A 53,662-nucleotide genomic window follows, 5' to 3' on the forward strand; every position below is an offset into this window, starting at 1 on the left:
CCGGCTATCTGCCGGCCGCCGGGACACTCAAGACCCGGTGCGCTTCCACCATGCACAGGCCGTGCCAATGCAAGAAAGCCGCGGCAAGCACGGCCCAACCGTCCGCAGTCCCGCCACCCGCTCGGCAGATCCTGCCAACCACCGGCAAATCCTGCCGGGCAGAAATGGCCGGGTCCGCGACCTTCAGTCGGGCGGAGGCGGTGCTCGGCGGGCCGGCGCGTGATCTTCCGGTTGCGCCGCGGCAGCGGGCGCGCCAGGGATTCGGGCGGCAAGGGTGGGGAGGAACCGGAATGCAGCGCGCCACGATCGGAATCGATGTCGGCACCTCGGCGGTCAAGGGCCTGCTGGTGGGTCCGGACGGCACCGTGCTCGCCAGTGCGGTGCGGGAATATCCCCTGCTCACGCCGGCACCCGGCTGGACCGAGCAGGAGCCGGAGGAGTGGTGGCAAGCTACGGTCCAGGTCCTGCGGGAGCTGGCCGGGCAGGACGGCGTGGAGATCGCGGGCCTGGGTCTGGCCGGGCAGATGCACGGCTCGGTGTTCCTGGACGAGCGGGACCAGGTGATCCGCCCGGCGCTCTTGTGGAACGACGGGCGCACCGGCGCCCAGGCCGTCGAGATCGAGCAGCGGGTCGGCCGGCAGCGGCTGATCGAGATCACCGGCAATGCGGCCTCGGCGGGGATGCAGGCGCCCAAGATCCTCTGGCTGCGCGAGCACGAGCCCGACGCCTACCGGCGGCTGGCCAAGGTGCTCCTGCCCAAGGATTTCGTGCGCCTGCGCCTGACCGGCAGCTACGGGACGGACCCGGCGGACGCGTCGGGCACGCTGCTGTTCGACCTGAACGCCCGGAACTGGTCGGAAGAGCTGCTGGCCGCCCTGGAGATCCCGCGCGACTGGCTGCCGGAGGTGGCCGAGAGCCCCGAGCTGGCGGGTCGGCTGACGGAAGAGGCGGCCGCCCTGACCGGCCTGCCGGCGGGACTGCCGGTGGCCGCCGGGGCCGGCGACAATGCCGGGGCGGCCCTGGGTGCCGGCGTGGTGCGCCCGGGACAGGGCGTGCTCTCGGTCGGCACGTCAGGCACGATCTTCGTCCATGGCGGCCAGGCGATGCGCGACCCGAACGGCGCCCTGAACGGGTTCTGCGCGGCGGCACCGGGCGGCTGGCACCTGATGGGGGTGATCCTCGCCGCCGGCGGGGCGCTGCGCTGGTATCGCGATGCGGTGGCGTTCGAGGAGCGCGCGCGGGCCGCGGCCGACAGCAAGGACGTCTACGACCTGCTGCTGGCCGAGGCCGCCGAGGTGCCGCCCGGTGCGGACGGCCTGTTCTTCCTGCCCTATCTGTCCGGCGAGCGCTCGCCGCACATGGATGCGACCGCGCGCGGGGCCTGGATTGGCCTGACCCTGTCGCACGACCGGCGCCACATGGTCCGGGCGCTGCTGGAAGGCGTCGGCTTCGCCTATCGCGATTGCCTGGTACGGATGCGCGCGGAGGGGGCGGAGTTCGGCGAGCTGGTGGTGGTGGGCGGCGGGGCCAGGAGCGCTGCGTGGCGGCAGATGCTGGCCGACCAGCTGGGCCTCCCGCTGGTGGTGCCGCAGGCCGAGGAAGGGCCTGCCATGGGTGGTGCCATCCTGGCCAGCGTCGCCGCCGGGCTGCAGCCGGACGTCGAGCAGGCCGTGGCGGCGATGATCCGGCCCCCGGCAAGGCGCACCGAGCCCGATCCGGAGCAGGCAGCCGCCTACGCCCGCCTGCACGAGCGCTATGCCGCCTTCTACCCGGCCCTGCGCGGCCTGACTGGCTGACCCCTGCCAAGCTCGGCCGGCTGCTGGCGCGGCTGCAGGAGGACGCCCGGACGCTGGTCCTGCGCGTCGATCCGAACCGGCGCGAGCAGCTGCTGGCGAGCCGGCCGGACCTGTTCCACCTGACCGCGCACTACCGGCAGCACCCCTACGTGCTGGTCGTCCTGCCGATTATCACGATGGATGAGCTGCGCCCCCTGCTGACGGAGACGGCCGCCACGGCGGCCCGCAGGGGACGGCGCACCGTCAGCTGAACAGGTCGTCGGCTGCGACGGTCTTGTCGCCGATCCGGATCGTCCAGTCGGCATGGTTGGACTGCCAGTCCTCCACCATGCCGAGCGGGGTGGTGTCGACCGCCAGCCACAGGTCGCGCCCGACCGTCCAGGCGTCCAGATCCTTGAAGTCGATGCCCTCGATCTGGATCTGCGACTTGCCCTGGTGGTCGATGATCCGGTCGATGCCGCCGTCGCCGTGGCGCAGGAGGTAGGTGTCCTCGCCGGCGCCGCCTTGCAGCGTGTCGGTCCCGGCCCCGCCGTCCAGCCGGTCGTTGCCGGCACCGCCGAAGAGCTGGTCGTCGCCGCTCAAGCCCCGCAGATGATGCCCGGCATCGGAGGGGGCGCGCAGGATGTCGTTGCCGGCGGTGCCGACCACGTCCGGGGTGGGCTGCGGCAGGGTCGGGTCGGGGGTGACCGTCCCGTCGGTGAGGAAGGAGGCGATGCCCTTCAGGCCGCCCTTGGTCAGGATGCCGGACCAGTTGCCCTCGTGGCCCAGATACTGGTCGATGATCGCCACGTCCTTGCCGCCGACCCGGACATAGAGGTCGGGGCCGGAGACGATCGCCTGGACGTCGTCCGGATCCGCATCGAGCAGGCTGATCTGGTTGCTGCCGGAGAAGTCTAACACCCGGTCGGGCTTGGCCTCGGGCAGGCCGAACACATAGGTGTCGGCGCCCTCGCCGCCGTAGAGCAGGTCCGCACCGGCCCCGCCGTCCAGCACGTCGTCGCCGGCGCCGCCATGGAGGCGGTCCTCGCCGGCATCGCCATGGAGCCGGTCGTCGCCCTTGCCGCCATGGAGCTGGTCGTTGCCGGTGCCACCCCAGACCAGGTCGCGGCCGTCGCCGCCATCGATCCAGTCATGGCCGCCCCGGCCCCAGAGCTGGTTGTCGCCGGCATTGCCCTGGATGCGGTTGGCGCCCTCGCCGCCGACCACGTCATGCGCGGCCGTGCCCAGCAGGTCGATGTTCTCAATCGCCGGGTGGACCTGCTGGACGAACGGGTTGAAGCCTGTCGGCAGGCTCACGCCGACCTGGTCGCCCAGCACGAAGGTGGCGAGCCCATCCGGCGACAGGTTCGGCAGCTCCGCCCTGAGGCTGGCGGCATAGCTGTCACGGATCGCGACTGTGTCGATGCCGCCCTGGTCGAAGCCTTCACGGTTCTCGATCGCCAGGTCGCGCACGCTTTCCACATAGATCCGGTCGTTGCCGCCATCGCCGCTGCCGATGTCGGCGCCGGGACCGCCATCCACCGCGTCGTCGCCGGCCCCACCGCCGACCAGGTCGTTGCCGCTGCCGCCACGGACGACATCGCTGCCGGTGCCGCCATCGACAATGTCGTCGCCCTCCTGGCCGTCCACCAGGTCGTTGCCGGCCCCGCCCTGGAGGACGTCGTTGCCCTTGCCGCCCAGCACGACGTCGTCGCCGTCCTCGCCATCCAGGTCGTCGTTGCCGTCGCGCCCGTCGATGACGTCGTTGCCATCGCCGCCCCTGATCACGTCGTCGCGGTCGGTGCCGGTGAGCACGTCGTTGCCACTGCCGCCCTGCAGGTGCTCACCGACCGGGCCCAGCCCCTCACCGCCCCGGTCGCTGTCGTCGACCTCGACCGGCGGGATCTCAGTGGACGGCAGGGGGCTCAGGGTGATTTCGGTATTGATCCCGGCAAGCGCGGTCAGCCCTTCGAGCGGCTGGACCTGATCACCGCCGGCCGTTCCGGCCAGGGTCGGGACGCCCCCGGCGCCCGCCAGCAGCGCGCCGCCGCCCGCCATGGCGGCAGACCCCGGATCCAGCACCGGCACCGCCGCAGCCGCCGCATGGCCCTGTCCCTGACCGGCCGGTCCCGTCAGGCCCTCGCCGCGCTGGAGCGCCAGGCCGCGCTCACCACCACGGCCGGCCAGCGCACCGGCCTCGCCGCCGCCCTCGCCGCGGGGAAAGGCGAACATGCCCTGGTGCCCCTGAGCCAGCAGCAGGCCCACGAAGGCAGCACCCAGCGGCGTGCCGAGCGTGGCGTCGGCACGGCGGCGGCGCTCGCCGCGGCGCGGCCCGGCCCGACCATCGTCATCCAGCTCCAGACCCGGCACCGCCGGGTCCTGGCCCCCCGCAGCTTCCCCTCGAACCCCGCCCGCTGCCTGCAACGCCATGACCTGCTCTCCCGATGTCCCCGGCGCAGTGCCGAGTGGAACACCGAACGCTCACGAATGCCGATCTACCTGCAGATTAGTTGCTCATCCGCTTAATTACAAAGAGTTTTTCTACCTGTGGTTACATTCGACATGAAGCGGGCAATCAGCCGCAAGTCGAGATGAAGCAATGGCGCAAGCTGCGCCGACAACCGCCTGAACTCGCCGAACTATTTAAGCTGCCCGCTCGTGACGCCGCAGGATGGCGCCCAGCACGTCGCGCATGCCGACCGCACCAACCAGCCGGCCGGCCTCGTCCACGAGCGGCACCGGCAGGCCGCTCGCGTTCATGATCTGGATCACTTGGCGCATCGGCGCCGCAGGGCGTGCTACCGCCAGTTGCCCAACCTGCCCTGCCACAGTCTCCATCGGCGCCAGGCTCAGGCCCTGCTCCCCGTTGCGGGCCTGCAGGAGGGAGCCGCCCTCGTCCAGCAGCACGGCGGTGCTGCGCCGCCGGTCCAGCCACAGCCAGCCGTCCCCGCAGGGCTCCAGGTCGCGCCGGTCGCGCATCAGGTGGCGGGCGGTCAGCACGTTCAACGGATTCACGTTGGCCACGAAGTCGCGGACATAGTCGGTGGCGGGCCGTGCCACGATCTCCTCGGGCGGGCCGGCCTGGATGATCCGGGCGTCCTCCATGATCGCGATGGTCGAGCCCAGCTTCAGCGCCTCGTCCAGGTCGTGGCTGACGAACAGGATGGTCTTGTTCAGCCGGCGCTGCAGCTCCAGGAGCTCGTCCTGCAGCCGCATCCGGATCAGGGGATCCAGGGCCGAGAACGGCTCGTCCATCAGCAGGATGTCGGCGTCGGTGGCGAATGCGCGCGCCAGGCCCACGCGCTGCTGCATGCCGCCCGACAATTCATCGGCATGCTTGCCGGCCCACTGGGCCAGACCCACCAGCTCCAGCTTCTCCCCGACGATCCGCTTGCGCTCGGCCGCCACCATGCCGCGCAGCTCCAGCCCGAAGCCGACATTCTCGGCGACGGTGCGCCAGGGCAGCAGCGCGAACTGCTGAAACACCATGGCGATCCGCCTGGTGCGCAGGCGGCGCAGCGTGGCGGCGTCGCAGGCCTGGACGTCCACCGCCCGGCCTTCGTCCTGGATCAGCACCCGGCCGCGGGTCACCCGGTTCAGCCGGTTCACCGCTCGCAGGAGCGTCGACTTGCCGGAGCCGGACAGGCCCATCAGCACGCAGATCTGGCCGGGCTCGATCGCCAGCGAGGCGCCGGCCACGCCCACGACCTGGCCGGTCTCGGCCAGGATCCGCTCGCGCGAGAGGCCTTGCTCCACCAAAGGCAGGGCGCGTTCGGGCCTGGCCCCGAACAGGATGTCGACCTGGTCGAACAGGACGGCGCTGGCCCTGCCGCCCGCCATGCCACTCATCGGGGCCGCCCTGGACCGCGCCCGCCCGGCTGCTTGCATAGCCGGTCCAGCACGATCGCCACCAGCACGATGGCCAAGCCCGCCTCGAAGCCGCGCGCGACGTTCACCTGGTTCAACGCCCGCACCACCGGCTTGCCCAGACCGTCAGCTCCCACCAGCGCCGCGATCACCACCATGGAGAGCGAGAGCATGATGCACTGGGTGAGCCCCGCCATGATCTGCGGCAGGGCATAAGGCAGCTCGACCTTGACCAGGCGCTGCCAGCGCGTGGCGCCGAACGCCTCGCCGGCCTCCAGGAGTGGCTTCGGCACCGAGGCGATGCCCAGCTGGGTCAGCCGGATCGGGGCCGGCAGGGCGAAGATCACCGTGGAGATCAGGCCCGGCACGACGCCTAAGCCGAACAGGATCAGGGTCGGGATCAGGTAGACGAAGGTCGGGATGGTCTGCATCAGGTCGAGCACCGGGCGCAGCACGGTCATCACCCAGGGCCGGTGCGCCGCCAGTATGCCCAGCGGCACGCCCACCAGCATGCAGGCGGCCGTGGCCGCCACCACCAGCGCCAGCGTTTCCACCGTCTCGTTCCAGTAGCCGAGATTGGCGATCAGCAGGAACGAGGCGACCACCAGCAAGGTGAGCCGCCAGGAGCGGTGCAGCACCCAGGCGAGCAGGCCGAACAGGGCGATCAGCAGGAGCGGCGGGCAGGCCTTCATCAGGTCGATCAGCCAGCCGATCGCCCCGCCGATCACCAGCGAGACGAAGTCGAACAGCCACCAGGCATGCTCGTTGAGCAGGTCCACCCCGCCCGAGATCCAGGAGCCGAGCGGGATCTTGTGCGCGGTCAGCCAGTCCATGGCGCCCCTCCTTCGCCTGCCGCTGGTGGCGCGCCGCGGCCGACCGAACGCGGCGCCTGCCTTCAGAGCCCGAGATGGCCGCGGGCCGCCGCCAGCCCGTCCTGGCCGTCGAAGCCGGCGACGCCCGCGAGCCAGCCCTCCAGCACGTCCGGATGTGCCTGGAGGTAGCTCTTCGCCGCGTCCGGCCCGTCCTGCCCCTCGTCCAGGATCTTGCCCATGACCTCGCTCTCCATGGGCAGGGTGAAGCTGAGGTTCTGCAGGAACTTGCCCACGTTCGGGCACTCGGCGAGATAGCCCTGGCGCACATTGGTATGGACGGTGGCGCCGCCGAAGTCCGGCCCGAACACCTCGTCGCCGCCGCTCAAGTACGCCAGCTCGAAATTGACGTTCATCGGATGCGGCTCCCAGCCCAGGAACACGATCGGCGCCTTACGCCGCACCGCCCGGCTCACCTCGGCGAGCATGCCCTGCTCGGAGCTTTCCACCAGCTCGAACTCGCCCAGCCCGAACTGGTTCGCGTCGATCATGGTCTGGATCAGCCGGTTGCCGTCATTGCCCGGCTCGATTCCGACGATCCGGCCGCCCAGCTGGTCCTCGAACTTCGCGATGTCGGCGAAGTCCTTCAGCCCCTCGTCATGGAGGTATTTCGGCACGGCCAGCGTGTATTTCGCACCCTCCAGGTTGGTGCGCACCTCCTCCACCGTGCCCTTGTCCAGATAGGGCCGGACGTCCGCCTCCATGGTCGGCATCCAGTTGCCGAGGAACACGTCGATGTCGCCATTGCCGAGCGACTGGTAGGTCACCGGCACCGACAGAATCGTCGAGCTCGGCTGGTAGCCCAGCCCCTCGAGCACCACCGAGGCCAGCGAGGTCGTGGCGGTGATGTCGGTCCAGCCGACATCGGCAAAGCGCACGGTCTTGCAGGATTCGGGCTCGGCCGCCCGCAGCCCGCCACCTCCGGCGAGCATGGCCAGGGCGGCTGCGGCAACAAGAAGGCGAAGTCTCGGCATCGGCGTTTCCCTCCTGATCTTACTGGCTAGCGCTGCCTGGTCTGCCAGTCCGGTGCTGAATGGACGGGGGCGTTGGAGCGCGGCAGCTGCTCTCGGCCGCGCAGCATGTCGGCGGCTTTCTCCGCGATCATGATGGTGGGCGCGTTCAGGTTGCCCGAGGGTTCCGAGGGCATGATCGAGGCATCCACCACCCGCAAGCCGGCCAGACCCACCACGCGACACTGTGGATCGACCACGGTCATCGGATCGGCCGGATCGCCCATCCGGCACGTGCCGCAGGGATGGTAGGCGGAATCGGCCTTCTGCCGGACGAAGCCGTCCAGCTCCGCAGCACTTCGTACATGAGCGCCGGGCATGATCTCCGGGCCGCGATACGCGTCGAAGGCCGGCTGCGCGAAGATCTCGCGGCTCAGCTCGATCGAACGGCGCATCTCGATCCGGTCGCGCTCCTCGGCCAGGTAGTTCGGCTGGATGCGCGGATGGACGCGCGGATCGGCCGAGCGAAGCGTGATCTCGCCGCGGCTGGCCGGCCGCATCGGCCCGACATGGACCTGGAAGGCGTGCCGGTCGCCGGGCGCCCTGCCATGGTCGCTGACCAATGCCGGCAGGAAGTGGAACTGGATGTCGGGATGCTCGATGCCGGGGCCGCTGCGGATGAAGCCGCCGGCCTCCAGGTGGGAGGATGCGGCGGCACCGTCATGGCGCAGGAACCAGCGCAGCCCGACCAGCACCATGTTGTGCGGCTTCATCGTGTCCATGAGCGTGACCGGCTGGGTGCAGGCCTGCTGCACGTAGAGTTCCAGATGGTCCTGCAGGTTCTTGCCCACACCCGGCAGGTCGTGGACCACCTCGATGCCATGGGCCGCCAGCTCATCGGCGGGGCCGATGCCCGAGAGCATCAGGAGCTGCGGCGCGTTGATCGCACCGCCCGAGACGATCACCTCCTGCCGGGCGGATACCATCTTGGTCCGCCCGTTCTCGACATACTGCACGCCCGTGGCCCGGCCCCGCTCGACCAGGATACGGGTAGCGAAGGCACCGGTGACCACCGTCAGGTTCGGCCGGCCGCGCGCCGGCTCCAGATAGGCCAGACGCGTGCTGCAGCGCCGGCCGTTGCGGATGGTCATGTCCATCCGCCCGACCCCCTCCTGCTGGAAGCCGTTCATGTCGGCGGTGAACGGGTAGCCGGCCTGCTGGCCGGCCTCCAGCCAGGCGTCGAACAGCGGGTTGGTCGAGTTGCCGCGCCAGACCGAGAGCGGGCCGTCGCCACCCCGATACTCATCCGGACCCAGCGAGAAGCTCTCGGCCTTGCGGAAATAGGGCAGCACGTCGGCATAGGCCCAGCCCGTGCATCCCTCCTGTTCCGCCCAGCGGTCATAGTCCTTCGCGTGGCCGCGAATATAGACCATGGCGTTGAGCGCCGAGCTGCCGCCCAGCACCCGCCCGCGCGGCCAGTACAGTTCCCGGCCGTCCATGTGCGGCTGGGGCTCGGTGCGGTAGTACCAGTTGTAGCGCTGATCCATCAGGTTGTAGGTCAGCGCCGCCGGCATGCTGATCTTCCAGCTCCGCCCGACCGGCCCCGCCTCCAGCAGCAGGACCTGCCGCTCCGGATCCTCGGACAGGCGCGCTGCCAGCACGCAGCCGGCCGAGCCGCCGCCCACGATCACATGGTCGAAGCCCGCATCCGCCATCAGGCTGCCTCCCCGCGGCCGGCGAGGAACTGGTCGAGATGGCCGAAGGCGAGCTGCAGCGCGATTTCGGGCGTCACCCGCGTGTCCCCCGAGGCCGCGCGCAGGAACAGGCCGTCGATCAGGCTGGCCAGCGACAGGACGGCGAGCAGGGCCTGTTCCTCGGGCAGGAGCCGGCGCAGATCCGCCAGCACCGTCGAGCGCAGCCGGTTGATGTAGACCCGGCGCAGCCGGTCCAGCGGCGGCGCGAACGGCGCCTGCGCCCAGAAGGCCAGCCAGGCGGCGCAGATCTCCGGGCGGAACTGCGAGGGCGCGAAGCAGCCCTCGATCACCGCCCGCAGCCGGCCGCGCGGGTCGCCCGCAGCCGCCAGGCGCGAGGTCACTTCCTGGCGGAATTCCACCAGGATCCGGCGCATCGCCGCTGCCAGCAGGTCGTCCTTGCCCGCGAAATAATGGTGGATGATTCCAGGCGACAGCCCGGCCTGCTGGCCGATCCGGACCACCGTGGTCTCGTGCCAGCCATAGCGGCACAGCGTCTCGATCGCCGCGTCGATCAACTGACGCTTGCGGACCGGCTCCATGCCCAGCTTCGGCAAGGCGCTCCCTCCATGTTACCGCGAACTCTGCCGCGGCATGTTTGGTCGATCAATCAAGAAAGCGCGGACGGAGATACGCCCCTGCCGCGACCCGCCGCTCCCGATGCTGCCCGGCAGATCGATGCCGGTCATGACCGGACGATGCAGTACTCGGCGGTATTGCCGCCATCCGGAGCATGTCACGGTTGCAGTGAAACGACGACCATCATTCGGGCCACGACGTCCGGCTCTTGCTCTGCGGACCGCCAGTTCTTCGGCCCGGCTCGTTCCAGACGGGCATCCCGGAACTCGGCCCATCGACCGCTGGCCCCCGGGCCGGGCCGCCTGGGACGCGACTTGACGCCCGCAGCACCGCCGACCATCTCCTGCGGCGATCGCCGACGACATGAAGCAGCCCATGCCCCCGTTCACGCGCCGCGACGCCCTCGCCTCGTTCGCCACGCTCGCAGCATTGCTCGCCACGCCTGCCGGCCTGAAGGCGGCGGAGGAAACCGGCCTGCGCTTCGGCGAGGGCCGGCCCTTCTCCTTCGAGGGCCTGATCGAGCGCGCCCGGCAGATGGCCACGGAAGACCATGTGCCGCCGCCCCGGCCGGTGCCGGAGATCACGGAGCAGATCGACTACGACGCTCATGGCAAGCTGCGCTACAAGCCCGAGCACGCACTCTGGGCCCATGGCGAGGGCGTCTATCCCGTCACCTTCGTCCATCTCGGCCGCTACTTCCAGAAGAGCGTGCGGATGAGTGCGGTCGGCAGCGACGGCCAGGCGCGCGAGATCCTCTACGATCCGGCCTACTTCACCATGCCGGACGACCATGTCGCCCATCAGATCCCGACCGATGCCTCGGCATTCGCCGGTTTCTGGGTGCGCGAAAGCAACCGCGCCGGCGACTGGTCGGCGCGCGAGCCCTGGGCGACCTTCGTCGGCGCCTCCTACTTCCGCACCGTGGGCGAGCTCGGCCAGGTCGGCATGTCGGCGCGCGGCATCGCACTGAACTCGGGCGGCGATGGGCCCGAGGAGTTTCCGGACTTCACCGAGTTCTATCTGGAGCCGACGCGGAGTGAGGGTGAGCCCTTCGTGTTCTCTGCCCTGCTGGACAGCCCCAGCATCACCGGCGCCTACCGGTTCCGCATGCATCGCGGCGTGGGCGTGATCGTCGAGGTGGAAAAGCACCTGTTCCTGCGCGCCGACATCGAGCGGCTGGGGATCGCCCCCCTCACGTCGATGTACTGGTACGGCGAGTATCCCTCGACCCACAGCCATGACTGGCGCCCGGAGGTCCATGATTCCGACGGGCTGGCCTTGTGGAACGGTGCCGGCGAGCGGCTGTGGCGCCCCGCGATCAACCCGCCGCGGATCGTGATCTCCAGCTTCAGCGACGAGAACCCGCGCGGCTTCGGCCTGTCCCAGCGCGACCGCAACTACGACCACTACCTGGATGGCGTCTCCTATGACCGCCGGCCGAGTTGCTGGATCGAGCCGATCGGGGCCTGGGGCAAGGGTGCGGTGCAGCTGGTCGAGATCCCGACCGACGACGAGATCTACGACAATCTGGTGGCGTTCTGGCTGTCCGAGCAGCCGGCCAAGGCCGGCCACGCCCTCACCTACCGCTACCGGATGCACTGGCTGAAGGACGAGCCGTTCTTCCCGGTGGCGAACCTCGCCCGCGCGTTCGCGACGCGGATCGGCCGCGGCGGTGAGCCCGGCAAGGAACGGCCGGCCGACGTGGTGAAGATGGTGGTCGAGTGGGACGGTGAGATCCTGAAGTCGATCCCCTGGGGCGTGCGCCCGACGGTGGAAGCCTCCGCGTCACGCGGCGAGCTCAGCCTCCAGCGCGCCGAGCCGATCTGGTACACCGATCGCTGGCGCTCCGAGTTCGACCTGAAGTTCGATGGCGAGGACCCGGTGGAGCTGCGCTGCTTCATGAGCCTGGAAGGCCAGCCGATCACCGAGACCTGGCTGTTCCAGCTCCACCCCCAGGTGCTGGCCCATCGCTAGCGGCAGGTGCGCAGCCGGATATGCTGTGACGAAAATCACTCCGGATCCCGCAGGACCTTCTTAACCAGGAGCGGTCATGAAGGTCGCCAGATCCTGTGAAGATCCTGTACGGCCTCGCTGGAGTAGCCGCATGTCGTCCCGTCGTTCCCTTCTCGCCGCCCTCCTGGTCGCCGGCTCGCTGCTGACGGGTGCAACCCTGCCGCTCGCGGCGGCACCTGATCAGGCGCCCGAAGCCGTCATCGACCGGTTCGGCGAGCAGGCCGTGGCAGCCCTTGCCGCCACCCAGAACGATCCGGCCGCCCGCCGGCAGCGCTTCGCGGAGCTGATGCAGGGCGACGTCGACATGCCGAGGATCGCTGCCCTGGTGCTGGGCCGGGCCTGGCGCACTGCCAGTCCGGAGGAGCGGAACCGGTTCACGAAGGTGTTCCAGGAGCACCTGATCGCCACCTACAGCCGCCGGTTCGACTCTTATGCCGGCGAGCGGCTGGAGGTCGGCGGCCAGACGGAGGCGGGCGAGGACGTCCTGGTGAACAGCCGGGTCACGCCCAAGGGCGGCGAGCCGATCGACGTGGTCTGGCGGCTGCGCGAGAAGGACGGCCGCTGGCGGATCATCGACGCCTCGGTGGCGGGCGTCAGCATGGTGGTCACCTGGCGCAACGAGTTCGCCGCGGTGATCGAGCGCGAGGGGCTGGACGGGCTGATCCGCCGGCTGGAGGAGCAGGCGGTCGGCTAGGCCGGCCCTGGCGGACAGTGGGCGCCACCCAATTCTGCGCGGCGCTAACGATGCCTTAACCCGGACAGGTCCAGGATGAGCGGGCAAGTCCCCCGCTTCTTCCGGGAAGGTTGTCGATGGCCCATCTGTTCCGCCTGTTCCGCTGCCGGCGTGGCAGCACCACGCTCGAATACGGCCTGGTCGCCATCCTGCTGGCGATCGCCGTGATCGGTACGCTCTCGACCTTGGGCAGCGAGTTGCAGAGCAGCCTGGGCGACCTGCACTGGGGTAGCAGCACCGAATAGCGCTGCACCCGTACCGCGCCGCGGCCGTTCCTTCGGTGTCTTGCCGCGCTCCTCTCGGTCGATTCGCCCTGCCGCTGCCGTTCTGCCCCTGGTCGGCTCCGGATTCCGGCCCGGCTCCTCGTTAAGCCAACCATAGGTTTATCTTGCTTGCCGGCCGGCCCATCCATCGGCAGAGACGGGCGGCGCAGAAGAGCTCGGGGCGGGAGGAACAGGCCGATGGATCGTTTCAAGCTGCTGGAACTGGGGCGGCGTGGGCTGCTGGGCGGCGGCGCGCTGGCAGCGGCCGGGCTTCTCGGCCTTGGCGGCGGCAGGGGCCTGGTGCGGCCGGCCGCGGCTGCCGAGGGCGATGACGTGCCCTCGCTGGAAGGCAAGACGATCGCGATCAGCATCGTCGGCACCGACCATCACTGGGACCTGGAGGCCTACAAGGCGCAGATCGCCGAGGTCGAGCGGCTGGGCGGCACGGCGGTCGGGCTGGATGCCGGGCGCAACGACCAGAAGCTGGTGGCGCAGCTCCAGACCGTGATCGGGCAGAAGCCGGACGCGGTGGTGCAGACGCTGGGCACGCTCAGCGTGATCGAGCCCTGGCTGATCCGGATCAAGGAGGCCGGCATCCCGCTGTTCACGGTCGACGTGCCGACCCCGCACTCGATCAACAACACCACGTCCGACAATTTCATGATCGGCTCGTCGCTGGCCCTGCAGCTCGTCTCCGACCTGGGCGGCAAGGGCAATGTCGTGGTGTTCAACGGCTTCTACGGGGTGCCGGTCTGCGCCATCCGCTATGATCAGCTCAAGGCGGTGCTGAAATACTTCCCGGACGTGAAGATCCTGGAGCCCGAGCTGCGCGACGTGATCCCCAACACGGTGCAGGACGCCTATACCCAGATCACCGCGGTCCTGAACAAGTACCCGGAGAAGGGCTCGGTCAACGCGGTGTGGTCGGCCTGGGACGTGCCGCAGCTGGGCGCCACCCAGGCGATCGCCGCCGCCGGCCGCAACGAGGTCCGCACCTATGGCGTGGACGGCAGCCCCGAGGTGGTCGAGCTGGTGAAGGACCCGGATTCGCCGGCAGCGGCGGTGGCGGCCCAGCAGCCGGCCGCGATCGGCAAGGCCTCGATCCAGAACATCGCGCGCCATCTGGCCGGCCAGCCCGTGCCGAGCTTCACCTTCCTGCCCTCGATCCTGGTCACCAAGGCGAACGCCGCGGAGGCGCAGAAGCAGCTGGGCCAGGGCTGATCGGCTTGGCCGGGAGCCGGGCCGGCAGGTCTCGGCCCGCTGCCCGGCCGCAACGGAGCTTGGGCAACCGGGCCACCCGCCCTGCCCCGGCTGACCGGTGGCGAGCCTGCGGCCGGGTGTCTCCTCCTCGGCCGAATGCCGTGAGGTGACCGCCCCGCACGCAACCCGGACCCCGGCGCTGATTTTCGGACATCGTCTTCTTCATGCGGACCCAGATGCCCTCGACCGACCAATCCGCCTCGCCGCCGGCCCTTGCCATGCACGGCCTGATCAAGGACTTCGGCGGGGTGCGCGCCCTGGACGGTGCCGAGTTCGAGGCGAGATCCGGCGAGATTCACGGGCTGGTCGGCCAGAACGGTGCCGGCAAGTCGACCCTGATCAAGGTCCTGGCAGGGATCTATCGGCCGGACGAAGGCCGGATCGCGATCGACGGCCAGCCGGTTTCCGACCTCACCCCGCACAAGGTCGACCGGCTGGGCATCCAGTTCATTCACCAGGACCGCCTGCTGGTGCCGAGCTTCACCGTGGGCGAGGCGGTGTTTCTCGGCCGGGAGCGCACGGCTGCCGGCCTGCTCGCCAGGCGGCGCATGGAGCGGGAGGCGCGGGCGCTGATCGCCGAGCAGTTCGGCGTCGAGCTGCCGAAGGGCGCGCTCATCTCCGAACTGACCACCGCCCAGCAGCAGCTCGTCCAGATCGTGCGGGCGCTGGCGCAAAAGCCGCGCATCCTGGTGTTCGACGAGCCCACCGCCGCCCTGGTCAAGCGCGAGGTGGACCGACTGTTCGCCATCATTGAGCGGCTGCGCGGCCAGGGGATCACGATCGTCTACATCTCCCACTATCTCCAGGAGATCGAGCGGCTCTGCGACCGGGTCACCGTGCTGCGCAACGGCCGCCATGTCGGCACGGTCAGCCCTGCAGCCACGCCGGCGCGCGAGATCGCCCGGATGATGGTGGCGCGCGACATCGGAGAGCTGTTCCCCAAGCGGCAGGTGACGCCCGGCGCCCCGGCGCTGGCCGTGCGCAAGCTAGCAAGGCGCCCGCATCTGCAGGAGGTCTCCTTCACCCTGCGTCGGGGGGAGATCCTGGGGGTGACCGGGCTGCTGGGCTCGGGCGTGAAGGAGCTGGTCCGCCTGCTGTTCGGCCTGGACAAGCCCGATGCCGGCCAGGTCGAGATCGGCGGCCAGGCTGCCACGCTCGGCAGCCCTGCGGCCGCGGTGGCACGGGGCATCGCCCTGGTGCCGGAGGATCGGCGCGGCCAGGGGGTGGCACTGGATGCCAGCGTACGTGACAACACCACGCTGGCCAGCCTCGCCCGGTTCGCCCGCGGCGGCCTCGTTCGCCGCAGCGAGGAAGATGGGGAAACGCGTCGGCTGATCGAGGAGCTGCGCATCCGCACGCCCGGGCCCGACACCGCCGTGCGCGACCTGTCGGGCGGCAACCAGCAGAAGGTGGTGATCGCCAAGTGGCTGGCACGGCGCTCCGAGGTGTATCTGCTGGATGAGCCGACTGTGGGCGTGGACATCGCTGCCAAGGTCGAGATCTACCGGCTGATCGGCGAGCTGGTCGAGCAAGGTGCCGCCGTGCTGCTCGTGTCCAGCGACCTGGACGAGCTGGCCGGCATCGCCGACCGGATCCTGGTGCTCTACCGGGGTACGGTCGTGCGCGAGCTGCCAGCCAAGGACGCGAGCTCCGATGCCCTGCTCGCCTGGTCGACCGGTGCGATGGAGGCGGCATGAGCATGGTGGTCGAGCAGGCGGGCGGCGAGCGCGCCGACCTGCGCCGCCTGGGCACGCTGGCGCTGCGCGCCGGCTCGCTCCTGGCCTTCGTCGCCGTGCTGGTATTCTTCTCGGCGACAGCCCCCTTCTTCCTGAGCTTCTTCAACTTCACCAACGTGATCGCCCAGTCGGCCATCCTGGCGATCCTGGCCTTCGGCATGACGGTCGTGATCATCGGCGGCGGCGGCAACGTGGTGACCGGCGGGATCGACCTGTCGGTTGCGGCCAATCTCGGCCTGTGTGCTGCCGTCTATGCCTCGCTGATCCAGGCAGGCCAGGGCGACGCGGTGGCGATCCTGGCGACGCTGCTCACCGGCCTGACCGTGGGGGCCACCAACGCCTTTGCCGTGGTGGCGGTCGGCATCCTGCCGCTGCTTGCCACCCTCGCGGTCATGAACGTCGCCGCCGGCCTGGAGCTGGTGCTGACCGAGAACACCGTACTTTCCGCCTCCACCCCGTTCCTCATGGCGATCAACAATATCGGCCCGCTCGGCGTGCCCAACCTCGCCTGGATCCTCCTGGTCGTGGCCGTCGCCCTGATCCTGCTGGTCCAGTTCACGCCCATGGGCCTGCGCCTGCAGGCGGTGGGCGAGCATCGCGAGGCGGCACGCGCCGCCGGCCTGCCGGTCGCGCGCTATGTCGCCGCGACGTATCTGGTGAGCGGTCTGTTCGCCGCCCTGGGCGCAATCCTCTCGGTGGCCTACCTGAGCGGCAGCAGCACCGGGTCGGCCGAGCTGCTGCTGGGCGTGGTGGTGACCGCCCTCCTAGGCGTGGTGTTCTCGCGCCGCCTGGTGCCGACGGTCGGCGGCACCCTCCTGGCAGCCCTGTTCATCGGCTTTCTCGGCAACGGCTTCCAGCTCCTCAACATCTCCAGCTACTGGGTGAGCGGCGTCCAGGGCGCCCTCATCCTCCTGGTGGTCGCGGCCACCTCGGTCCTGCGGCGCAAGGAGAGCTGAGCCATGGCCCAGGCAACCCTCACCCCGGCACAGCACCGGCGCCGCCGCCTGCCGGACCTCGTCTTCCAGATGGGCCTGCCGCTGGCCCTCCTCCTGGTGGTGCTGTTCTTCGCCTGGTCCAGCCCAGCCTTCCTGGTGCCGAGCAACCTGGAAAGCGTGCTGGTCAACAACTTCACCCTGCTGGCGATCGTGTCGATCGCGATGACGCTGGCCGTGGCGTCGGGCGGCATCGACCTGTCGGTCGGCACCGCGCTGGACTTCGCCAGCCTCCTGTTCGTCAGCCTGATCGCGGCCGGCCAGCCCTTCGGGATCGCACTGCTGGCGGGCCTGCTGGGCGGCCTGGGTGCCGGCCTGTTCAACGCCTTCCTGATCGTGGGCTTAGGCATCACGCCCTTCCTCGCCACGCTCGGCACGCTGTTCATCGGCCGCAGCGTCCAGCAGCTCACCACCGGCGGCGGCATCCCGATCTACCTGTCCAAGGCCAAGGTGCCGGAGGCGGCGACCTTCCTGGCCCATGGCGACATCCTCGGCATCGCCACGCCACTCTGGGTAGTGACGATCCTGATCGTCCTGTTCACGGTCCTGCTGCGCGCGACACCATTCGGCCGGCGGGTGACCGCGATCGGCGTGCAGCCGGCGGTGGCCTGGTACTCGGGCCTGCCGGTGCGGCGCGATCTCGTGCTGGTCTATCTGCTCAGCGCGCTGGTCGTCGCAGTGGCCGGCCTGATGCTGTCGGCCACGGTCAACGCCTATGTGCCCTCCTCGGGCAACGCCTTCCTCCTGAACGCGATCGGCGCCACCTTCATCGGCACCACGCTGGACCGGCGCGGCCGGCCGAACGTGCCGGGCACGGTGCTGGGCGTGCTGCTGCTGGCCGTGGTCGCCAACGGCCTGCTCCTGATCGGCTGGAACTTCTACTGGCAGCAGGTCGGCACCGGCGTGCTGATCTTCCTGGTCCTGGTGGCGAGCTTCGCCAGCCGGCGCTGGCGCAAGGCCGGCTGATCAGCCAGGCCGCGGCGGTGACATTGCCGCCGGTCTGCGCCAGCGCGCCCGCCACCACCGCCCGCTCCGCCCGGGCGAAGCCCGGCAGGTCCGACAGCTCGGACCGGAACAGCACGTCACCCAGTCCGAGCGGGCTGATACGCAGATCGCTCCGGAGACCCAGCGTCTGCCGGGCGCCATGGGTGGCACTCACCACCCGGCGGCCGCCGTCCAGCGCCACCAGGGGCACGGACACGTCGTCCGGCCCCTCCGGCAGGGCCAGGACCAGGTGGCACGCGTGCAGCCCAAAGAAGCAGGCCTGCCCGATCCGCCAGGCGGCCTGGCGCACCGCCGCCATCACCAGCGGCACGACCTTCCCGCTCGGGTCCGGGCGGAAGGAGGAAACGTCCAGTGCCCCGGCCAGTTCGCCCGCCGCGTCGAACAGCGGCGCCACCGTGCAGGTCAGGCCGGTATGGCGCCGGCAGAAATGCTGGTCGCGATGGATGGGCCAAGTCCAGGTCGACCGGGTGCCGCATCATTGCGGGCTGGGCTCGGTGGCCGAGCTGATCGAAGGTGTCGGCCATTTCATGCTGGTCGAGGACCCGACCGGGATCAACCGGCCGATCCTGGCTTCCTTGAGCGGACCCGCTAGCCGGCCGCCACCACCGCCAGGTCACGCCAGCCGCGTTCGGCCAGAATCCGGGCCGCCCGGTGCGCGCGGATTCCGGCAGCGCAGGCCAGCACCACCCGGCGGTCGCGCGGCAGCTCGGCGGTGGCGATCTCGGCCGGCAGGATGCGCCGGGCACCCGCGTGGACGGGCTCCGGTGCCTCCTCAGCGTCGCGCAGCTCGACCACGCAGTCGTCGCTCTGGATCGTGTCGGCCTCCACGAACGGGATGGTCGGCCCGTCGGGCTCGGGCGTGCCGAGGAAGGAGAAGCCGCCGAAGCCGAGGCGGCGCAGGTCGACCGAGACCAGCCGGCCGGACGGCGACGGTTCCAGGCCCAGGACCAGCTGCAGGACCATGTGCGCCTGGAGCGCTCCCATGGTCGCGACCACCGAACCCAGCACGCCGTTGGCGGCACAGGAGCCGACGGTGGTCGGCATGTCGGGAAATACCGCACGATAGCTGGGGGCCGTCCCGCAGAACGTGCCGACATAGCCGCCCAGGCCAAGCACGGCCGCGGAAACTAGTGGCTTGCCAGCCGTTTGGCAGGCATCGCTCAGGATATAGGTGACCGCCAGGCTGTCCGCGGCATCGACCACGATATCCACCTGGCCGACCAGCTCCGGCGCCAGGCGCGGCGTGAGCTTCCGCACGAGCGGTTCGACGCAGATCTCTGGATTATAGGCCAGAATGGCGTCTTGGGCGGCCACCGCCTTGGGCCGGCCGACATCGTCCATCCGGAAGAGCGGCTGGCGATGGAGGTTGGAGGTCTCGACATGGTCATGGTCGACTACGACGAGTCGGCCGATCCCCGCACCGGCCAGCGCCAGCAGCACGGGCGAGCCTAGCCCGCCGGCACCCAGCACCAGCACGCTGGCCACTCCCAGCCGCGCCTGCCCGTCCGGGCCGACCTCCGGCAATACCATCTGCCGGGCGTAACGATCGCTCATGTCGGTTGCCTCGTCACGTCCAGCCATTCCCGGCAGCGGGCCTCGGGATCAGCGTTGAGCAGCACGTCGGTGACCACCGCCACGCTGTCCGCCCCGGCCGCCAGTGCCGCGGTGCCACGTTCCGGGGTGAGCCCGCCGATCGCGACCAGCGGAACCCGGCCGATCCGCTGCTTCCAGATGCCGATCCGTTCCAGCCCCTGCGGCGCCCAGCGCATCTGCTTCAGGACCGTCGGGAAGATCGGGCCCAGCGCCACATAGTCGGGCTCGGTCGCCAGCGCCCGGTCCAGCTCGGCATCATCATGGGTGCTGACACCCAGCTTCAACCCGCCCTTGCGGATCGCCGCCAGGTCCGCCTCCTGGAGGTCCTCCTGGCCCAGATGGACGAAGTCGCACCCCTCCTCCAGCGCCAGCCGCCAGTAGTCGTTCACGATCAGCTGCGCGCCATGGGCCCTGGCGAGGTCGCGGCCCTGGCGGACCAGGGTCTTCAGCTCCGCTGGCGGCAGGCCCTTCATGCGCAGTTGGACCAAGCGCACGCCCACCGGCAGGAGCCGCTCCAGCCAGCGCGGGTGGTCGACGATCAGGTAGAAGGGATCGAGCATCGGATCAGCTCCGGAACGCCGTGCCGAGCACCGGCGTGGAGGGTGCCGCCATGTCGCGCGGCTCCATGGGATCGGCCTCGAATGCCAGGCGCCCGGCTTCGACCGCGTGGCGGAAGGCTTCGGCCATCCGCACCGGATCGCCGGCCTTGGCGACTGCGGTATTGAGCAGGATCGCGTCGTAGCCCAGCTCCATGGCATCGGCGGCATGGGAGGGCAGGCCGATCCCGGCATCGACCACCAGCGGCACGTCCGGGAAATGGGCGCGCATGCTGCGCAGGGCGAACCGGTTGTTCAGCCCCTTGCCGGAGCCGATCGGGGCGCCCCAGGGCATCAGCACCTGGCAGCCCGCCTCTACCAGCTTCTCGGCCACGATCAGGTCGTCGGTGGTGTAGGGGAACACCTGGAACCCGTCGCGCGTCAGGATGCCGGCCGCCTCCACTAGCGCGAACGGGTCGGGCTGCAGCGTGTCGTGGTTGCCGATCACCTCGAGCTTGATCCAGGGCGTGCCGAACACCTCGCGCGCCATCTGCGCGGTGGCGACCGCCTCCTTGACCGTGTGGCAGCCGGCCGTGTTCGGCAGGACCTTCACGCCCAAGGAGCGGATCAATGACCAGAAGCCCTGCCCGGCGCGCTCCACGCCCGATTCGCGCCGCAGCGACACGGTCACCACGTCGGAGCCCGCCGCCTTGACCGCATCGGCCAGGATCGCCGGCGAGGGGTATTGCGAGGTGCCGAGCAGGAGACGCGAGGTGAGCTTCGTCCCATAAACTTCCATGATCGCTCAACCTCCCTGCATCGGGGCCAGCACCTCGATCTGGTCGCCGTCCTTCAGCTCGGTCTCGGCGCGCCGCGCCACCGGGGTGAAGTCGCCGTTCACCGCCGTGGCGACCACGACCCCGCCATAGCCTAGCTCCTCCAGGAGGGCGGCCAAAGACTGAGCACCGGTCTCGACCGGCTTGCCATTGACGATGATCTTCATTCCTTGCCTCCACCAGCTTCAGTAATGCCTTGAACCTGCTTGCCTTCCAGCGCAAACTCGGCGGCGATCCTCGCTACCGCCGGCGACAGGAGGAAGCCGTGGCGGTAGAGGCCGTTCAGAAACAGCCGGTCGCCGATGCGGCGCACGCGGGGCAGGTTGTCCGGGAAGGCTGGCCGGGCATCCGCACCGATCTCGACCAGCTCCGCCTCGCCGAAGGCCGGGTGCAGCGCATAGGCGGCGTTCAGGAGCTCCACGACGGAGCGGGCGGTGACCCGGGCGCGCTCGGCGCTCTCGATCATGGTCGCACCCACCATGAACAGCCCGTCCCCGCGCGGCACGATGTAGAGCGGGAAGCGGGGGTGGAGCATGCGCACCGGCCGGCTCAGCTGCACGTCCGGGCAGCGCAGGACCAGCATCTCGCCCTTCACCCCGCGCAGGTCGGGCAGCAGGTCGGCGGCGGCGAGGCCACGGCAGTCCACCGTCAGGTCGACATCGGGTGGCGGCTCCGTCACCTCGGTGCCGAACCGGATCGGCACGCCCATGGCGTCCAGCCGGCCGGCCAGCGACGGCAGGGCGGCGCGCGGGTCGAGATGGGCCTCGTCCGCAAAGTACAGCGCCCGGCCGAACCGGCCAGCAAGGTCCGGCTCCAGACCGGCCAAGCCGTCGGCGTCGAGCAGACGGTGGCGGGTGGTCCGGCGGGCGAAGCGGTCGATCTCGCGCTCGTCGCGACGCGGCGCCACCACCAGGCTGCCGTGGCGCAAGGTGGCAGGATGGATCTTCGGCCAGTAGGCCAGCGCCTCCTGGCCGAGCTCGACCACCGTCTCCTCGGCACTCTCGCGCTCGCACCAGGGCGCCAGCATACCGCCGGCAAAGCGCGAGCAGGACGCGGCTCCCAGGGCTTCGCCCCGCTCGACGATACGGACGGTGCAGCCCCGCTCCGCAAAGGCATGGGCGGCGGTAAGGCCCGCCACACCCGCACCGATCACCAGGACGCGCATGGAAACGCCACTCTCCCGGGCTGGCGCCGGGAGGGCGATTTGCTGCGTTTCGTGCAGGCACCACCATCCCTACGCCAGCATGAACTGGATCAGGTTCGAAGGGTCGTCATGCTGCGCCAGGCATTCGCCCTTTGCCGATGACCTCTCAGCCCCCTCACGGGGCTCCCCTAGGTGCCTTATAAGTGAGGGCGGAAGTGCCCAGTGTCAAACCGCTTGGGGTGCAGGACCGCTGTTCCCGTGGCGGCGCAGGTCCTTGAAGGACACGAGGCGACGCCGGGCCTCGTCCCAGAGCACCAGTCGGACGCAGCTCAGGCTCTCGCGCAGCGTCAACCGACCGACATCGCGCAGCTCCGGGTGATCGCGCAGGACCTCGGGCAGGCGGTAGTACGGGATGCGGCTGACCAGGTGATGGACATGGTGGATGCCGATGTTTGCGGTGAACCAGCGCAGCACGGCCGGCAGATCATAATGCGAGCTGCCATGGAGGGCGGCCTCGGGCATGCTCCAGGATTCCCCTTCCGCCCAGTGGGTCTCCTCGAACTGGTGCTGCACATAGAACAGCCAGACGCCGCCGGCCGCCGCCAGCAGCACGACCGGGACATGCACCATCAGGAACGGCCCGATGCCGACCAGCCAGATCAGGCCGCCGGCCATGACGAGGATCGCCAGGTTGGTGAGCATGGTGCTGAGCCAGGGCCGCCCCTTGCGCATGAAGCCGATCGGCAGGCGATACTGGAACAGAAACAGATAGACGGGGCCCACCCCGAACATCACCAGCGGATGGCGGTACAGCCGGTAGCGCAGGCGGCCCCAGCGCGACCGGGCCAGGTACTCGTCGACCGTGAGCGTGTCGATGTCCCCGATCCCGCGGCCGTCCAGGTTCCCGGCGTTCGCGTGGTGCACGGCATGGCTGTGCCGCCAGTAATCATAGGGGGTCAGCGTGAGGATCCCGAGCAGCCGCCCGGTCCAGTCGTTGCCGCTCCGCCGCCGGAAGAACGAGCCGTGCCCGCAGTCGTGCTGGATCATGAACAGCCGGACCACCAGGCCTGCCGCTGGGATGAGCAGCAGGGCGTACAGCCAGAAATGCCCGGTTCGGACCGCCAGCACCATCGCCACCCAGCACAGCGCGAAGGGGATGAGGGTGATGGCGAGCTCGAAGAGGCTGCGCCCCGTGCTCGGTTCCCGGTAGATGCTGAGCTTGCGCATCCACTCCCGGGCGGACGTCTCAAGTCCGGGAACGCTTTGAACAGTAGCTGACAAACTGTGATTCCTGTCTAACACACGCCGCCGTGTGTCACCGAGCGAACTCGATATTGGGCATGACACCGAATATGGGGTTCGATTCGCGCCGTCACATCGGGAAGATTTGCATTTTTCTGCTTCGCGCGCATTGCGCTCGGCGGCGGCCGGACGGCCCGCCGACCCGGCTTGGTGCTCCTGCCCATCCGGCAGGCTCAGCGCTTCTTGCCCTTCTTCGCCCTGGATTCGACCGGCAGGGTCTGCTTCAGCCGGAAGAACCCGGCCCAGGGGTCCGCGTCCAGATGGCCGAGCCGGCCTGGCAGGTTGGCGAGGGTGAAGTGCCGGCCGCGCACGTCCAGGTTCAGCTCGTCCCAGCCGATCGAGGTGGACACGGGCGCCCCCGACCTGGCCCTGGTCGAGTAGGCCGCGACCGCCGTGTTGCCCCGGCCGTTGCGCAGCCAGTCGACGAAGATTCGGCCCTTGCGCTTCTGCTTGGACATGGTCGCGGTGAAGCGCTGCGGGCTGTCCGCGGCCATCGCCTCGGCCAGGTCCTTGCAGAACGCCTTGGCCTCCTCCCAGCCGGCCTTGGGCTGGAGCGGCACGACCACGTGCAGCCCCTTGCCGCCGGTGGTCTTGAGGAAGCTCTCGAGGCCGTGGTCGCTCAGCCGCTGGCGGACCTCCAGGGCTGCCTCCCTCACCGCGTCCCAGCCGATCCCCTCGTCCGGGTCGAGGTCGAAGGTGAGCTGGTCCGGCCGGTCCAGGTCGTCGACCCTGGCACCCCAGGCATGGGCCTCCAGCACGCCGCCCTGCACCAGGGCGATCATGCCGTCCAGGCCCTCGATCGCCAGCACGGTGTCGCCGCCCTCGCCCGGGTTGTCGAGCACCGCCACGGCCTTGTCGATCCCGCGCCAGGGTGCCTTCTGGAAGAAGCACTTGCCGTCCACGCCATCCGGGCAGCGCAGCAGCGAGAGCGGCCGCGCCACCACATGCGGCGCCAGCCACTTCCACACATCGGCATAATAGTCGGCCAGGCCCTGCTTGGTGATGCCGTCCTCCGGCCAGTAGACCCGGTCGGGATGGGTCAGCCGCACCGCAGGCGCACTGGATTGCCTGCGCCTTGCCGGCTTCTTCGGCGGCTCTGCCGGGGCCGGCTCGGGCGGGGCCGGCTCCGCAGCTTCCTGCCCGTCCGGCACCTCGCGCACGATCTCCTCGGCCGGCTTGTCATCGCGCAGGCCGCGGAACGAGGCGTGGCGCAGCAGCAAGTCCCCGGTCCAGCCGCGGAACTCGACCTCCGCCACCAGTTGGGGCTCGACCCAGCGCACGTCCCGGTCGTTGCGCTCCGGGCTCTTGGCGAACGGCATCCTGGTGGGTTCGAGCTGGTGCAGCCGTTCCCACAGCTCGCGCGCCGTGGCGCGGCTGAAGCCGGTGCCGACCCGGCCGGCATGCACCAGCCGGCCGTTCTCGTGATAGGCCAGCACCAGCGAGCCGATCGACTTCGGCGTGGCGGTGGACGGCACCCAGCCGGCGATCACGAACTCCTGCCGGTCCGAGCATTTCGACTTGATCCAGTCACCGCTGCGGCCCGAGCGGTAGGGTGCATCGCTCCGCTTGGAGACGATTCCCTCCAGGCTGAGCCGGCACGCATGCTGCAGCACCAGGTCGCCCTTCTCGGGAAAATCCTCGCTGAAGCGCAGGGGCTGGTCCGCGGCAGCACGACCGATCAGCTGCTTCAGCCGCGCCTTGCGCTCCACCAGCGGCAGGCCGCGCAGGTCCTGCCCGTCCAGGTGCAGGAGGTCGAACGCATAATAGCGGAACCGGTCGGTGCGGCCGGCGGACAGGTCCTCGCGCAGCGCCACATAGTCCGACGCACCGGCCTCGCTCTCGACCACCACCTCGCCGTCGATCACCAGGCTGTCGGCCGCCAGCGCGGCGATGGCATCGGGAATCTCCTGGCCGAACGTGTCGGTCCAGTCCAGCCCGGTGCGGGTCCAGAGCGTGACCTTGCGGTCTGCGAGAATGGCCTCGATCCGGTAGCCGTCGAACTTGATCTCGTGCAGCCAACGATCGCCCGTGGGCGGGCTCGCCTCCAGCCGCGCCAGGCAGGGCGGCACGAACACCGGCTCGCCCCGCTTGGGCGCCCTGGCCTTCTTCGCCGGCCGTTTCGCCGGCTTGGCCGGGGTTGCCGGCTGGGCCTCGCCGGCCGGCACGCCGCCGGCGACATCGGCATTGGATCGCCCGCTCAGCACCGAATCCGGCCGTTCCTCGGTGATGTCGGGTGCGTCTTCCGGCCGTGCCGCCGCGTCGTCCTGCTTGATGAGCAGCCAGTTGTCGCGCTTCTCGCCCCGGCGCTTGTGCATGCGCACCAGGTGCCAGCCGCCCGCCAGCTTGTCGCCCTCCAGGGTGAACGAGAGCCGGCCCTTCTTCAGCCCGGCCGCGGGATCGCCGTCCGGCCGCCAGCTGCCCCGGTCCCAGACGATCACCGAGCCGCCGCCATACTCGCCCTTGGGGATGTTCCCCTCGAAGTCGCCATAGTCGAGCGGATGGTCCTCGACCTGCACCGCCAGCCGCTTCTCGCCGGCCAGCAGGCTCGGGCCCCGCGTCACCGCCCAGCTCTTGAAGACCCCGTCCAGTTCCAGGCGCAGGTCGTAGTGCAGCCGCCGCGCGTCGTGCTTCTGGATGACGAAGCGCTGCCCGCCGGCCTTGCCCCGCCTGCCCTTCGGCTCGGCGGTGCGGGTGAAGTCGCGCTTGGCGACATATTCCTCGAGCGCCATTCAGCCTGGCCTCTAGCTGGCCTTGCGCCGGGGCTTGGCCGCGCTCTTCTTGGTGCCGGCAGATGACCCGGTCTTGGTGCTGCGGCTCTTGCGGGCGGGCTTGGCCGGCGCCTCGTCCTCCGAGTCCTCGCCCTTGTTGTCGTTGGAGGTGCCGAGGCTCTGCCGCAGCGCATCCATCAGGCTCACCACGTTGGGCGGCTTGCGCGCCGGTGCCGGCGTGATCTTCTTGCCCTTGGCCTTGGCCTGCACCAGGGCCTTGAGCGCCTCCTCGTAGCGGTCCTTGAACTGCCGGGGGTCGAAGCGGCTCATCTTCGTGTCGATGATGTGGCCGGCCAGGTCCAGCATCTCCTTGGACAGATGGATGTCGGGGATCTCGTCGAAATAGTCCTCCTGCGGCCGGACCTCGTTCGCATAGTGCAGCGTCGTCAGCATCATGCCCTTGTCGCGCGGCTCCAGCAGCACGATGCGCTCGCGCCGGTACAGGACCAGCCGGGCGATCCCGGTCATCTTGCGGCTGCGCATCGCCTCGCGGATCACCGCGAAGGCCTCTTCGCCGACCTCGTCGGTCGGGATCAGGTAGTAGGGCGCATCCACATAGATCTCGTCGACCTGGGAGCGCGGCACGAACTTGTCGATGTCGATCGTGTGCGTGCTTTCCAGCGCTACCGCGTCGTACTCCTCGTCCTCGATCTCGACGAAGCCCTCGCCCTTCAGGTCGTAGCCGCGCACCTGCTCGTCCTGGTCGACCACCTCGCCGGTCTCGGCATCGACGAACTGCCGGCGCACCCGGTGCCCCGTCTCGCGATTGTAGGTGTGGAACGAGATCCGGTCGCTGGTCGAGGCGGCGGTGAACAGGGCGACCGGGCAGGTCACCAGGGCCAGCTTCAGATAGCCTTTCCACAACGGACGTGGGGACATCGGCGGAACTTCACATGGCCGGGGACGCATCAGGAAAAGCCGGCGGACCGGCAGGTTCCCCAGTTGTCCCTGCGTGGATGAGTCCGGATCGATTCCTACCCTCTTCTTGCCGGACTGTTGACATTTCTTAATGGAGGCGTAGCTTATCATTTCTACCAAAGGGAGAGGCAAATGACCCAGAACAACGGAATGGCGCAGCGTTGGCAGGAATTCCGGCCATCGAAGACCGCCTGGTTCTGGTCGTGCGTCGGCAGCTCCGTGGCCACGATCGTCGTCGGCTTCTGGTTCGGCGGCTGGGTCACCGGTGGCACCGCCACCGAGATGACGGAGGACGCGGCGCACGCCTCGCGCGCCCAACTGGCGGCGGACGTCTGCGTGAACAGGTTCACCAGCGCGCCCGATTTCGGCGTCCAGCTCGCCACGTTGAAGGACACGAGCTCGTATCAGCGTGACAACCTGATCGAGGATGCCGGCTGGACCAAGCTCGGCGGCATGGACGAGCCGGTCGAGGATGCCGCCCGCCTGTGCGCGGAGACCCTGGCAGCCATGGACGTGCCGGCCGAAGCGACCGAGGCGGCTGCCGCAGAGCCGGCGACCGTCGCCCAGTGATCCTGATGGCTCGAGACACCAAGGAGATCGCCGCCGTCGCTGGCCGCACGCAAGGCGGGAGTCCTTCCCGCCGGGCGCCAGCGATGGCGGTGACCAGACCGGAACCGCCGGCACGGCCTGAGCCTCCGCCCGGACGCTGACGCAGCCCCCGCGGTTGCCGGAGTGGCGACGGCGCACCAGTTTCCTTCGTCGCTACCCCTTGCCGCCGCAGCGGCACCCAGCGACAGGAGCCGCGGTTGTCGTCCCAGTTCCAAGGCCTGCCCTATTGCGGTGCTGCTCCGCTGCCTGCGGAGCTCTGGCTGCGCTGGAACCTCGATCCCTGGCTCATCCTGGCGTTGCTGCTGGCAGCACTGGTCTATGGCTGGCGCTACGGGCGGCAGGCCGGCCCCAACGGGATCCGGCTGTTCGCCACGGGCTGGGCGCTCCTCGCCCTGATCTTCGTGAGCCCGCTTTGCGCGCTCACCTCCGCCCTGTTCGCCGCCAGGGTCGCCCATCACCTGGTGATGATCGGCGTCGCCGTTCCCCTCCTGGTCCTGAGCCTGCCCTACCGGGCGCCGCTCCTGCCGGCAGGCGTGGCGGCACTGCTCCACGCGCTGGCGCTCTGGTTCTGGCACGCGCCGATCCCCTACACGGCGGCACTGGGAAGCGACCTGCTGTTCTGGCTGATGCAGGTCACGCTGTTCGGCACTGCCTGGCTGTTCTGGCAGGGCGTGCTGGCACCCCGCTCCGCGAATGTCGGCATCCTCCTGGCCCTGCTCGGCACGGTCGTGCAGATGGGCCTGCTGGGCGCCCTGATCACGTTCGCGCCCGAGCCACTCTACCCGCCGCATTTTCTCGTCACCGCGCCGTTCGGCCTGAGCGCGCTCGAGGACCAGCAGCTGGGTGGGCTGATCATGTGGGTGCCTTCAATCCTGCCGTATCTCGCAGCGGCGCTGGCGCTGATGGCGCACGCGATGCGGCACCGGGCCGAGGGCGGCAGCGCGTCGTGGTGACCTGGCTGAAGTTCATCCACATCTTCGGGCTGACCATCTGGACAGCCGGGCTGATCGCCATGCCCGGCATCTACCTGCAGCGCACCGGCCTGCCGGGCGACCGCCAGCTGTTCCGCCTGCACCGCCTGGCCCTGTTCACCTATGTCGTGGTCACCTGCCCGGCCGCCTTCATCGCGGTCGGCTCCGGCACGGCCCTGATCTTCGCCAACGACGTCTACACGCCCTGGTTCGCCCTCAAGCTCGCGGCAGTGGGCGGGATGGTGCTCCTGCACATGTACACGGGCTACCTCCTGCCCCGCCTGTTCGAGCGGGAGGCCCGCCTGGCCCGCTGGCGCGGGATCGTGGTGCTCCTGGGCGTGCTCGCCATGATCGGCGTCATCCTCTGGCTGGTCCTGGCCAAGCCCAGCCTGACGTTCGGCGGCCTGCCGGACTGGCTCACCGAGCCCGGCGGGCTTCAGTCGCGGTTCGATATCCGCATCCCGATCCCATGATCGAACACGAGCTTGCCGCCATGCCAGCCGGCCACGCCCACGAACACGCTGGCCAGGAGCGACAGGAACAGGCCGACCGGCAGGACAGCACCCTCGTTGTCGCCGATCCGCACCCCCCAGTTGGTGCCAGCGATCGCGATCAGGGTCATCGCCGCCACCGCGTGGCTCCAGCTCGCCGACCGGGTCCGGATGCCCTTGACCAGCAGGAGCTCGGCCGTGCCCGAGATCCCCGCGACGACGCCCATGGCGAAGGCGAAGAAGCTCGACCACAGGGCGGCCCGTGCCCAGAACGGGTCGCCCGACCACCAGAAGAACAGATCGGCCCCCAGCGTCGAGATCACCAGGGCGATCGGGAAGGAGACGGTCATCGCATGGATCGGATGACCCGCGACATGAACCTGCGAGCTGACGTCGTGCTGCTCGATCTCGGCCACGACCGGGCTGTCGAAGTCGGCTTCCTTCATGGCACGCGGCTCTTCCGTCGGCTGGCGGGGGTGATTGCCTGCTTAACTGTGCCGCTGCTGGCCGGTTGCACAGGCCCCCTGTCCACGCTGGACCCGGCCGGACCCAATGCCGCCGCAGTGGCGCGGCTGTGGTGGGTCATGCTGGCGGGTGCCGCACTGATCTTCGCCCTGGTGATGATCTGCCTGCTGCTGGCCTATCGCCGCCGCAAGCGGGCGCGCGGCTCGGTAGGCACCTGGGTGGTGGGCCTGGGCCTGGTGTTCCCGACCGCGACCCTGACCCTTCTGCTGGGCTATGCGGTCGTCACCGGCGAGCGGCTCCTGCCCCATCCGGGCGAGGAGGTGCTGCGCCTGGACGGCACCGCCCGCCAGTGGACCTGGAGCTTCCATTATCCCGACGGCGGCCCTGCCATTCCCGATGGCGGCCCGCTGGTCATCCCGGTCGGCCGGCCGGTCGACATCCACGTCACCAGCGAGGACGTCATCCATTCCTTCTGGATCCCCAGGCTCGGCGGCAAGATCGACGCCCTGCCGGGCCATGTGAACGTGATCCGGCTCATGGCCAGCGAGCCCGGCCGGTTCGGCGCACAATGCGCCGAGTTCTGCGGCCTGGGCCACACGGAGATGTTCTTCTGGGTCGATGCCGTGCCGGAGGACCAATTCCGGCAGCGCACGGGGGCCCGGCGATGAACGAGCCCATCCGGCCCGCCTCGCCCGTCGAGCTGCACCGCGATCTGGAACGGATCTGGGGTGCCCATCCCGGCCTCGGCCAGCTCGCCGCGGTCAACCATTCGACGCTGGGCCGCCGCTTCATCGTCACCGCCTTCCTGTTCTTCGCAGTCGGCGGAATCCTGGCGATGCTGGTGCGCGCCCAGATCGCGACCTCGCACACCGCCTTCGTCGGGCCGGAGATCTACAACCAGATCTTCACCATGCACGGCACGGTGATGATGTTCCTGTTCGCGATCCCGATGTTCGAGGGTTTCGCGATCTATCTCCTGCCCAAGTTGCTGGGCACCCGCGACCTGGCTTTCCCGCGCGCGGGCGCCTACGGCTACTGGTGCTACCTGTTCGGCGGCTCGATCCTGCTGCTGGCGCTGGCGGTGGGTGCGGCGCCGGACGCCGGCTGGTTCATGTACACGCCGCTCAGCTCCAAGCCGTTCAGCCCCGGCATCAACGCCGATGTCTGGCTGATCGGCATCACCTTCGTCGAGATCTCGGCGATCGGCGCCGCGGTCGAGGTGCTGGTCAGCATCCTCCTGGTCCGCGCCCCCGGCATGTCGCTCGACCGGATGCCGATCTTCGCCTGGTATATGCTGGTGGTGGCGGTGATGATCCTGGTGGGCTTCCCGCCGCTGATCCTGGGCAGCATCCTGCTGGAAGCCGAGCGCGCCTTCGGCTGGGCGCTGTTCGACCCTACCCGCGGCGGCGACTCCCTGCTCTGGCAGCACCTGTTCTGGATCTTCGGCCACCCGGAGGTCTACATCATCTTCCTGCCCGCCGCCGGCATGGTCTCGACCATCATCCCGGTCATGGCCGGGCGTGAGCTCCTGGGCTACCGCTGGGTCGTGCTTTCCGCGATCTCCGTGGGTTTCCTCAGCTTCGGCCTGTGGGTCCACCACATGTACGCGGTGGGCATCCCGCACCTGGCGCTGGGCTTCTTCTCGGCCGCCAGCATGCTGGTGGCGATCCCGACCGGCGTGCAGATCTTCTCCTGGCTCGGCACGCTGATGAGCGGGCGGCCGCGCTTCAACGTGCCGATGCTGTTCCTGTGCGGCTTCTTCTTCATCTTCGTGCTGGGCGGGCTCACCGGCGTGATGGTGGCGGTGGTGCCGTTCGACCTGCAGGTCCACGACACCTATTTCGTGGTCGCCCATTTCCACTACGTGCTGGTCGGCGGCTTCGTCTTCCCGATCATGGCCGCGGCCTATTACTGGATGCCGCACCTGACCGGCCGCCAGCCGATGTTCCAGCTGGGCTACGCCGTGTTCTGGCTGGTGTTCATCGGCTTCAACCTGACCTTCTTCCTGATGCATCTGACCGGCCTGCTCGGCATGCCCCGGCGGATCTGGACCTATTCCGAGAGCTATGGCTGGGACTGGCTGAACCTCCTGTCCTCGATCGGTGGCTTCGTCATGACGATCGGCTTCGCCCTGTTCGTCCTGGACATCGTGCTCCAGGCGCGGTTCGGGCCGAAGACGGGGCGCAATCCCTGGGGAGCCGGCTCGCTGGAATGGGCGACCCCGGTGCCGGCCACCAATTACGGCTTCGCCTCCATCCCGACCGTCGCCAGCCGCCACCAGCTGGCAGAGGACCCGGACCTGCCGCGCAAGCTGGCTGCCGGGGAGGGTCTCTTGGGCTTCACCCGGCGCAACTGGCTGGAAACCATCGCCATCGACATGATCACCGGCGAGCCGCGCCAGATCCTGCTCCTGCCCCGCCGGACCTTCCTGCCGCTCTGGACGGCACTCGCGACCGGCCTGTTCTTCGTCTCCCTGCTCCTCCAGGTCTATCCGCTGGCGATCGCCGGCCTCGTGATCACGATCGCGATCTTCTGGACATGGACCCGGCACTCGGCGCGCACCGCCGATCTCGGGCCCTTGCCGGTGGGCGACGGCACGACACTGCCGGTCCATACCGAGAGCGGCCACGCACCCAGCTGGTGGGCGGTCGTGTTCCTGCTGCTCGCCGATGCCGCGATGTTCGGCTCGCTCCTGTTCGGGCTGATCTTCCTCTGGGTGGTGGCACCCGGCTGGCCGCCCCCGGAGATCCTGTCCGACAGCACGGCCTTCGCCCTGATCGCCATGGCCTGCCTCCTGGCTGCCGCCGGCCTCGGGCGGCTCGCCCTGCGCGCGGCACGTAAGGGTGCGGTCGGCCGGGCGCTGGTCTGGAACCGCTTCCTCGCCGCCGCCCATGCGGCGACGGTGCTGCTGCTGGCGGCGATCCTGACGACGGCACCCGACCCCACCGCCCATGCCTATGCCGGCGTGAACGCGGCGATCCTGGTCTATGTCCTGATCCATGCCGGGGTCGGCCTGATCCTGGCCCTGCATGTCTGGCAGGCCTGCCGGCGCGGCATGGTCTCGGCGGCGCGCAGCCTGGACCTGATGATCGGCCAGCTGTGGCACGACTATACCGCGGTCGCCGGCGTGATCGGCCTGGGCACGATCCTGGGCGTCGCGGCCATGATCGCCCAGGCGGGAGCCGGGGGATGACGCTCGCCACCCGCCCCGCCATCCTGCTGGTGATCGCGCTCGGCTACACGCTCTGGGGCGGCGCCCTGGTGGCGCTCTATGGGGTCCTGTCGCTCGGCTGCGTGTTCGGCTGGGAAGAGGTGATGCTGGGCCCGCTCACCCTGCAGCGCGGCCTGCTGCTGCTGCTCTGGCTGCTGAGCGTGCTGGTGATCGCCTTGCTGGCCTGGCAGACCTGGGGCTGGCTGCAGGCGGCCAGGGCCGATGGCCAACCGCCGCCTTTGCCCCGGTTCACGCTCTGGCTGGCCGCCGCCTGCAGCATCGCCGCGGCCGGTGCCACCCTGTTCATGGGCCTGCCGATCCTGGGCGCCTCCGCCTGCATCTGAGCGGTTCCGCTCAAGGCCGCCGCGGCACCACCAGCTTCGCTACCAGGGTCTGCACGATCTCGCCGTCCTGGTTGCGCGTTTCGCTGCGCAGCGTGACCATGCCCCGGTCGGGCCGTGAGCGTGACGGCCGGATCTCGAGCACTTCGCTGGTCACGGTGAGCAGGTCGCCCGGCCGGGTGGGCCTGGGCCAGGCGACCTCCGCCCCGGCGCCGATCAGCCCGCCCGCCAGGGGTGCCCCGCCCTCCACCAAAAGGCGCATGGTCACCGCGGCGGTGTGCCAGCCGCTCGCCGCTAGCCCGCCGAACAGGCTGCCCTCGGCTGCCACCTCATCCAGGTGGAAGGGCTGCGGGTCGAACTCCTGGGCGAACGCCTTGATGTCCTGGGTCTCGACCCGCTTGGTGCCGCTCACGAAGCGCTGGCCCACCGTCAGGTCGTCGAGAAACCACGCCGCCATCACGCCGCTCCTTCCTGCATCAGCACCTTCTAGTCACTTGCATCATGCAAGTCACTCCGTTAGAATCCCGGTCATGCAGCGCAAGAGCCTCGCCACCATGACCTGTCCGGTCGCCCAGAGCCTTGAACGGGTGGGCGAGTGGTGGAGCATGCTGATCATGCGCGACGCGCTCAACGGCATCACCCGGTTCGACGCCTTGCAGAAGAACCTGGGCATCGCGCCGAACATGCTTACCCGCCGCCTGAGCAGCCTGGTCGAGGGCGGGCTCCTGGAAAAGCGCCGCTACCAGGACAATCCGCCCCGCTACGAGTATCTGCCGACCGCCTGCGGCCAGGACTTCCGCCCCGTGCTGCTGGCGCTGCTCGACTGGGGCAACCGCCATTTCGCTGAGGACGGCTGCCGCGTGGTGATCCGCGACCGGATCACCGGCGAGGTCGCCGAGCCATTGATGATCGATCGCCGCTCCGGCCGGCCGCTGACCGACCCGGCGTTCGAGCGCGTCTACCAGAACGAACCCGGGCAGGACTGAGCCGCCCGCCCCCTCCATCCGGAGCCTCCCCATGCCGCCTGCCCAGGCGCGCCGCCTCCACCTCCTCCTGGCACTCGCCAACGCCATGGTCGGCATCGCCGCCTTCATGGTGATCGGCATGCTGCCGGAGATCGGCGCATCCTATGCCGTGCCGCATTGGCAGGCCGGCTGGCTGATGACGGTCTACGCTCTGGTCTATGCCCTGACCTCGCCGCTCCTGGTCGCCGCCACCGGCAGGCTGGCGCGCCGCGACGTGCTGAGCCTGGGCCTGGGCCTGCTGGGGCTGGGCTCATTGCTCTCCGCGCTGGCCCCGAGCTTCACCCTGATCCTGGCGGCCCGCTCGCTGATGGCGGTGGGTGCCGGCCTGATCACGCCGGTCACCACCGCGATCGCGGTCGCCACCGTCCTGCCCGAGCAGCGCGGCCGGGCGCTGGCCACCGTGTTCGGCGGCTTCACGATCGCCCAGACCTTCGGCGTGCCGGCCGGTGTGTGGCTGAGCTACCAGCTCGGCTGGCGGACGACCTTCGGCACCGTCGCCGTGCTGACGCTCTTCGCGATTCTGGTGCTGCGGCGGCTGGTGCCCCGCCAGGTCACGGTCCAGCCGGCCTCCCTCGCCATCCTGGGCAGCGTGCTCGCCACGCCGGTCCTGCTCCTGGCGGTGCTGTTCACCGTGTTCAGCATGGCCGCGGCGTTCACCTTCTACACCTATCTCGCCCCGTTCCTGGTGGAGCGCCACGGGCTGGGCCAGACCGGGGTCACCGTCATGCTGGTGATCTTCGGCCTGGGCGGTGTCGCCGGCAACCATCTGGGCGGGGTGCTCACCGACCGGCTGGGTTCGGTCCGCAGCCTGGTCGGGCTCAGCATGGTGACGGCCATCGCCTTGCCGGTCCTCACCCTCCTCGATCTGCCGCTGGCGGCCATGGGTGCGATGGTGCTGGTCTGGAGTATCGCCGGCTGGTCGGCCAACGTCGCCCAGCAGGCCCGGCTGGCCGGCCTCGACCCCAGGCGCGCGCCGGTGCTGCTCGCCCTCAACGCCTCGGCGATCTATGTCGGCAGCTCGGTCGGCGCTGCCTTCGGCGGCCAAGTGATCAGCCATGCCGGCTACGACCTGCTGGGGCCGGCCGGTGCCGCCCTCGTGATCCTGGCGCTCGCCACCCTCCCCGTCGTGGCGGCGATGCGGCGCACTCCCCCGCTGCCCTGCCCCACGCCCGGCCTCGGCCGGAGCTGATCCTTTCCCAACCGGCCGCCCCCGCCTCTTGGGGCAGGCCCGATCGGAGCGACCCATGACCCGAAAGCTGCGCCTCGGCGCCTTCATGCGGCCGATCAGCATCCACACCGCCGCCTGGCGCTATCCCGGCGCCAACCCGGCCGCCAATTTCGACCTCGAGGCCATCGTCGGCTATGCCCGCACGCTGGAGCGCGGCCGGTTCGACGCCTTCTTCATGGCCGACCATCTGGCGGTGCTGAACATGCCGATGGAGGCGCTGAAACGCAGCGCCACCGTCACCTCGTTCGAGCCGTTCACCCTGCTCTCCGCACTCGCGATGGTGACCGAGCGCCTGGGCCTGATCGCCACCGCCTCCACCACCTATAACGAGCCGTTCCACGTCGCCCGCCGCTTCGCCTCGCTGGACCATATCAGCAAGGGCCGGGCCGGCTGGAACCTCGTCACCTCCGGCAACCCGCACGAGGCGATGAATTTCGGCCGGGACGAGCATGTCGAGCATGCCACCCGCTATCAGCGCGCCCGCGAGTTCTACGACGTGGTCACGGGCCTGTGGGACAGCTTTGCCGACGACGCCTTCCTGCGCGACGTCGAGAACGGCGTCTTCTTCGACCCGGACAGGCTCCACGTCCTGAACCATGCGGGCGAGCATCTGAAGGTGCGCGGGCCCCTCAACATCGCCCGGCCCGTCCAGGGCTGGCCGGTGGTGGTCCAGGCCGGTGCCTCGGAGGCCGGGCGCCAGCTCGCCGCCGAGACCGCCGAGGTGGTGTTCGGCAGCGCCAACAACCTGGCGGACGGCCAGCGCTTCTATGCCGACGTGAAGGGCCGGATGAAGGCGATCGGCCGCGACCCCGACCATCTGAAGATCCTGCCCGGCGCCTTCATCGTGGTGGGCGATACGGTGGAGGCGGCCAAGGCCAAGAAGCGCCGGCTGGACTCGCTGGTGAACGCGGCCAGCGGTATCGCCTCCCTTTCGGTCCAGCTCGGCACCGATGTGTCGAAGTTCGACCTGGACGGCCCGCTGCCGCCGATCCCGGAAACCAATGCCAGCAAGAGTGCCCGGCAGAAGCTGATCGACCTCGCCGAGCGCGAGCAGATGACCGTGCGCGAGCTCGCCCAGTATGTCGGTGGCGCCTACGGCACGCTGGAGCTGATCGGCACGCCGAAGACCATCGCTGACCAGATGGAGGAATGGCTCATGACCGAGGCCTGCGACGGCTTCAACGTGATGTTCCCCTATCTGCCGGGTGGGCTGGACGAGGTGGTCGATCTGGTGGTGCCCGAGCTGCAGCGCCGCGGCCTGTTCCGCACCGAATACGAGGGCCGGACGCTCCGCGAGAATCTGGGCCTGCCGCGCCCGGAGAACCGTTTCTTCGAGAATGGCCCGGCCTGACCGCCAGGGTGCAGAATTTTCACATCCTGGAGCGAGGATTTCAGCTGATCGCGGCTTGCGGCGAGCCTCCCGCAGCGGGCATCAATCCCGCGGCCATCTTGGGGGAGGAGCGCCGTTGGCTGCGCGCAAGAAATCGCTTGAGACCACCGTCGAAGCCGTCCTGTCCGATGCCGGCGTCGGGCCGTTCCAGTACCGCCTGCTCGGCGTGTTCGGCCTGGTCTGGACCGCCGACGCCATGCAGGTATTGGCGGTTGGCTTCACCGCTCCCTCGATCGCCGCGAGCTTCGGCCTGGGCCTGCCCGAGGCTTTGCAGACCGGCACCGTCTTCTTCCTCGGCATGCTGATCGGCGCGGCCCTGTTCGGCCGCCTGGCCGATCGCTATGGCCGGCGCCGGATCCTGCTCGGCACGGTGGCGCTGGATGCGGTGTTCGGCTTCCTTTCGGTGTTCGCGCCGAGCTTCGAGATCCTGCTGGTACTGCGCTTCATCACCGGCCTGGCAGTGGGCGGCACGCTGCCGGTCGATTATGCGATGATGGCCGAATTTCTCCCCGCCCGGCAACGCGGCCGCTGGCTGGTAGCATTGGAGGGCTTCTGGGCGGTCGGCACGCTGATCGTGGCGCTGACCGCCTGGGCGGCGAGCTCGGCCGGGGCGGTCGAGACCTGGCGCTGGATCTTCGCGGTGACCGCAGCACCGGCCATAGTCGGCCTCCTCCTGCGCTTCTGGGTGCCGGAATCGCCGCTCTATTTGCTCAAGAACAACCAGCCCGAGGAAGCGCGCGCTGTCCTCAACCGCGTGCTGACCGGCAACGGCCGCCCCGCCACTCAGATGCGGATCACCGCCGGGCCAACCGCTCCCGCGCGCGACGCGGGCGGCATCCTGACCGGGCCGCTCATGCGCCGCACCCTCCTGATCCTCACCGTCTGGCTGCTGGTCTCGGCCAGCTATTACGGCGTGTTCGTCTGGCTGCCGGGGCGGCTGGCCGGCGAGGGCTTCGGCTTCGTGCGCGGCTATGGCTTCCTGGTGCTGGTGGCGCTGGCCCAGATCCCCGGCTACGCGCTGGCGGCCTGGGGCGTGGAGCGGCTGGGCCGCCGCCCCACCCTGATCGCCTTTCTGGGCCTGAGCGCGCTCGGCTGCTTCCTGTTCACCGTGGCGACCACGGCAGGTCTGATCGCCACCTCGATCCTGCTGATGAGCTTCGCCCTGCTCGGCACCTGGGGCGCCCTCTACGCCTTCACGCCCGAACTCTACCCCACCCGCTCGCGCGCGACCGGCATGGGGGCCGCCGGTGCGGTGGCGCGCTTCGGCGGGCTGCTGGCGCCGACCGTCATGGCGCCGGTGATGGCGCTGGGCTTCAACGTCGCGATCGGCATGTTCGCCGGCCTGCTGGTGCTGGCGATGGCCGCCACCGCCATGATCGACGTGGAGACCCGCAGCGTGCCGCTCGATTGAGCGGCATGAAGTGAAGGGAGGCCCGTGCCGCTCGACGGAGCGGCACGGGCCTCCTCATGCGGGACCCAGCTCAGATGGTGAGCGTGCCGGCCTTGGCCGCGGCGTAGCGCTGGGCGACCACCTCCCAGTTCACCACGTTCCACCAGGCTTCCAGATAGGCGGCGCGGCGGTTCTGGTACTTCAGGTAGTAGGCGTGCTCCCACACGTCGTTGCCGAACAGGACCATCTGGCCGTCCATGAGCGGCGTGTCCTGGTTCGGCCGGCTGGTCAGCGCCAGCGCACCGTCGCCCGTGACGGTCACGAACACCCAGCCCGAGCCGAACTGGTCGGCGCCGGCCTGGTTGAACGCCGTCTTGAACGCCTCGAAGCCGCCGAGGTCCCGGTCGATCGCCTCCGCCAGCTCGCCGGACGGCGCGCCGCCGCTGCCGCCCATCACCTGCCAGAACATGGTGTGGTTGGCATGGCCGCCGCCATTGTTGCGCACCGCCTTGCGCACGTCCTCCGGCACGCTGTCCAGCTTGGCCAGGATCTCGTGCAGCGGCTGGCTGGCCAATTCGCCATGGCCGCTCACCGCCTGGTTCAGCTTCTCGACATAGCTGGCATGGTGCTTGTCGTGGTGCAGCTCCATGGTCTGCGCGTCGATGTGCGGCTCGTTCTGGTCATAGCTGTAGGGCAGCGGCTCGAGCTTGAACGGCCCTTCCGCCGCCTGGGCGAAGGCGGGACGCCTGCCAAGCAGGCCGGTGCCGATCAGGCCGGTGCCGGCCAATCCGGCAAGGGCGAAGCGACGGGTCAGCATGGTCATGATCTCGCTCTTCTGGTGCGGCCCGTCCGTGGGACAGGGCGGTTCCTAGGGGATCGGCGCCAGGACCGGCGCTGTCGACGCAACGGCCAGAGCCGGCCGGGGCTCCGGCTCGGCTTGCGCCTGCCTAAAACTGAGGCGGATTGGTGCAGATTTCGACAGTCTGTTGGACAAGTGCGTTGAAATCGGGCAGCCAGCCGTGTCATTCGCGGCCATGCCCGCCGACCCCGCGTCGGTTCAGTTACCTTCACCTGGATTCATGATGTCCGAGGACAACCTGCTCGACCTCGCGCTCGTCCGCCTCGACGAGGCCGCCCGCCATCTTCCGATCGATCCCGACGTGATCGAGAAGCTGAAATACCCGCGCGAGACGACCAAGGCCCGGCTGATGATCCGCATGGACGACGGGTCGCGCAAATCCTTCATCGCCTGGCGCTGCCGCTACGACGACACGCGCGGCCCGACCAAGGGCGGCATCCGGTACCATCCGGACGCCAGCGAGGAGGAGGCCGAGGCGCTGGCCTTCTGGATGACCTTCAAGTGCGCGGTGATGAACCTGCCCTATGGCGGCGGCAAGGGTGCCGTGCGGGTCGATCCCCGCTCCCTGTCCCGCAGCGAGCTGGAGCGGCTGTCGCGCGCCTATATCCAGGCCTTCGCCCGGATCCTAGGGCCCGATCGCGACATCCCGGCCCCCGACGTCTACACCAACTCGATGATCATGGGCTGGATGGCGGACGAGTACAGCCAGATCGTCGGCCAGGCCGCCCCCGCCATCATCACCGGCAAGCCCCTGGCGCTGGGTGGCTCGGTCGGGCGCGACGACGCCACCGCCCGGGGCGGCTACTACCTCACCTGCCATCTGGCCGCCGAGATGGGTCTGGGCGAGCAGATGCGGGTGGCGATCCAGGGCTTCGGCAATGCCGGCCGGCACATCGCCCGCCTGCTCGCCGCGGACGGGCACAAGATCGTCGCGGTCTCGGATTCCGCCGGCGCGGTGTTTGCCCATGACGGGCTGAACGTGGAGCGGCTGGAGGCGGCCAAGGCGGCCGGCCAGCCGGTCACCAGCACGGTGGGCCTGGACGGCCACCAGGAATGCCCGGGCAGCGAGATCATCGGCACGGATTGCGATCTCCTGGTGCCGGCGGCCCTGGAGAACATGATCCACGAGCGCAACGTGTCCAAGGTCCAGGCGCGCGTGGTGCTGGAGCTCGCCAACGGCCCGGTGACGCCCGAGGCTGACCGGATCCTGGAGCGCAACGGCGTGATCGTGCTCCCGGACATCCTGGCCAATGCCGGCGGGGTCACCGTCTCCTATTTCGAGTGGGTGCAGAACCGGCAGGGCTACTACTGGGAGTTGGGCGAGGTCCATTCCCGGCTGCGCACCATCATGGAGCGCGAGGGCCGCGAGATCTGGCGCACCGCCCAGGAGAAGGGCGTCCCGATGCGGACCGCGGCCTATATCCACGCGCTGCGCCGGATCGCGGCTGCCATCGAGGCGCACGGGACCCAGAACTTTTTTTCGGCCGAGTGAGCGCCTGACGGCCGCGCGTTGCCCTCAGTGGCTCTCGCGCGGCACGGCGGCACCCCGGCAGCCCACCAGGAAGTCCAGGTCGGCCCCCCGGTCGGCCTGGAGCACATGGTCCACATAAAGCTTCTGGTAGCCTGAGCCCATCGCGGGCTCAGGGGCGGTCCAGGCGGCACGGCGCCTCGCCAGCTCGGCCTCGTCCACCGCGAGATGCAGGCGCCGGCCTGCCACGTCGAGTTCGATCAGGTCGCCGTCCCGGACCAGGGCGATCGGCCCGCCGGCCGCCGCCTCGGGTGCCGTGTGCAGCACCACCGTGCCGAACGCCGTGCCGCTCATCCGGGCATCCGAGATCCGCACCATGTCGCGGATCCCCTGCTGCAGGAGCTTCTTGGGCAGCGCCATGTTGCCCACCTCGGCCATGCCCGGATAGCCCTTGGGCCCGCAGTTCTTCAGCACCATGACCGAACTCGGATCGATCTCGAGTGCCGGATCGTCGACCCGGCGCTTGTAGTCGTCGATGTCCTCGAACACGACCGCCCGGCCGCGATGCTGCATCAGTTCCGGGGTCGCCGCCGACGGCTTGATGATCGCCCCGCCCGGCGCCAGGTTGCCGCGCAGCACGGCGATGCCGCCCTGGGCGGCCAGCGGCCGGTCGCGCGGGCGGATCACCTCGTCGTCGAACACCTGTGCTGTCGCGATGTTCTCACCGAGCGTGCGGCCGCTGACGGTGAGCGCGTCCAGTTCCAAAAGGTCGGCGATCCGGCTCATCAGCGCCGGCAGCCCGCCCGCATAGCAGAAATCCTCCATCAGGAACCGGCCGGACGGCATCAGGTCGAGCAGGCAGGGCACGTCCCGGCCCAGCCGGTCCCAGTCCTCCAGGGTGAGGTCCACCCCGATCCGCCCGGCGATCGCCAGCAGATGCACCACCGCGTTAGTCGAGCCGCCGATGGCGCCATTGACCCGGATCGCGTTGGCGAAGGCGGCCGGCGTGAGGATCTTCGACAGGCGCAGATCGTCCACCACCATCTGCACGGCCCGCCGGCCGGTCAGATGAGCCAGCCGCGCCCGCCTCGCATCCACCGCCGGATAGGCTGCGTTCTCGCTGAGTGTCACGCCCAGCGCCTCGGCCATGCTCGCCATGGTGGAGGCGGTGCCCATGGTCATGCAGTGGCCGGGCGAGCGCGACATGGCACTCTCGGCGGCCATGAACTCGCCAAGGCTGATCACGCCCGCGCGCACGTCCTCGGACAGCTTCCAGACATCGGTGCCGGACCCGATCGTGCGGCCGCGGCAATGGCCGTTCAGCATCGGCCCGCCGGAGAGCAGGATGGTGGGCAGGTCGCAGCTCGCCGCCCCCATCAGCAAAGCCGGCGTGGTCTTGTCGCAGCCGGCCAGCAGCACCACGCCGTCGATCGGGTTGCCGCGGATCGCCTCCTCCACGTCCATCGACGCCAGGTTGCGGAACAGCATGGCGGTTGGGCGCAGGTTGGATTCGCCGCAGGAGAAGACCGGGAACTCGACCGGGAAGCCGCCCGCCTCGTACACGCCGCGCTTCACGTGCTCGACCAGGCCGCGGAAATGGGTGTTGCAGGGGGTGAGGTCGGAGGCGGTGTTGCAGATGCCGATCACCGGCCTGCCGTCGAACATCTCGTCGGGATGGCCCTGGTTCTTCATCCAGCTCCGGTGGATGAAGCCGTCCTTGTCGAGCCCGCCGAACCAGGCGTGCGAGCGCAGCTTGCGCATCATCGTCCCTTCCCTGCCGCCACACCCTCGCCGCCCATGATCCGGGCGAGGTCGTCCTCGTTGTTGGCGAGCAGCCGGCGCATGGCTGCCCGCGCCTGGTCCGGCGCGCGCGCACCGATCGCCTCGGCCACCGCGCGATGCTCCGCGAGATTGCGGGCGAACCCGCCCTGCGCCTGGATCGCCAAGTCAAAATTGGCCTGCAGCAGTACGGTGAAGGCCGGCAGCAGGCTCATCGCCAGGCGGTGCCCCGACGCGGTGAACAGGCAGCGGTGGAAGCCGATATCGGCGGCCACCGCGCTCACCGGGTCGTCCTGGTGCCGCTCCATCCCCTCCAGCGCCTCCATCAGGCGCAGGATCTCGACCGTGCTGCCCCGGCTGGCCGCCAGTGCCGCCACCTCCGGCTCGATCATGCTGCGCAAGGAGGCGATCTCGGCCAGCAGGTCGTCGCGCAGCGCCGGTGCCGCCAGCGTCCAGGCCAGCACGTCCGGATCCAGCAGGTTCCAGGCCGAGGGCGGCTGCACGATCGTGCCGGCCCGCCGGCCGGTGCGCAGCAGCCCCTTGCCCACCAGCGTCTTGACCGCCTCGCGCACGAGGTTGCGGCTGACGCCGAGCGTGGCCGCGATGGCGGGCTCGACCGGCAGGGCCGTGTCCGGCGGATGGTCGCCCCGGACGATGGCCGTGCCGATCTGCCGGGCCACCCGCTCGGTCAGGTTCTCGCGGGCCACGGTCCCGCCTTAGAACTTCCCGTAGCGCAGATAGGCCTCCTTGGGGTCGACCCCTTCCAGGATCGCCTTGCGCACCAGGTTCTCGGTCTGCACCACCTGCTCGACCCGGCCGACCACTTCCTCCGCGAGGTCGCCGGGGATCACCACGATGCCGTCGATGTCGGCCAGGATGTAGTCGCCGGTGGCGATCAGGACGCCGCCGATGGTGATGGGCTCGCCGAACGCTTCCGGCCGCCAGGCGGCGACGATGTCCCGCGGGCTCTGGAAGCTGGAGAAGACCGGGAAGCCGAACTTGCGGATGAAGGCGTTGTCCCGGCTGCCGCCGTCCACGATGTAGCCGCGGATCCCGCGGTGCTGCAGGGTCTCGGCGGAAAGCTCGCCCATGAGGGCGCGGCCCTTGTCCTGCGGCTGGCAGACCACGACGTGGCCCTTGGGCGCCACGCTCAAAAACTCGGTCCAGGCGAGCAGGCTCTCGTGCGCACCGATCCGGTCGTCGGCCCGGCCACGCATGGTGAACACCCGGCCGGCCACCCGCGTGTCCGGGTCGATCGCGCGGATCTCCGCCGGCAGCACGCAGTTCGGCCGCCCCATGTCGCGCAGCACGTCATAGATGGCGCCGGAATAGCAGGCGTCCAGGCGCCGGGTCAGTTCGTCGGTCGTGTCGGTTGCGTGGGTCACGTGCATCCTCCCTTTTGGCCGCGTCCGCACCGGTTCTAGCGGCTTTTCATCGGGTCAAATAGCGTCTTTCACCCGATGATTATTTTGTGCCGGCCGTGTCGACGCACCTGGGAACGCGCCGGGGGTTCACCGGTTGTGACGCGGGGTTGGGGATATTGCTGTCAAGCATTCAAGGGGAGTTACCGGCAGTTCGTCTGTCCGGCCTGCAACATTCAATATTGCTGCGCAGCTTATACCTTTGGTTATACAGCAGCGCGGAGAACATGTGGTCCGGTTGCATCTTTCCGGAAATTCACTCGAACCTGTCTTGTGCTGCTCCAGCAGTTCATTATGTGCTAGCCGCGCCGGCTTTGGCAGGCTCCGACGGGGTCATCCCCCGTCGACCCCGCCTGTGCATGTTCTGCCGGCCCATATGTTCAGCTGGACCCTCCGCCTCGGCGCTGGGGTATTCTTGGAGAAGCTAAAATGAGTCAATCGGTCCAGGAACATCGTCGGCGCCTGGCGGAGCGCGGGCTCAAGCGGGTCGAGCTCGCCGTGCCGGCGAGCGATGCGGAACTGGTCCGGCGCATTGCCAAGGTCCTAGTGAAGAACGACGCCTCCGCCCAGGAGCTGCGGGCCGCCATCCAGCAATCGGTGCCCGAGCAGCCGCGCATGAGCTTCAAGGAGTGGTTGGAATCCGACGAGGAGTGAGCGGGGCAGCACTGCACCCGCCTCGTCAGCCGCGACCACGGGCGATCCGCCAGCGCTCGAACTCGGCCCGGCTCTCCGGCGTGGCGGGATAAAGGCCCGGCAACGGCCGGCCGGCCTTCACCTGTGCTTCCACGAACTCTTCGTAGGCGGTGGCCGCGGCCGCCTCCTCCGCGACCGCTGCCGCCAGCTCCCGCGGGATGCACACCACGCCCTCGCCGTCGCCCACCATGATGTCGCCCGGATAGACCGCGACATCCCCGCAGGCGATCGGCAGGCCGGTATCGGCGGCGTGGTGCCAGATCGGCCCGGTCGGCGCCGAGGGGCGCTGGTGGTAGGCCGGGAAGCCCAGCGCCGCCACGGCCGGGCTGTCGCGAAAGCCGCCATCGGTCACCACGCCGGCGCAGCCGCGCACCATCAGGCGCCGCAGCAGGATGTCGCCGGCCGAGGCACCCCGAGCGTCCTTGCGGCTGTCGATCACCAGCACATGGCCCTTGGGGCAGTGCTCTACCGCATGACGCTGCGGGTGGTTGGGATCGGCATAGGCATCCAGCACGTCCAGGTCCTCCCGCGCCGGGATCATCCGCAGCGTGTAGGCCGGGCCCACCATGTGCGGCAGGCCGCTTGCGACCGGATGGACGTTCTGCAGGAAGACGTTGCGCAGGCCGCGCTTGAACAGGACGGTCGTCAGCGTGGCAGTGCTCACCGTGCGCAGCAGGGCGCGGATGGGCTCGTCCAGGTCGTCCATGGCGCCAATCTCCCACGAGAACCGGTTGCTGGGGCCCATCCTAGCCGGTCCGGTCGGCCTTGGCTGTCGCGGGATCGTGCCACGTGGCCGCCGCCTCGGCACTGGCGGCGCAAGCCTCCGCCAGCGCGTCCACCAGCAGGCCGGGATCGGTCCCCGCCAACGCCCGCGCCTCGATCGCTTCCGCCAGCGTCGCCACCCGGCGCAGGCCGAACGTCCCGGCCGTGCCGCGCAGCCGGTGCGCCTCCCTGGCCAGCGCATCCCGATCGCCCGCCAGGGATCGCAGCCGCCCGCAGGCGGCCTCGGCACTCGTGATGCCGCGCGCCAGCATGCGCGCGAACGTTTCGGCCGGCATGCCCGCGGACATCGCGTCGAGCCGGGTGACGTCGAGCAGCGGCACCTCGTCCGTCGCCGCCGGCAGGGCTTCCGGCACGGCCGTCGGCCCCGCCGGCGCCAGGCTGCCGGACGCGACCGCGGCGAGTGCTGCGAACAGCTCGGACCACACCACCGGCTTGGTCAGGCAGCGGTTCATGCCGGTGCTGAGATAGCGCGCCTGCTCGCTCGCCATCACGTTGGCGGTGAGCGCCAGGATCGGCACGTGGGCCGCCGGCCCGTCCAGGCGGCGGATCCGCCGGGTCGCCTCCATCCCGTCCATCACCGGCATCTGCACGTCCATCAGGACCAGGTCGTAGCCGCCGCGGGTCACCATGCCCACGGCCTGGGCGCCGTTCTCCGCCTGGTCGACCCGGTGGCCCTGCCGGCCGAGCATCTCGACCAGGAGTTCCCGGTTGACCGCGACGTCGTCGACCACCAGCACGCGCAGCGGCCGCACCTGGGCGGGTGCGGCACTTTCCCGGATCGTCCCGGCCGAGCTTCGGCCCAGCGTCAGCGGCAGCTCGAACCAGAAGGTGCTGCCCTCGCCCGGCTGGCTCACCACGCCGATCCGGCCGTTCATGGCGCCGACCAGCCGCTTGCAGATCGCCAGCCCCAGGCCGCTGCCGCCATAATGGCGGGCGGTCGAGCTGTCGGCCTGGGTGAACGGCTCGAACAGGGCGGCCTGGCGCTGGGCCGGGATGCCGATCCCGCTGTCCTCGACCGAGAAATGCAGCCAGTCCTCGCCGTCCAGCCGGCGCTGCTCCACCCCGATCCGGACCCGGCCGCTCGCGGTGAACTTGAGCGCGTTGGCCGCCAGGTTGACCAGGATCTGGCGCAGCCGGGTGGGATCGCCCTGGATTACCAGGTCCGCCGGCACCCGCACGTCCAGCTCTAGGCGCAGCCCGCGCTCGGTGGCCTGGGGCATCATCAGGGAACGGACCTGCTCCAGCACGTCGACCAGGGGCAGGTCGATCCGCTCCAGCTCCAGCCGCCCGGTCTCGATCCGGGAGAAATCCAGGATGTCGTTGATGATGCTGAGCAGGTGGCTGCCGGAGTTGCGGATCGTCGCCACGTAGTGGCGCTGCAGCGGCGTCAGGTCTTCCGCGGCCAGGAGGTCGCCCATGCCGAGCACGGCGGTCATCGGCGTGCGGATCTCGTGGCTCATCGCGGCCAGGAACTGCGACTTCGCCTGGCTGGCGGCCTCGGCCGTGGCGCGTGCCGCGCGCAGCTCCTCGTTCTGCGCCTGGAGCCGCCCCTTGATGGTGCGCAGCGCCTCCTCCCGGTGGCGCTGCTCCGTGACGTCGATGACATAGGCATAGACGTGGCGGCGGCCGCGCTCCACGTCGTCCACGGCCCAGCCGACCCGATGCGCCCAGCGCTCGGCCCCGCTCGCCGGGTCGATGAAGCGCAGGTCGAGCTGGTAGGGCTGCCCGTCCGCGATCAGCCGCTGCTCGCGATAGCGGTAGAGCTCGAGATCGTCCGGGTGGATCGCCGCCTGCCAGGTGGCCAGGTCCAGCCGCGAACGGCCGTCGCGCGGCAGGGCCAGCGTGTTCTCGCCGGCGCCCAGGAGCTCGACGCCGCGCTCGTCGTAGCCGAACGGGCCGTCCCCGGCCACGCCGCGGCAGAAGACGATGCCCTGCAGGTTCTGCACCAGCGTGCCGAGCTGGCCTTCGGTCTCGCGCAGCCGCTGTGCTGCCCGCCATTCCAGGGTGACGTCGCGGCCCACCCCCCGGTAGCAGAGGAGCTGACCGTCCGGCCGCAGCACCGGCCGCCCGCTCACCTGGAAGATCCAGGTCTGGTCGGCCCGGTCGCGGACGGCATAGCGCAGGTCACGGAAGGGCTGGCGCCGGTCGAAGGCGTCGCGCAGGCGCTCCCAGTCGTCCGGCAAGGGGCCGGCCCTGGCGATCCCATCCAGCCGGCGGCCGATCTGCTCGGTGGGATCCAGCCCGGCGGCGGTGGCATAGCTCGGCGAGATCCAGGCGATCCGCCCGGCCTCGTCGGTTTCCCACAGCCAGTCGGAGGACACTTCCAGGAAGTGGTGGAGGCGGGTCTCGCTGTCCTTCAGCGCGTGCGAGAACTGCAGGCTGCCGAACGCCATGACCATCAGCAAGGCGATCGGTGCCGCGACCCCGCCCAGGGTCGGGATCAGCCAGAAGAGCTGCTGGCGCCCCATCTGGCGCGGCACCCAGGCCAACCGGGCGACGATCCGGTCGTCCGGGCCGCGCAGGGCGATGCTGCTGCGCCCCTCGAGCGGCGTGTCGACACCCGTCAGGGTCAGCCGGTCCAGGCCGAAGTCGTCCGCCATCTCCTGGAGCATCGCCTCGTCCAGCCGCGTGGCGAACAGGAGCACCGCAGGCGGGCCGGGCGGCAGGGTCAGGCCCGCCGCATCCTCCGGCACGACCGCGTTGGCCGCAGCGATCAGCGGACCATCCTGGCCCAGGATCACGCCCGCGACCGCCGGCGCGGCATGGGTGCGGTTCTGTCGGGCCAGCTCGATCAGCCCGGCGGCACCGTCACCCAGGGCCTCGGCGACCGCCGGCGCACCGAACCTTCCGTCGAGCTGGCCAAAGCGCGGGCGGCCTGCCTCGTCCACCAGCAGGCTCATCGGGTAGCCGAGGCTGGTCCAGATGGTGGGCCCGATATTGGCCTCGGCCCAGGCGCGGTCGGGCGTCACGACCAGCCTGACGAAGGCATCGTCCCAGGCCGCATAGTCATGGACGTTGGAGGCGAGCTGCGCCTGCAGGTCGTCCAGCCGGGCAGCGGCGATCCGCTCCTCGCGCTGCCGCTCGGCCGCGTCCTGGCGGAGATTGCCCAGCAGCAGGGTGACCGCCAGCACCAGCAGCAGGGCAAGCACCAGGACCGAGACGACCAGCATCAGGACGGCACCGCGCGACACGCGGCGATGCCAGTTCCGCAGCGGCAGGAAGACGGCGGCGGTGGCCGATGGCCCGGCCGCGGCCGCGCTCAGCTCCTCGACCCGCCCCGGCACGTCAGCCGCTTCGCCCGACATGCCGTCCAGCCCCGCCACCGGCAGCAAGCCAGCTTGTCCCCGTCACCTTCCGGCAATCCCCAGAGCGCCCCCTCGGCACTGATACCGATATACCGGCAACTCCCGGTCGAAGTCCTGCGATATCTTGCCGATTGCCGGTAGATGACATCGATTGCCGCAGAAGAAGTGCTCAGTGTCATCGGAAGAGCGCATTGTCGTCCGGAAATCGCAAGGACGACGGCTCAGACGCGAGTGGCACCCCGGAACAGGATCAGCGGCTCGCCCTCGTCCCGGCTGGTGGCAGCCACCACTAGGCCCAGCACGATCACGACCTGACCCCGGTCGATCACCTCGCTCACCTGGCAGTCGAAGGCGGCCAGTGCCGTCCGCAGCACCGGGGCACCGGTCACGAGCGTCGTCCACTCGCCCAGGGCGAACCGGGCAGCACCCTTGATGCCGCTGCGGCCGCCGAACGCGTCGGCGATCGCCTCGGCATCGGCGGGCAGGACGTTCACCGCGAACCGGCCCCGCTCGATCACTTCCGCGCAGGCGCTGGTCCGCCGGTCGATCGACACCAGCAAGGTCGGCGGCTCGGCGCTCACATGGGTGGCCGAGAGCCCCAGGAAGCCGGCCGGCCCGTCCCGGCCGTCGACCGTCACCACGGTGGCACCGATCGCGCGCTGGGCCAGGCAGCGCCAGAAGGTCTTGGCGTCGATCGTCATGCGCGGGCTCCTCCCTCTCCGGGCCGGCCAGAGCCTAGCCGCCCGCCTTGTGCGGCAGCCAGCCGGGCGAACGCGGCGCCAGAAAAAAAAGTGGCCGGATCGAGACGATCCGGCCGAGTAGATCAGGGAGGTAAACGCCTGGAACGAACCGAAGTCCGTCGAGGAACCGGCTGGCGCCGGATCCACCGGAGGAGAGCATGCTCGACCCCCCGGGCCATCGGCGCATCCAGGAAGTGCACCGGTGACAGGCTCCATGTGGGCAGGCAGCGAAACTTTTCACCACACACCAACGAGGAGGACCCATGCACTAAGCGCATGTGCCACGCTCGGGTTCCCGCCTCACTTGGCACAGCTTGCCGCAGGCGGCTGCGGGTTGTTGGCCGGGTTGGTATCGTAATGCGCGATCCGCAGGATCAGCCTCGTCCCTTCCAATGGACGGAGTTCCGCCAGCAGCGCCTCGGCCACCGCCGCCGGATAGGTCTCCTCGCCCCGTACCCGGATCGAGAAGGAGCGGAGGAACTTTTCGCGCTTGGCGGGGTCGTTCAGGGTGGCCTCGGTCCAGGCCAGGAGTGGATAGCCCTGCCCGCCATGCGCCCGCGCCTCCTCCACATAGCCGACGAACGCCTCGAACTGGCAGCGAAGGCGCGCCTCGTGGCGGCGGAGGATCTCCGGCAAGGGGGCCAGCAGGGCATCCTCCGGATCCAGCCGCGCCCGCTCCGCCAGCTCGTCGGGCAGGTCGATGCGGATCTGGTGGCGCCAGGGGGGCTGGGTCATGGCACGCCTTCTCCCGTTGGTCCGCCCGGGCCGGCCGGGTCGCCGCCATGCTGACCGATCCGCCGCTGATCGTCACGCTCGCGATCAACGAGGCGGACTTCCTGGTGCTGGACGGGTTGCGCCGGCGGAACTTCCCGCCCCTGCGCAACCTGGTGCCGGCCCATGTCACGCTGTTCCACCGGCTGCCGGGCAGTGCCGAGGCGGCGATCCGTGCCGAGCTGGCCGCTGCCTGCCAGGACCGGCAGCCCTTCCTCCTGACGGGCGGCCAGCCGCGCCTGCTCGGCCGCGGCGTGGCGCTGGCCTATGGCTCGCCCGAACTGCAGGAGCTGCGGGGCCGCCTCGCGGCGCGCTTCCTGCCGCTGCTGACGGCCCAGGACCGGCAGCCCTACCGGCCGCACGTCACCATCCAGAACAAGGTGGCACCGGACCTGGCCCGGGCGCTGGCCCTGGAACTGGCAGCCTCCCCGCCGCAGCCCACCATCACCGCGACCGGCCTGCTGCTCTGGCGCTATCTGGAGGGGCCATGGCAGCCTGCCGCCGCCTGCCCATTCGCCGGTGCTGCCGGTACGGTGAGGTTTCCGGCAGGGCCACCGCGCCCTACATCTGGTCCTGGCAACAGGGAGCCGGGGTGAGCATGCAGGGTGTGGTGATCACCGCCGACGAGCGGGTGCTGGTAGGCAGCGAGCTGCCGCTTGCCGACCGCGAAGCGCTGCGCCTGGCGGTACGCAGCCTGGAAGGCCCGAGCTTCGCCGCCAAGCTCTCGGACCTGGCGGGCCGGCCGATCGAGCTGCTCGGCCGCGCCTTGCCCGAGCGCGTGGCCAAGATCGTCTCGGAAGCCACCGCGACGGCCCTGCGCCAGGCGCTGCGCCTGGTGCTGCTCACCGTGCCCGAAGGCCGGCCGGACCCGCAGACCCGTACCCACCGGGCGCTGGCGACGCTTACCGGCGCCATGGGCGGGGCGTTCGGCGTGGCCGCCCTGCCGGTCGAGCTGCCGGTCTCGACCACCATCATGCTGCGGGCGATCGCGCGGATCGCGCAGAGCGAGGGCGAGGACCTGCGCGACCCGGAGGCGGCTCTGGCCTGCCTGCAGGTGTTCGCGCTGGCCGGGCGGACCGGCCACCTGCACGAGAGCGGCTATTTCGCGGCCCGCGCCGCCATGGCCCGCTCGGTGATCCATGCGGCGCGGCAGTTCGCCGAGCGCGGCCTGATCGACGAGACCAGCTCGGCCATGGTCCGCCTGCTGGCCCAGATCGGCGCCCGGTTCGGCGTCACCGTGTCGCAGAAGGCGGCGGCCCAGGCGGTGCCGGTGCTGGGTGCGGTGAGCGGGGCCGCGATCAACGCGACCTTCACCCATTACTTCCAGTCGCTGGCCAAGGGCCATTTCACCGTGCGCCGGCTGGAGCGCCAGCATGGCAAGGCCGTGGTGCGCCGGGCTTATGAGCAGATCATGCGCGAGGAAGGCCTGGCCGGCGGGACCACCGCATAAGTCAGCCTCCGCCCGGATCTCGCCGGGCTCGCCCAACTCCGATCATGCTGTGCTTGCCGGCGGCGTATCGCGCCCGCCCTGGCTCATGCCGTGCCGCCGGTGATGGCGGCCCGTTGCGGCGGATGGAGAACGGGCATCATCCCCGGCCGCAGCCGATGCCGGGTCCGGCACCGGCTCAGGTGCCGGCCTCGAGCTCATAGGCCACCTTGACCATGTTCTTCCTGGCCTTGACGTAGCGGATGATGACCGGCCCTACCTCGCGGATGTCGGCCACATGGGTCCCGCCGCAGGGCAGCCCCCGCTCGTCCCATACCGTCACCAGGCGGACCGGCTTGTCCAAAGGCAGGTTGTCCGGGACGAACCGGGCGCGTTTCGGCAGTTCCTCCCTGGACACGAGCTCCGTCCTGGTCGGGAAGCCGTGCCTGATCAGCCGGTTCAGCTCGGCCTCGATCAGGGCTGCGGCATCGGGTGCGGGCACGGCATCTGCCCGGTACTCGACGGCCGACTGTCCCGGTGCGTGCACACCCTTGGCCGGCTGCCAGCCCAGCCCGAGATTCCAGACCGCCTCGTCGATCAGGTGACCGGCAGTGTGCAGGCGGCTGTGCAGCCGGCGGCGCTCGCCGTCGACCTGCAGCGTCACCGCGTCGCCGGCCTGGAACGGCCGGGCCGCGGGCCTGCCCAGGTGATGGACGATCCCGCCCTGGAACCGGACCTCCTCGACCTGGAACCTGCCTGCCTCACCCTTGATCCAGCCCTGGTCGAACGGCTGGCCACCGCCTTGCGGGTAGAAGAGCGTCCGGCCCAGGACGACCGCAGCCATGCCGTCCTTGAAGTCCGGCACGACCTCCAGGACAGCGGCCTCACCTTCCAGAACGGCCTGCTGCTCCATGTAGAGGAGCAGCGTCGATGACGTCATGGAACTCGATCCTCGCTGGGTGGAGCAGGATGCACCGACAGAAGCAGGACGCAGGGGCGCACCGGGCACGACGCGCTGCGGACGCGGGTGGGACCCGATCGGCTGGCAGAGATGGTGGAGCGGGTGGTGCTGGCACCCGGGCTGGGCGCCGCGTCCAGAGATCGCCGGAAACTGATCCAGATTGCCGGCTGCTGCATTGAGGGAAAACGACGGCCCTGCCATGCAGCGGCTGTCTCGTCACATCGTTCGCGGGAATGGTGGAGCCGAACGGGATCGAACCGTCGACCTCTTGAATGCCATTCTGGGAGTACGACTTTTCCGACACTTCCCGTACCTTTCTCGCTATTTCCCAACCCGCTGAAAATCCATGACATCGCGCCTGCGGTAATCTAGAGGTAAGGAACGAAACTACCGGAAATTGCCGCCTGGGGCTGCCGTGGGGCTGCCTTGGGCAGCTGTATCGAGGTAGGCGCCATCCAAGCTGGGTGCCTCATTATGCCGAAGATTGGGCAGAAGCTCGTGGAGAGCCTGCGTGCCGACCCGGCGCGTGAGTACAAGGTGTTCGACGAGGAGATCCGGGGCTTCGGGCTTCGCGTGTTCCCATCCGGGCGGAAGTCCTGGATCTTCCAGTACCGTCATCGTGGTGGCCGGGGCGGCAAGACGGAACGCCTGGTGATCGGCGACGCAGGCGCGATGAAGGCGGAGGAAGCCCGCACCATCGCCCGCCGGCATCTTGCGGCTCTCGATCGTGGCGAGAATCCGGCAGACGCGCGCAACGCCGCCCGGGCCGACCTGACGGTGGCCCAGCTGATCGAGCGGTGGATCGAGGCCGGCTGCCCCCGCGCCAAGCCCGGCCGGATTGGTGGCGCCTTCCTGAAAGCGGGCACGGCAGAGACCTACAAGAGTGGGCTGCGCCACCACGTCGTGCCGCTGATCGGCAACCTGAAGCTGGGCAAGCTCACTCGCGTGGACATCGAGCGCATGCAGCGCCGCATCGCCCGGGGCGAGACCGCGGCCGAGACCGCCATGAGCGGCAAGTCACGCGGGCGGATCCGGGTGGCTGGCGGCGAGACGATCGCAGGGCGGGTGACGGCCTATCTCGCCTCGGTTCTCTCCTGGGCCGAGCGAGAGGGCATGGTTCCCACCAGCCCGGCTATCGGCGTCCGGGTGATCCCGGTCAAGCGGAAGGACCGCTACCTGTCGGCCGAGGAGGTCGAGAGGCTGGGCGACGCGCTGGCGGCTGCCGAGGCCGAGGGCATGTCGGCGACCTTCACCAGCGCCATCACCCTGATCGCCCTGACCGGCTGCCGGAAGTCGGAAGCCCTGAGAGCCCGTTTGAGAATGCACTCAGTGGCTGATGCGGCGTAGCAGCAGGCTGCCCATGGCGACCTGCACGAAGGCTTCGGACACATCGAGCCTGGCCTCGTAGTCCCGCACCAGGCGGCGCCAGCGAACCATCCAGCCGA

Annotated in this window: 48 protein-coding genes, 1 pseudogene and 1 riboswitch; of the genes and pseudogenes, 23 read left to right on the forward strand and 26 right to left on the reverse strand. The window is 69.8% G+C overall.

Translation table 11 applies throughout. From position 1 onward, the window contains the following. Positions 1-290 precede the first annotated feature (290 nt). On the forward strand, positions 291-1,796 hold the full coding sequence (xylB, locus tag HLA95_RS21960; protein ID WP_222184528.1) for a xylulokinase: 1,506 nt from the start codon (positions 291-293) through the stop codon (positions 1,794-1,796). Positions 1,797-2,039: 243 nt separating this feature from the next. Here the strand turns inward: xylB and HLA95_RS21965 are convergent, their stop codons facing one another. The 6 genes from HLA95_RS21965 to betI form a co-directional block, all read right to left on the reverse strand. Next, on the reverse strand, positions 2,040-4,205 hold the full coding sequence (locus tag HLA95_RS21965) for a calcium-binding protein (RefSeq protein ID WP_222184530.1): 2,166 nt from the start codon (positions 4,203-4,205) through the stop codon (positions 2,040-2,042). 213 nt (positions 4,206-4,418) lie between these two features. Next, positions 4,419-5,624, reverse strand: a complete 1,206-nt coding sequence (gene choV / locus HLA95_RS21970) for a choline ABC transporter ATP-binding protein (RefSeq protein ID WP_223861598.1) — start codon at positions 5,622-5,624, stop codon at positions 4,419-4,421. Continuing rightward, positions 5,621-6,475 (reverse strand): choline ABC transporter permease subunit, encoded by an 855-nt coding sequence (gene choW, locus HLA95_RS21975; RefSeq protein WP_191060603.1) that lies wholly within the window; start codon positions 6,473-6,475, stop codon positions 5,621-5,623. The genes choV and choW overlap by 4 nt, the downstream gene beginning before the upstream one ends. Before the next feature lie 62 nt (positions 6,476-6,537). Continuing rightward, on the reverse strand, positions 6,538-7,485 hold the full coding sequence (locus HLA95_RS21980) for a choline ABC transporter substrate-binding protein (RefSeq protein WP_191060602.1): 948 nt from the start codon (positions 7,483-7,485) through the stop codon (positions 6,538-6,540). 26 nt (positions 7,486-7,511) lie between these two features. Beyond that, complete coding sequence (gene betA, locus HLA95_RS21985; RefSeq protein WP_191060601.1) at positions 7,512-9,176, reverse strand: choline dehydrogenase; 1,665 nt, start codon at positions 9,174-9,176, stop codon at positions 7,512-7,514. Continuing rightward, a complete protein-coding gene (gene betI, locus HLA95_RS21990; protein ID WP_222184532.1) occupies positions 9,176-9,769 on the reverse strand; it encodes a choline-binding transcriptional repressor BetI in 594 nt (197 codons plus the stop codon). Before betI ends, betA begins: the two co-directional genes overlap by 1 nt. A gap of 397 nt (positions 9,770-10,166) precedes the next feature. Here betI and HLA95_RS21995 point away from each other — a divergent pair, with 397 nt between their 5' ends. The 7 genes from HLA95_RS21995 (at position 10,167) to HLA95_RS22025 (ending at position 17,754) form a co-directional block, all read left to right on the forward strand. Continuing rightward, positions 10,167-11,765 carry an OpgD/OpgG family glucan biosynthesis protein gene (locus tag HLA95_RS21995; protein WP_191061410.1) on the forward strand — a complete coding sequence of 533 codons (1,599 nt, stop codon included), beginning with the start codon at positions 10,167-10,169 and terminating at the stop codon, positions 11,763-11,765. A gap of 130 nt (positions 11,766-11,895) precedes the next feature. Further along, the gene (locus HLA95_RS22000) at positions 11,896-12,498 is read left to right on the forward strand and encodes an MlaC/ttg2D family ABC transporter substrate-binding protein (RefSeq protein ID WP_191061409.1); all 603 of its coding nucleotides are present in this window, start codon (positions 11,896-11,898) and stop codon (positions 12,496-12,498) included. 116 nt (positions 12,499-12,614) lie between these two features. Next, positions 12,615-12,782: a Flp family type IVb pilin gene (locus tag HLA95_RS22005; protein WP_191061408.1), complete on the forward strand. Its 168-nt coding sequence runs from the start codon at positions 12,615-12,617 to the stop codon at positions 12,780-12,782. Between the two features lie 216 nt (positions 12,783-12,998). Beyond that, on the forward strand, positions 12,999-14,021 hold the full coding sequence (locus HLA95_RS22010) for a sugar ABC transporter substrate-binding protein (RefSeq protein ID WP_222184534.1): 1,023 nt from the start codon (positions 12,999-13,001) through the stop codon (positions 14,019-14,021). A 203-nt stretch (positions 14,022-14,224) separates the two neighbouring features. Next, on the forward strand, positions 14,225-15,757 hold the full coding sequence (locus HLA95_RS22015) for a sugar ABC transporter ATP-binding protein (RefSeq protein ID WP_191060616.1): 1,533 nt from the start codon (positions 14,225-14,227) through the stop codon (positions 15,755-15,757). Positions 15,758-15,759: 2 nt separating this feature from the next. Then, complete coding sequence (locus HLA95_RS22020) at positions 15,760-16,752, forward strand: ABC transporter permease (protein ID WP_322100160.1); 993 nt, start codon at positions 15,760-15,762, stop codon at positions 16,750-16,752. A gap of 3 nt (positions 16,753-16,755) precedes the next feature. Continuing rightward, positions 16,756-17,754, forward strand: coding sequence for an ABC transporter permease (locus HLA95_RS22025; protein ID WP_191060618.1), 999 nt, complete (start codon positions 16,756-16,758; stop codon positions 17,752-17,754). Positions 17,755-18,381: 627 nt separating this feature from the next. Here HLA95_RS22025 and HLA95_RS22030 read toward each other — a convergent pair. The 8 genes from HLA95_RS22030 to ku form a co-directional block, all read right to left on the reverse strand. Continuing rightward, positions 18,382-19,347, reverse strand: coding sequence for a HesA/MoeB/ThiF family protein (locus HLA95_RS22030; RefSeq protein ID WP_222184536.1), 966 nt, complete (start codon positions 19,345-19,347; stop codon positions 18,382-18,384). Further along, the gene (locus HLA95_RS22035) at positions 19,344-19,946 is read right to left on the reverse strand and encodes a thiamine phosphate synthase (RefSeq protein ID WP_191060139.1); all 603 of its coding nucleotides are present in this window, start codon (positions 19,944-19,946) and stop codon (positions 19,344-19,346) included. The genes HLA95_RS22030 and HLA95_RS22035 overlap by 4 nt, the downstream gene beginning before the upstream one ends. A 4-nt stretch (positions 19,947-19,950) precedes the next feature. Further along, positions 19,951-20,724: a thiazole synthase gene (locus HLA95_RS22040; RefSeq protein WP_191060141.1), complete on the reverse strand. Its 774-nt coding sequence runs from the start codon at positions 20,722-20,724 to the stop codon at positions 19,951-19,953. Positions 20,725-20,727: 3 nt separating this feature from the next. Further along, positions 20,728-20,925 carry a sulfur carrier protein ThiS gene (thiS, locus tag HLA95_RS22045; protein WP_191060138.1) on the reverse strand — a complete coding sequence of 66 codons (198 nt, stop codon included), beginning with the start codon at positions 20,923-20,925 and terminating at the stop codon, positions 20,728-20,730. Next, on the reverse strand, positions 20,922-21,923 hold the full coding sequence (gene thiO / locus HLA95_RS22050; RefSeq protein ID WP_191060137.1) for a glycine oxidase ThiO: 1,002 nt from the start codon (positions 21,921-21,923) through the stop codon (positions 20,922-20,924). Before thiO ends, thiS begins: the two co-directional genes overlap by 4 nt. A gap of 49 nt (positions 21,924-21,972) precedes the next feature. Beyond that, a riboswitch (TPP riboswitch) is annotated at positions 21,973-22,102 on the reverse strand. Between the two features lie 25 nt (positions 22,103-22,127). After that, positions 22,128-23,129, reverse strand: coding sequence for a fatty acid desaturase (locus HLA95_RS22055; RefSeq protein WP_191060136.1), 1,002 nt, complete (start codon positions 23,127-23,129; stop codon positions 22,128-22,130). A gap of 248 nt (positions 23,130-23,377) precedes the next feature. Then, the gene (gene ligD / locus HLA95_RS22060) at positions 23,378-25,933 is read right to left on the reverse strand and encodes a DNA ligase D (protein ID WP_222184540.1); all 2,556 of its coding nucleotides are present in this window, start codon (positions 25,931-25,933) and stop codon (positions 23,378-23,380) included. A 12-nt stretch (positions 25,934-25,945) separates the two neighbouring features. Continuing rightward, positions 25,946-26,851, reverse strand: coding sequence for a non-homologous end joining protein Ku (gene ku, locus HLA95_RS22065; protein ID WP_191058896.1), 906 nt, complete (start codon positions 26,849-26,851; stop codon positions 25,946-25,948). A 171-nt stretch (positions 26,852-27,022) separates the two neighbouring features. On the opposite strand from ku, the gene HLA95_RS22070 reads away from it, so the two are divergent. The 3 genes from HLA95_RS22070 to HLA95_RS22080 all read left to right on the forward strand — a co-directional run bounded on the left by HLA95_RS22070 (position 27,023) and on the right by HLA95_RS22080 (position 28,943). Next, the gene (locus HLA95_RS22070) at positions 27,023-27,460 is read left to right on the forward strand and encodes a hypothetical protein (protein ID WP_191058897.1); all 438 of its coding nucleotides are present in this window, start codon (positions 27,023-27,025) and stop codon (positions 27,458-27,460) included. Between the two features lie 236 nt (positions 27,461-27,696). Continuing rightward, a complete protein-coding gene (locus tag HLA95_RS22075; RefSeq protein WP_223861442.1) occupies positions 27,697-28,452 on the forward strand; it encodes a cytochrome c oxidase assembly protein in 756 nt (251 codons plus the stop codon). Then, positions 28,449-28,943: a CopD family protein gene (locus tag HLA95_RS22080; protein WP_191058898.1), complete on the forward strand. Its 495-nt coding sequence runs from the start codon at positions 28,449-28,451 to the stop codon at positions 28,941-28,943. The genes HLA95_RS22075 and HLA95_RS22080 overlap by 4 nt, the downstream gene beginning before the upstream one ends. On the opposite strand, the gene HLA95_RS22085 is transcribed toward HLA95_RS22080, so the two are convergent. Continuing rightward, positions 28,907-29,407 (reverse strand): DUF2231 domain-containing protein, encoded by a 501-nt coding sequence (locus HLA95_RS22085; RefSeq protein WP_191058899.1) that lies wholly within the window; start codon positions 29,405-29,407, stop codon positions 28,907-28,909. The genes HLA95_RS22080 and HLA95_RS22085 overlap by 37 nt on opposite strands. A 48-nt stretch (positions 29,408-29,455) precedes the next feature. Between HLA95_RS22085 and coxB the strand changes: the two genes are divergently transcribed. From coxB to HLA95_RS22100, 3 genes are read left to right on the forward strand one after another with little or no spacing between them, the layout of a single operon-like run. Beyond that, complete coding sequence (coxB, locus tag HLA95_RS22090; RefSeq protein ID WP_222184542.1) at positions 29,456-30,094, forward strand: cytochrome c oxidase subunit II; 639 nt, start codon at positions 29,456-29,458, stop codon at positions 30,092-30,094. Further along, complete coding sequence (gene ctaD, locus HLA95_RS22095; protein WP_191058901.1) at positions 30,091-32,619, forward strand: cytochrome c oxidase subunit I; 2,529 nt, start codon at positions 30,091-30,093, stop codon at positions 32,617-32,619. The genes coxB and ctaD overlap by 4 nt, the downstream gene beginning before the upstream one ends. Then, complete coding sequence (locus tag HLA95_RS22100) at positions 32,616-32,981, forward strand: hypothetical protein (protein ID WP_191058902.1); 366 nt, start codon at positions 32,616-32,618, stop codon at positions 32,979-32,981. Before ctaD ends, HLA95_RS22100 begins: the two co-directional genes overlap by 4 nt. A gap of 10 nt (positions 32,982-32,991) precedes the next feature. Here HLA95_RS22100 and HLA95_RS22105 read toward each other — a convergent pair whose 3' ends face one another. Next, a complete protein-coding gene (locus HLA95_RS22105; RefSeq protein ID WP_191058903.1) occupies positions 32,992-33,435 on the reverse strand; it encodes a MaoC family dehydratase in 444 nt (147 codons plus the stop codon). A 73-nt stretch (positions 33,436-33,508) separates the two neighbouring features. Here HLA95_RS22105 and HLA95_RS22110 point away from each other — a divergent pair, with 73 nt between their 5' ends. From HLA95_RS22110 to HLA95_RS22125, 4 genes are read left to right on the forward strand one after another with little or no spacing between them, the layout of a single operon-like run. Beyond that, on the forward strand, positions 33,509-33,964 hold the full coding sequence (locus tag HLA95_RS22110; RefSeq protein WP_191058904.1) for a winged helix-turn-helix transcriptional regulator: 456 nt from the start codon (positions 33,509-33,511) through the stop codon (positions 33,962-33,964). A gap of 31 nt (positions 33,965-33,995) precedes the next feature. Further along, positions 33,996-35,192 (forward strand): MFS transporter, encoded by a 1,197-nt coding sequence (locus HLA95_RS22115; protein ID WP_191058905.1) that lies wholly within the window; start codon positions 33,996-33,998, stop codon positions 35,190-35,192. A 55-nt stretch (positions 35,193-35,247) separates the two neighbouring features. Continuing rightward, positions 35,248-36,582: an LLM class flavin-dependent oxidoreductase gene (locus HLA95_RS22120; protein ID WP_222184544.1), complete on the forward strand. Its 1,335-nt coding sequence runs from the start codon at positions 35,248-35,250 to the stop codon at positions 36,580-36,582. Further along, complete coding sequence (locus tag HLA95_RS22125) at positions 36,569-38,032, forward strand: MFS transporter (protein ID WP_191062001.1); 1,464 nt, start codon at positions 36,569-36,571, stop codon at positions 38,030-38,032. Before HLA95_RS22120 ends, HLA95_RS22125 begins: the two co-directional genes overlap by 14 nt. Before the next feature lie 70 nt (positions 38,033-38,102). On the opposite strand, the gene HLA95_RS22130 is transcribed toward HLA95_RS22125, so the two are convergent. Beyond that, positions 38,103-38,834, reverse strand: coding sequence for a superoxide dismutase (locus HLA95_RS22130; RefSeq protein WP_222184548.1), 732 nt, complete (start codon positions 38,832-38,834; stop codon positions 38,103-38,105). 259 nt (positions 38,835-39,093) lie between these two features. Here HLA95_RS22130 and HLA95_RS22135 point away from each other — a divergent pair, with 259 nt between their 5' ends. Further along, a complete protein-coding gene (locus HLA95_RS22135) occupies positions 39,094-40,362 on the forward strand; it encodes a Glu/Leu/Phe/Val family dehydrogenase (RefSeq protein ID WP_191061608.1) in 1,269 nt (422 codons plus the stop codon). A gap of 24 nt (positions 40,363-40,386) precedes the next feature. Here the strand turns inward: HLA95_RS22135 and HLA95_RS22140 are convergent, their stop codons facing one another. The 3 genes from HLA95_RS22140 to HLA95_RS22150 are packed head-to-tail and all read right to left on the reverse strand — an operon-like array spanning position 40,387 to position 43,502. After that, positions 40,387-42,099 (reverse strand): IlvD/Edd family dehydratase, encoded by a 1,713-nt coding sequence (locus tag HLA95_RS22140; RefSeq protein ID WP_222184559.1) that lies wholly within the window; start codon positions 42,097-42,099, stop codon positions 40,387-40,389. After that, positions 42,099-42,824 (reverse strand): FadR/GntR family transcriptional regulator, encoded by a 726-nt coding sequence (locus HLA95_RS22145; protein ID WP_191062166.1) that lies wholly within the window; start codon positions 42,822-42,824, stop codon positions 42,099-42,101. The genes HLA95_RS22140 and HLA95_RS22145 overlap by 1 nt, the downstream gene beginning before the upstream one ends. A gap of 9 nt (positions 42,825-42,833) precedes the next feature. Then, positions 42,834-43,502, reverse strand: coding sequence for an RraA family protein (locus tag HLA95_RS22150; RefSeq protein WP_222184552.1), 669 nt, complete (start codon positions 43,500-43,502; stop codon positions 42,834-42,836). Between the two features lie 465 nt (positions 43,503-43,967). Between HLA95_RS22150 and HLA95_RS22155 the strand changes: the two genes are divergently transcribed. Then, positions 43,968-44,192, forward strand: coding sequence for a hypothetical protein (locus HLA95_RS22155; RefSeq protein ID WP_191061836.1), 225 nt, complete (start codon positions 43,968-43,970; stop codon positions 44,190-44,192). Between the two features lie 25 nt (positions 44,193-44,217). Here the strand turns inward: HLA95_RS22155 and HLA95_RS22160 are convergent, their stop codons facing one another. From HLA95_RS22160 to HLA95_RS22175, 4 genes are all read right to left on the reverse strand, one after another. Continuing rightward, positions 44,218-44,928, reverse strand: coding sequence for a ribonuclease activity regulator RraA (locus HLA95_RS22160; protein ID WP_370467513.1), 711 nt, complete (start codon positions 44,926-44,928; stop codon positions 44,218-44,220). A gap of 49 nt (positions 44,929-44,977) precedes the next feature. Then, positions 44,978-48,337, reverse strand: coding sequence for an ATP-binding protein (locus HLA95_RS22165; RefSeq protein WP_322100161.1), 3,360 nt, complete (start codon positions 48,335-48,337; stop codon positions 44,978-44,980). A 203-nt stretch (positions 48,338-48,540) separates the two neighbouring features. After that, a complete protein-coding gene (locus HLA95_RS22170) occupies positions 48,541-49,020 on the reverse strand; it encodes a flavin reductase family protein (RefSeq protein WP_191060808.1) in 480 nt (159 codons plus the stop codon). Between the two features lie 339 nt (positions 49,021-49,359). After that, positions 49,360-49,794, reverse strand: coding sequence for a hypothetical protein (locus HLA95_RS22175; RefSeq protein ID WP_191060809.1), 435 nt, complete (start codon positions 49,792-49,794; stop codon positions 49,360-49,362). A gap of 47 nt (positions 49,795-49,841) precedes the next feature. On the opposite strand from HLA95_RS22175, the gene HLA95_RS22180 reads away from it, so the two are divergent. Continuing rightward, entirely contained in the window at positions 49,842-50,426 is a 585-nt protein-coding gene (locus HLA95_RS22180; RefSeq protein ID WP_222184556.1) for a 2'-5' RNA ligase family protein, read from the forward strand. 2 nt (positions 50,427-50,428) lie between these two features. Continuing rightward, the gene (locus HLA95_RS22185) at positions 50,429-51,280 is read left to right on the forward strand and encodes an EcsC family protein (RefSeq protein ID WP_255592165.1); all 852 of its coding nucleotides are present in this window, start codon (positions 50,429-50,431) and stop codon (positions 51,278-51,280) included. 175 nt (positions 51,281-51,455) lie between these two features. On the opposite strand, the gene HLA95_RS22190 is transcribed toward HLA95_RS22185, so the two are convergent. Continuing rightward, the gene (locus HLA95_RS22190; protein ID WP_191061652.1) at positions 51,456-52,196 is read right to left on the reverse strand and encodes an alanine--tRNA ligase-related protein; all 741 of its coding nucleotides are present in this window, start codon (positions 52,194-52,196) and stop codon (positions 51,456-51,458) included. 495 nt (positions 52,197-52,691) lie between these two features. Between HLA95_RS22190 and HLA95_RS22195 the strand changes: the two genes are divergently transcribed. Next, a complete protein-coding gene (locus tag HLA95_RS22195; RefSeq protein ID WP_191061653.1) occupies positions 52,692-53,564 on the forward strand; it encodes a tyrosine-type recombinase/integrase in 873 nt (290 codons plus the stop codon). Here the strand turns inward: HLA95_RS22195 and HLA95_RS22200 are convergent. Continuing rightward, positions 53,544-53,662, reverse strand: a pseudogene (locus HLA95_RS22200) (IS5/IS1182 family transposase); the annotation flags it as partial. The gene HLA95_RS22195 and the pseudogene HLA95_RS22200 overlap by 21 nt on opposite strands.

It is taken from the genome of Geminicoccus harenae, from assembly GCF_019800005.1.
GTDB classification, from domain to species: Bacteria; Pseudomonadota; Alphaproteobacteria; order Geminicoccales; family Geminicoccaceae; genus Geminicoccus; species Geminicoccus harenae.

Coding starts and splice junctions, on each gene's coding strand:
- betA (WP_191060601.1), bottom strand. CDS start 9,176: ATGGCGGATGCGGGCTTCGACCATGTGATCGTGGGCGGCGGCTCGGCC.
- HLA95_RS22085 (WP_191058899.1), bottom strand. CDS start 29,407: ATGAAGGAAGCCGACTTCGACAGCCCGGTCGTGGCCGAGATCGAGCAG.
- HLA95_RS22180 (WP_222184556.1), top strand. CDS start 49,842: ATGCTGACCGATCCGCCGCTGATCGTCACGCTCGCGATCAACGAGGCG.
- choW (WP_191060603.1), bottom strand. CDS start 6,475: ATGGACTGGCTGACCGCGCACAAGATCCCGCTCGGCTCCTGGATCTCG.
- HLA95_RS22025 (WP_191060618.1), top strand. CDS start 16,756: ATGGCCCAGGCAACCCTCACCCCGGCACAGCACCGGCGCCGCCGCCTG.
- HLA95_RS22055 (WP_191060136.1), bottom strand. CDS start 23,129: ATGCGCAAGCTCAGCATCTACCGGGAACCGAGCACGGGGCGCAGCCTC.
- ctaD (WP_191058901.1), top strand. CDS start 30,091: ATGAACGAGCCCATCCGGCCCGCCTCGCCCGTCGAGCTGCACCGCGAT.
- HLA95_RS22135 (WP_191061608.1), top strand. CDS start 39,094: ATGTCCGAGGACAACCTGCTCGACCTCGCGCTCGTCCGCCTCGACGAG.
- HLA95_RS22030 (WP_222184536.1), bottom strand. CDS start 19,347: ATGAGCGATCGTTACGCCCGGCAGATGGTATTGCCGGAGGTCGGCCCG.
- HLA95_RS22005 (WP_191061408.1), top strand. CDS start 12,615: ATGGCCCATCTGTTCCGCCTGTTCCGCTGCCGGCGTGGCAGCACCACG.
- HLA95_RS22000 (WP_191061409.1), top strand. CDS start 11,896: ATGTCGTCCCGTCGTTCCCTTCTCGCCGCCCTCCTGGTCGCCGGCTCG.
- HLA95_RS22010 (WP_222184534.1), top strand. CDS start 12,999: ATGGATCGTTTCAAGCTGCTGGAACTGGGGCGGCGTGGGCTGCTGGGC.
- thiO (WP_191060137.1), bottom strand. CDS start 21,923: ATGCGCGTCCTGGTGATCGGTGCGGGTGTGGCGGGCCTTACCGCCGCC.
- HLA95_RS22140 (WP_222184559.1), bottom strand. CDS start 42,099: ATGCGCAAGCTGCGCTCGCACGCCTGGTTCGGCGGGCTCGACAAGGAC.
- HLA95_RS22125 (WP_191062001.1), top strand. CDS start 36,569: ATGGCCCGGCCTGACCGCCAGGGTGCAGAATTTTCACATCCTGGAGCG.
- HLA95_RS22155 (WP_191061836.1), top strand. CDS start 43,968: ATGAGTCAATCGGTCCAGGAACATCGTCGGCGCCTGGCGGAGCGCGGG.
- thiS (WP_191060138.1), bottom strand. CDS start 20,925: ATGAAGATCATCGTCAATGGCAAGCCGGTCGAGACCGGTGCTCAGTCT.
- ku (WP_191058896.1), bottom strand. CDS start 26,851: ATGTCCCCACGTCCGTTGTGGAAAGGCTATCTGAAGCTGGCCCTGGTG.
- HLA95_RS21965 (WP_222184530.1), bottom strand. CDS start 4,205: ATGGCGTTGCAGGCAGCGGGCGGGGTTCGAGGGGAAGCTGCGGGGGGC.
- HLA95_RS22020 (WP_322100160.1), top strand. CDS start 15,760: ATGGTGGTCGAGCAGGCGGGCGGCGAGCGCGCCGACCTGCGCCGCCTG.
- HLA95_RS21995 (WP_191061410.1), top strand. CDS start 10,167: ATGCCCCCGTTCACGCGCCGCGACGCCCTCGCCTCGTTCGCCACGCTC.
- choV (WP_223861598.1), bottom strand. CDS start 5,624: ATGAGTGGCATGGCGGGCGGCAGGGCCAGCGCCGTCCTGTTCGACCAG.
- HLA95_RS22105 (WP_191058903.1), bottom strand. CDS start 33,435: ATGGCGGCGTGGTTTCTCGACGACCTGACGGTGGGCCAGCGCTTCGTG.
- HLA95_RS22195 (WP_191061653.1), top strand. CDS start 52,692: ATGCCGAAGATTGGGCAGAAGCTCGTGGAGAGCCTGCGTGCCGACCCG.
- HLA95_RS22185 (WP_255592165.1), top strand. CDS start 50,429: ATGCAGGGTGTGGTGATCACCGCCGACGAGCGGGTGCTGGTAGGCAGC.
- HLA95_RS22190 (WP_191061652.1), bottom strand. CDS start 52,196: ATGACGTCATCGACGCTGCTCCTCTACATGGAGCAGCAGGCCGTTCTG.
- HLA95_RS22070 (WP_191058897.1), top strand. CDS start 27,023: ATGACCCAGAACAACGGAATGGCGCAGCGTTGGCAGGAATTCCGGCCA.
- HLA95_RS22130 (WP_222184548.1), bottom strand. CDS start 38,834: ATGACCATGCTGACCCGTCGCTTCGCCCTTGCCGGATTGGCCGGCACC.
- HLA95_RS22170 (WP_191060808.1), bottom strand. CDS start 49,020: ATGACGATCGACGCCAAGACCTTCTGGCGCTGCCTGGCCCAGCGCGCG.
- HLA95_RS22035 (WP_191060139.1), bottom strand. CDS start 19,946: ATGCTCGATCCCTTCTACCTGATCGTCGACCACCCGCGCTGGCTGGAG.
- HLA95_RS22120 (WP_222184544.1), top strand. CDS start 35,248: ATGACCCGAAAGCTGCGCCTCGGCGCCTTCATGCGGCCGATCAGCATC.
- HLA95_RS21980 (WP_191060602.1), bottom strand. CDS start 7,485: ATGCCGAGACTTCGCCTTCTTGTTGCCGCAGCCGCCCTGGCCATGCTC.
- HLA95_RS22115 (WP_191058905.1), top strand. CDS start 33,996: ATGCCGCCTGCCCAGGCGCGCCGCCTCCACCTCCTCCTGGCACTCGCC.
- HLA95_RS22015 (WP_191060616.1), top strand. CDS start 14,225: ATGCGGACCCAGATGCCCTCGACCGACCAATCCGCCTCGCCGCCGGCC.
- ligD (WP_222184540.1), bottom strand. CDS start 25,933: ATGGCGCTCGAGGAATATGTCGCCAAGCGCGACTTCACCCGCACCGCC.
- HLA95_RS22175 (WP_191060809.1), bottom strand. CDS start 49,794: ATGACCCAGCCCCCCTGGCGCCACCAGATCCGCATCGACCTGCCCGAC.
- HLA95_RS22100 (WP_191058902.1), top strand. CDS start 32,616: ATGACGCTCGCCACCCGCCCCGCCATCCTGCTGGTGATCGCGCTCGGC.
- xylB (WP_222184528.1), top strand. CDS start 291: ATGCAGCGCGCCACGATCGGAATCGATGTCGGCACCTCGGCGGTCAAG.
- HLA95_RS22110 (WP_191058904.1), top strand. CDS start 33,509: ATGCAGCGCAAGAGCCTCGCCACCATGACCTGTCCGGTCGCCCAGAGC.